Source organism: Streptomyces sp. NPDC096310, assembly GCF_044763125.1.
Taxonomy (GTDB): domain Bacteria; phylum Actinomycetota; class Actinomycetes; order Streptomycetales; family Streptomycetaceae; genus Streptomyces.
In genome coordinates this window covers 115,361-170,327 of the sequence record NZ_JBIWFO010000005.1, presented here as the reverse complement: position 1 = coordinate 170,327, position 54,967 = coordinate 115,361, and the positions used below count along the sequence as shown (strand labels likewise).

Below are 54,967 nucleotides of genomic sequence, written 5' to 3'. Positions count from 1 at the left end.
GCGCGCACGCCCACACGCTCGGCATGAAGGTGCACCTCGACGGCGCCCGGATAGCCAACGCCGCCGCGTCGCTGGACGTCCCGATGCGGACCTTCACCAACACCGTCGGCGTGGACGTCCTCTCCTACGGGGGCACGAAGAACGGCATGCTCTTCGGCGAGGCCGTCGTCGTGATCAACCCGGACGCCGTACGGGCCATGAAGCACCTGCGGAAGCTCTCGATGCAGCTCCCGTCCAAGATGCGGTTCGTGTCGGCGCAGTTGGAGGCGCTGCTCGCCGGCGACCTGTGGCTGCGCAACGCCCGGCACGCCAACGCCATGGCCCGGCGGCTCGCGGCCGGCGTCCGCGCGGTCGACGGGGTGGAGATCCTCCACCCCGTTCAGGCCAACGCCGTCTTCGCCCGGCTGCCGCACGACGTGAGCGTTCGCCTCCAGAAGCGGTTCCGCTTCTACTTCTGGGACGAGAAGGCCGGGGACGTCCGCTGGATGTGCTCCTTCGACACGACCGAGGATGACGTCGACGCGTTCGTGCAGGCGCTGAAGGAGGAGATGGCCGCGTAAGCGCCACGAAGGGGCGCGGCCGGTTCGTCATACGGACGCGCCCCGAGGGACACTTGGCGCGCCTCCGACGTCCTCGCGCTGCGCACCGGCCTCTGTTACGCGAAGAGCCACCTGCCGGCGGCGCCGCTGCGGGCCGGGTCCATCCTCGCCGCCCTACCCGCGCGGCAACAAGCCGGGCGTCGACGCCCACTTCTCCCCGGACGAGGGACGGCTGGTCTGGACCGTACGGCCGGAGTTCAGTGAGCTGGACTATCCAGTCCTCTGCGATGTACTGCACTCGGCCGTGCCGGTACGCACCCTACGGTGACCGGGCCAGGGCCGACGTGCGGCCCCCTGCTCCGAGGCGCCAGCAGAGACGTTTCCTCGCTACTGCTCGGCTCAGCTCAGCTCGGCCGCGCGCGCCTCGGCCGGGGTGGGCGCCGTACCGCCCAGATGCGCCGGTACCCACCAGGTGTCGCTCGCGTCCTTGGGACGTACGGGATAGGCCCGCTGCGCCGCCTCCAGCAGCTCCTGCACCCGGTCGCGCAGCCGCCGCGTGATCGCGCCCGCGTACTGGTCCGTCGCCGCCTCGATCTGCTCGCCGACCCGGATCGTCACCGGGATGTGGCTGCGCTTGAAATTGCGCGGCCGGCCCTTGGTCCACACCCGCTGCGTCCCCCACAGCGCCATCGGGATCAGCGGTACGCCCGCCTCCTGCGCCAGCCGGGCCGCGCCCGACTTGAAGCTCTTGAGCGTGAAGGACTGGGAGATCGTCGCCTCGGGGAAGATCCCGATGATCTCACCGGCGCGCAGCGAGTCGAGGGCGTGCGCGTACGCCTGCTCGCCCTGCTTGCGGTCCACCGGGATGTGCTTCATCCCGCGCATCAGCGGGCCCGAGACCTTGTGCTTGAACACCGCGTCCTTGGCCATGAAGCGCACCAGCCGCTTCTGGGGGAGTGCCGCGAGACCCGTGAAGATGAAGTCCAGATAGCTGATGTGGTTGCTCACGAGCACGGCGCCACCGGTGTGCGGGATGTGCTCGGAGCCCTGCGTGTCGATCTTCAGGTCCAGCGCCTTGAACATCGTGCGGGCGGCGCCGATGACCGGCCGATAGACGAGCTCTGCCATCTGGGGAGGACCCTTCTGTTCCGGGGAGGGTTCTCCCGGCGGAAGTTACGCAGCCGTAGGTTTTCGGCATTGCGCCGATGTTGCCGTATCAAACGCCCGGTGGCCAGTCCTGGTGTTCGCGTGGGGCGAGATTCTCGTCACGTCGCCCGCCGCCCCTACCGTAAACGCCCGGTTGCCGGTCCGGCCAGGGAGAACGGGCGAGGGCGCCCGGCAACGGGCCCCGGCCGCGGAATATTTCCCCGTCGCGCGGACGCTGATTCCGGCGGTGAGGTGGTGACGGCGGCCGATGGGGCGCGCCGTCGCCGCCGTGACAGGAGGCCGAAGGTGCGGACGGACGAGAGGGAGGGCCGGATGCCGACGGGCGAGGACGGCCGGCGGCTCGGGCCGGCGGACGACGGTGACCGGCGGCTCGGCGCGGCCGAGTTGGGGGCCGGGCTGGGGGAGCGGGCCACGCTCGTCCAGTTCTCCAGCGCGTTCTGCCGGCCCTGTCGCGCGACCCGGCGCACGCTCGCCGAGGTGGCGGCGATGGTCGACGGCGTCGCGCACGTGGAGGTGGACGCCGAGGAACGGCTCGCGCTCGTACGGGAACTGGGCATCGTCACGACCCCGACCGTGCTCGTCCTGGACGCCGGCGGCCGGGTCGTCCGCAGGGCCGCCGGGCAGCCCCGCAAGGTGGACGTGATCGCCGCGCTGGGCGCGGCCGTATGACCGGGCGCGGCTCGCGGTGCCGTGACCCGCGCACTTGACGGTGCGTACCGCCCCTCGTCACCCTGACGAAGTGCCCCAGGAACTCCTTCTCCACGGGCGGGCCCACGTCGACCTGGCCCGCAACGCGAGCGCGCGCTGTCCGGCTCTCTGAGCAGCCACGGACCCGTTCGTCACCCCTCGCAGAAGGACCTCGCCATGACGGCCACCCCCGAACTCGGCACGCACCGGCTCGCCTCTCCCGATCTGCTCCGCTCCGTCTTCCGGCAGCACGCCGCGGGTGTCGCGGTCATCACCGCGTCCGGAGAACGCCCCGTCGGCTTCACCGCCACCTCGCTCAACTCCGTCGCCGCCGAACCGCCGTTGGTCTCCTTCGGTGTCGGTGTCTCCTCGTCGAGCTGGCCGGTCGTCGCCGAGGCCGAGCATGTCGGCGTCCACATACTCGGGGAGCACCAGGCCGAGCTGGCCGCGACGTTCGCGCGCAGCGGCGCCGACCGTTTCGCTCCCCCCACCGCCTGGCGGACCGGCCCCGAGGGCGTGCCGCTGCTCGACGGCGTACTGGCCTGGCTGGTCTGCCGGGTCGTCGCCCGGGTCCCCGCCGCCGACCACCGGCTGATCGTCGCCGAGGCCGTCGTCGGCGACCCCTCGGGCGCGGGCCGGCCGCTCCTCTACCACCAGGGTCGCTTCAACGCGCTGCGCGACTGAGAGTTCCCTGGCCGGGCCCCTGCCGTACGTTGGCAACGTCACAGTTCCAAGCGCTTGCTCAGCGGGCACGCTCTGGTTGTACTGACGAGTAATATCAACTGCGGGGCTCCGGTCCTCCCGACCGGAAACAGCCCGGCAGGGCGCCTATGCTGCGTGCAACAAGGCAGCCAGAAATGACGATGCGGTAGGAGAGCCGGCGTGAGCCTGAGGATCGTTGTCTGTGTGAAGTACGTGCCCGACGCCACCGGCGACCGGCACTTCGCCGATGACCTGACAGTCGACCGGGACGATGTGGACGGTCTGCTGTCGGAGCTGGACGAGTACGCGGTCGAGCAGGCTCTCCAGATCGCCGGGGAGTACGACGGGGACGGCGACGCGGAGATCACCGTACTGACCATCGGCCCCGAGGACGCCAAGGACGCGTTGCGCAAGGCGCTCTCCATGGGCGCCGACAAGGCCGTCCATGTCGAGGACGACGACCTGCACGGCACCGACGCGCTCGGCACGTCCCTGGTGCTCGCCAAGGCCGTCGAGAAGGCCGGCTACGACCTGGTCGTCTGCGGTATGGCCTCCACCGACGGCACGATGGGCGTACTGCCCGCGCTCCTGTCCGAGCGGCTCGGCGTCCCGCAGGTCACCCTGCTCTCCGAGGTCTCGGTCGAGGGCGGCACGGTCAAGGGCCGCCGTGACGGCGACACCGCGAGCGAGCTCCTTGAGGCGTCCCTGCCGGCCGTCGTCTCGGTGACGGACCAGTCGGGCGAGGCGCGTTACCCCTCCTTCAAGGGCATCATGGCCGCCAAGAAGAAGCCGGTCGAATCCTGGGACCTGGAGGATCTGGAGATCGACGCCGACGAGGTCGGCCTCGAAGGCGCCTGGACCGCGGTCGACTCGGCGGACGAGCGCCCGGCCCGTACGGCGGGCACGATCGTCAAGGACGAGGGTGAGGGCGGCAAGCAGCTCGCGGCCTTCCTCGCGGAGCAGAAGTTCATCTGAGCCCCGCCTGCCACCGCCTCCGGTGCCCCGCCGGCACCAGATCCTCACGACCCCTCGCATCCGCAGGAGTGCAATCCCATGGCTGAAGTTCTCGTCTATGTCGACCACCTGGACGGCGCCGTCCGCAAGCCCACCCTGGAGCTGCTGACCCTCGCCCGCCGGATCGGCGAGCCCGTCGCCGTCGCGCTCGGCGCCGGTGCCGAGGCCACCGCGCCCGCGCTCGCCGAGCACGGCGCGGTGAAGGTCCTCACCGCCGACGCCCCCGAGTTCAGCGACTACCTCGTCGTACCGAAGGTCGACGCGGTGCAGGCCGCGTACGACGCCGTCTCGCCGGCCGCCGTGCTCTTCCCGTCCTCCGCCGAGGCCAAGGAGATCGCCGCCCGCCTCGCCGTCCGTATCGGCTCCGGCATCATCACCGACGCCGTCGACCTGGCCGCCGGAGACAACGGCCCGGTCGCCACGCAGTCGGTGTTCGCCGCCGCGTACTCCACGAAGTCCCGGGTCTCCCGGGGCACCCCGGTCATCACCGTGAAGCCCAACTCGGCCCCGGTCGAGGCCGCCCCGGCCGCGGGCGCCGTCGAACCGCTCGCCGTGAGCTTCGGCGCCACCGCGACCGGTACGAAGGTCGTCTCCCGTACCCCGCGCGAGTCCACGGGCCGTCCCGAGCTGACCGAGGCCGCGATCGTGGTCTCCGGCGGCCGGGGCGTCAACGGCGCGGAGAACTTCACGGTCATCGAAGCGCTCGCCGACTCGCTCGGCGCGGCCGTCGGCGCCTCGCGCGCCGCCGTGGACGCGGGCTGGTACCCGCACTCCAACCAGGTCGGCCAGACCGGCAAGTCGGTCTCGCCCCAGCTCTACATCGCCTCCGGCATCTCCGGCGCGATCCAGCACCGGGCCGGCATGCAGACGTCCAAGACCATCGTGGCCGTCAACAAGGACGCCGAGGCGCCGATCTTCGACCTGGTGGACTACGGCGTGGTCGGTGACCTCTTCGAGGTCGTCCCCCAGCTCACCGAGGAGATCAAGGCCCGCAAGGGCTGAACCAGGCTCTTCCGGTACGCCCCGGGGCCGCGCGGTGGACTCCACCGCGCGGCCCCGCGCCGTTTCCCGGGCGGTGACTCCGGGTCGCCATTGACGCGGCCAGGGCCTGCGGCTTAACTTCCGGCAGCGGATTGTTGATTCCGCAGGACGGAAGAAGAAGGGTGCGGGAATGGGCCAGCACGAAAAGATCGCCACAAGCCTCCCGGCGGCGGTCACCGAGGCCGTCGGCGCCTCCCTCGCGGGTGTCGACGCCGAGCTGGCCCGCCGCTACCCGGGCGACCCCGGCACCCGCCAGCCCGTCCACACCGTCTACGTACCCGCCGACGCCTTCACCGCCGGCACCGTCCGCTCCTGGGGCGACCAGGCGCTCGCCGCGCTCGACGAACACGCCCCCGACGCCGCCTCGCTGGCCCGTGTCCTCGGCCTCTCCGACACGCTGGCCGGGCCGGTGTACGAGCGCGTACGGGACAAGCTGGCGCGCGAACCCGTCGAGGACCTGCGGATCGACTTCGAGGACGGCTACGGCCCCCGCCCGGACGAAGAGGAGGACGAGGCCGCCGCCCGCGCCGCCCGGCTCGTCCACGAGGCGTACGCCACCGGCACGGCGGCCCCGTACACGGGCATCCGCGTGAAGTGCCTGGAGGCGGCCGTACGCGAGCGCTCCATCCGCACCCTCGACATCTTCCTCAGCGGCCTCATGGCGGCCGGCGGCCTCCCCGACGGGCTGGTCCTGACGCTGCCCAAGGTGACCTACGCCGAGCAGGTCGACGCGATGGCCCGGCTGGCCGGGGAGTTCGAGACGGCCACCGGTCTGCGGCCCGGCCGGATCGGCTTCGAGATCCAGATCGAGACCAGCCAGGCCATCCTGGCCGCCGACGGCACCGCCACCGTGGCACGCATGATCGACGCGGCGGGCGGCCGGGCCACCGGGCTGCACTACGGCACCTTCGACTACAGCGCCTGCGTCGGCGTCAGCGCCGCCCACCAGGCGAGCGACCACCCGGCGGCCGACCACGCCAAGGCCGTCATGCAGGTAGCCGCCGCCGGTACCGGGGTCCGGGTCAGCGACGGCTCCACCAACGTCCTCCCGGTCGGCCCGACCGCCCAGGTGCACGAGGCGTGGAAGCTGCACTACGGCCTCACACGGCGGGCCCTGGCCCGCGCCTACTACCAGGGCTGGGACATGCACCCGGGCCATCTGCCGACCCGCTACGCCGCCGTGTACGCCTTCTACCGCGAGGGACTTGAGCCCGCCGCCGCCCGGCTCTCCGCCTATGTCGCCAGGGCGGGCGGCGCCGTCCTGGACGAGCCCGCCACCGCCAAGGCACTCAGCGGCCATCTGCTGCGCGGACTCGACTGCGGCGCCCTCGACCACGACGAGGTCACCCGGCTCACCGGTCTGACCCGCGCCGACCTGGAGGGCTTCACGCTCCCGCGGGACAGGGCCTGACCCCGTGTCGGATCAGCCGTCCGCCGGCGGCGGGATCTCCCCGGAGCCCCGGGCGATCAGCCTCGTCGACAGCACCACCTGGGTCGGCGTGTCGGCGGCGCCGTCCAGCCGGTGGAAGAGCCGCTCCGCGGCCGTACGGCCCAGGGTCGCCGCGTCCTGCGCGACGACCGTGAGCCCGGGGGCCAGCAGATCGGCCAGTTCGATGTCGTCGAAGCCGACAAGCGCGACAGGCCGGTGATGGGCCGCCAGGACCCGTACCACCGTCACCGTGACGCGGTTGTTGCCGGTGAAGATCGCCGTGACCGGCTCGGGGGCGCCGAGCATCGCCACGACGGCTTCCTGGACCCGGCGCGGCGCCGTCGTGCCGAGCGAGACCCAGCCGTCGTGGATCGCCAGCCCGGCGTCCGCCATGGCGGTGCGGTAGCCGCGCAGCCGCTCGCCCGCCGTGTGGATCCCGGGCTGGTCACCGATGAAACCGATCCGGCGATGGCCGTGCGCGATGAGGTGGGCGGTGCCCGAACGGGCACCGCCGAAGCTGTCGGAGAGCACCGCGTCCGCGTCGATCCGGCCGGCCGGCCGGTCCACGAAGACGGTCGCCACCCCGGCCTTTATCTCCGGCTCCAGATAGCGGTGGTCGTGCCCCGCCGGGATCACGATCAGCCCGTCCACCCGGCGCGCGCAGAGCGCCAGCACCAGCTCCTGCTCACGGTCCGGGTCCTCGGCGCTGGAGCCGTTGATGAGCAGCGCGCCATGGGCGCGGGCCACCTCCTCGACGGCGCGGTTCAGCGGACCGTAGAACGGGTCCGCCAGATCCTCCAGGACCAGCCCGATACTCGCCGTACGGCCCTTGCGCAGCACCCGTGCCGAATCGTTGCGGCGGAACCCCAGCGCGTCGATGGCCTCCTGCACCCGCCGCTCGGTGTCCGCCGTGACCCCGGGTTCGCTGTTGACCACGCGGGAGACCGTCTTGAGCCCGACCCCGGCCCGTGCGGCCACGTCCTTCATCGTGGGCCGGTTGCCGTAGCGGGGTTCTGTGCGGCGGGCGGTATCGGCCACAGTGCGCTGTCCTGTCGTCGTACGGTCGGCGGGCCGACCCGGATCGCCGGCGTGCGCCGCCCGGGCCGTGCGGACGAGCATAGGCCCTGGACAACGTTGTCAGGGGAATGGAGACTGTTCGTCGAAGCCGCGAACCCGTATCCGCTCCGCGCCGTCCCCACCAGGACGCCTCATCTCCAGGAGATTCCACACCGATGCATACCGACTCCGTCGCCGCACTCGACATCGGCGGCACCAAGATCGCCGGGGCGTTGGTGGACGGCAGCGGCAGAATCCTCGTACGGGCCCAGCGCCCGACCCCGGCACGCGAGGACGGCGAGACGGTGATGCGCGCCGTCGAGGAGGTCCTGGCCGAGGTGGCGGCCTCGCCGCTCTGGCCGACGGCCACCGCGGTGGGCATCGGCAGCGCCGGCCCCGTGGACGCCTCCGCCGGTACGGTCAGCCCGGTCAACGTGGCGGGCTGGCGCGGGTTCCCGCTGGTCGAGCGGGTGCGGGCGGCCACCGGCGGGCTGCCGGTGAAGCTGGTCGGGGACGGTGTCGCGATGACCGCGGCGGAACACTGGCAGGGCGCCGCCCGTGGGTACGACGACGCGCTGTGCATGGTGGTCTCCACCGGGGTCGGCGGCGGGCTGGTGCTGGGCGGAAAGCTCCACCCCGGCCCCACCGGCAACGCGGGCCACATCGGCCACATCAGCGTGGATCTGGACGGTGACCTCTGCCCGTGCGGCGCGCGCGGCTGCGTGGAGCGGATCGCCAGCGGCCCCAACATCGCCCGCAGGGCGCTGGAGGGCGGCTGGCTGCCCGGACCCGACGGCGACCGCTCGGCCGCCGCCGTGGCCGCCGCCGCGCGGGCCGGCCACCCGGTCGCCATCGCCTCCTTCGAACGCGCCGCCCGCGCGCTGGCCGCCGGTATCGCCGCCACCGCCGCGCTCACCGAGATCCGGATCGCGGTCGTCGGCGGCGGCGTCGCGGGCGCGGGCGAGGTCCTGTTCGCCCCGCTGCGCCGCTCACTGCGCGAGTACGCGACGCTCTCGTTCGTCCGGCGGCTGACGGTGGCCCCGGCGCTGACCGGGAGGGACGCCGGCCTGGTCGGCGCGGCGGCGGCCGCCCTGCTCGGGCAGCGCGACGGCACGGCGGCGCCGGTGGGCGGCTGACGGCGCGGGCCGGCGTCCGGCACGGCCGGCGACGAACCGAAGGCGCGCCGGTCAGCGGGTGGTCTGGCAGGCCACCCGCCGGCTGCCCCGGAACCGTACGCACAACTCCGTACCGCTGCCGGTGTCCCCGGCCGGCCAGGTGTGCGTCAGCGCCTTGCCCGACCGGGTGGCCATGGCCGTGTCCACGAGCCGCCCGTCGCGCAGCAGCGACACCTCCCGCGCGGCGAGACCGTCCGGCGGGTTGGTCCAGATCCCGGTGACGGAGTTCCTGGCGCCGCGCCCCTCCAGCCGGACGCAGATCTGCGGCCCCGAGAAGTGATGGGTGCAGGCGCTGCTGTCCGCCGCCGCCGGAGTGGCGGTCAGCGGTACGGAGACCGCCGCCAGGGCCAGGGACAGGGCGAGGGTCAGGGCGTCGGCCAGCACGGCCGGTGTTCTGGGCATCTCGGGCTCTCCATGTCGTAGGGTTCGCGGTGCCGGGGGCACCGGGGGTCTCAGGAGGCGGGGTCGGCCGTCTGCTGCTGCGGCACGACGACCAGGAAGACGTCGGAGTCGAGATCCATCACCACCTCGGCAGGCGTCCCCTCGTCCCGCCGCGCACGCGCGAACTCCTCCGCGGGCCAACTCCCGCGCGGCCCGCCCGCGGGAAACCTCTCCAGCACCGTACGGCGCATCACGTACCCCCTAGGGCCTCTCGTGTGGGTCCGGCTGGGCTCGCACGCCCTGGCACCGCGCCTCGCGGCGTTGTCGTCAGTCATCCCCAAGGTCTCGGCTTCGCTCGACCAGGGGAGACCCCATCCGCTCCCGCGTCGCCTCTCTCCTCCGCCTTGCGATCCACGGCACCAGAGCCCGCTCCCTGATCCAGCCAGACCCAAACGAAAGACCCTGGACGAGTCATTCGGAAGTGGCGTCGTCCGCCCCTTGGGGCGGGCGCGGAGGTGCCAGGTGCACCGCACTCGCCGCACCCGCTCCGTCTCGGCGCATTGAACGGTCCTTCGGATGCCGAGCGCAGCCGCAAGGCGCAGGAGGGAAGCGACGCGGGAGCGTCGGTTCCCCCGACATCGCCGACATCGCCGCGGATGTGCGTGCATGGCACCTCCCCGCAGACGGGACTCCGGAATGACTCGTCCAGCGCCATCGAGGGTTCCAACGACGCGCCAGGGGTTTGTGTTACGGCGTTACGGCCCGGCGCCCCCACGCGGACACCGGTGCCTGTGTCCGCGCGCCCGGGCCCCACGCGGACACCGGCGCCGGCCCGGGCGCGGTGTCGATCAGGACACGGCTCGGTCACGGCCGGTTGGCCGGTGCGGCGCCCTGATCCCGCACGGGGTTTCCGTGGCAGGGTGTTGCGGGCAGTCCACTGGGGGCTTTCGCGACACGCCCAGGCCCTACGGAAGAGGGGGAACCGTGATCGTTTGGATCAACGGTGCGTTCGGAGCGGGCAAGACCAGTACCGCACGCGAACTGATCGACCTGATCCCGAACTGTACGCTCTACGACCCCGAGTTGATCGGCGGGGAACTGGAGCGGCTGCTGCCGCAGAAGAAGCTCGCGGAGGTGAGTGACGTCCAGGACCTGCCGATCTGGCGGCGACTGGTGGTCGACACGGCGGCGGCTCTCCTGGCCGAGGTGGGCGGGGCGCTCGTCGTCCCCATGACCCTGCTGCGCCAGGAGTACCGGGACGAGATCTTCGGCGGCCTGGCCGCGCGCCGCATTCCCGTACGGCACGTCCTGCTGGCCACGGACGAAACGATACTGCGCGGACGTATCGCGGCGCGCGAGGACCCGTCGGGCGATCCCGAGGCGAACGAGCGCGACCGACGCTGGGCCTACGAGCACATCGAGCCCTACCGGATGGCGCTGGGCTGGCTGACCGGCGACGCCCACGTCATCGACAACACCGCGCTGACGGCGCGGGAGACGGCCGAGGCACTGGCCGAGGCGGTACGCGACGGTGCGGCGGGAGTCTGCGAGATCGTCCAGACCCCCGAACCGACCGCGGAGACCGTCGCGGCCGGGGTGCTCCTCTTCGACGAGCTGGACCGGGTGCTGCTCGTCGACCCCACGTACAAGCCGGGCTGGGAGTTCCCCGGCGGCGTGGTCGAGCGCGGCGAGGCGCCCGCCCGCGCCGGGATACGGGAGGTCGCCGAGGAGATAGGCATCGAACTCACCGAGGTGCCCAAGCTGTTGGTGGTCGACTGGGAGCCGCCGCGCCCCCCGGGGTACGGAGGGCTGCGGCTGCTCTTCGACGGTGGCAGGCTGCCCGCCGAGGAGGCCGGACGGCTGCTGCTGCCCGGCCCCGAGCTACGGGCCTGGCGCTTCGTCGACGAGGAGGAGGCGGCGCGGCTGCTCCCGCCCGTTCGCCGCGCGCGGCTGCGTTGGGCGCTGCGCGCGCGGGAGCGCGGGACGGTGCTCAACCTGGAGGACGGGGCCCCGGTCGGCTGAGACTCCGCGGCCCCGCGCCCGCCGCGTCGCGTGAGCCCCGGTGTCGCTCAGGCGCGCCGGGAGGCGGCGTAGTTGACCAGGAAGTGCGCCTCGGCCACGGAGAGGCGCTCCAGCTCCTCGGGGGAGACGCTCTCGTTCACCGCGTGGATCTGGGCCTCCGGCTCGCTCAGCCCGATCAGCAGGATCTCCGCCTCCGGGTAGAGCCCGGCGAGGGTGTTGCAGAGCGGGATGGACCCGCCCTGGCCCGCGATCTGCATGTCCTGACCCGGGTACGCGATCCGCAGGGCGTCGGCCATCGCCGCGTACGCCGGGGAGGAGGTGTCCGCGCGGAACGCCTGCCCCTGGCCGACCTGTTCCACCGAGACCCGCGCGCCCCAGGGCGTACGGGCCTCCAGGTGCGCCGTCAGCAGCTCGGTGGCCGCCACGGCGTCCTGCCCCGGCGGTACCCGCAGGCTGACCGTGGCCCGCGCGTGGGCCTGGACGGACGGCGTGGCACCGACGACCGGCGGGCAGTCGATGCCGAGGACGGTCACGGCGGGCCGCGCCCAGATCCGGTCGGCGACCGAGCCGTGCCCGATCAGAGCGACACCGTCGAGGACCTTGGCGTCCTTACGGAAGTCGGCCTCCGGGTACTCCAGCCCCTCCCAGACCGCGTCGGCGGCCAGGCCGTCCACCGTGGTGGACCCGTCCTCGGCGCGCAGCGAGTCCAGGACCCGGACGAGCGCGGCGAGCGCGTCGGGCGCCGCGCCGCCGAACTGTCCCGAGTGCAGGTTGCCTTCGAGCGTGTCGATCCGTACGCGCACCAGTGTCATGCCGCGCAGCGTGGCGGTGACCGTGGGCAGTCCGACCCGGAAGTTCCCGGCGTCACCGATGACGATCGCGTCGGCGGCCAGCAGCTCGGGGTGCTCCTCGGAGTACCGCTCCAGACCGCCGGTGCCCTGTTCCTCCGAACCTTCCACGATCACCTTGACGTTCACCGGCACGCCGCCGTTGGCCTTCAGCGCGCGCAGGGCGAGCAGATGCATCAGCACGCCGCCCTTGCAGTCGGCGGCGCCGCGCCCGTACCAGCGTCCGGCGCGCTTGGTCAGCTCGAACGGCGGGGTCAGCCAGGCGTCCTCGTCGCCCAGCGGCTGGACGTCGTAGTGCGCGTAGAGCAGCACCGTCGGCGCGTCCTCGGGGCCGGGGAGCAGACCGTACACGGACTGGGTCCCGTCGGGAGTTTCGAGGACCGCGACATCCTGGAACCCCTCGCCCCGCAGCGCGCCGGCCACCCATGCCGCGGCGCCCTCGCACTCGCTCTTCGGGAAGACCGCGGGGTCCGCCACCGAGCGGAAGGCCACCAGCTCCGCGAGCTCCGTACGGGCACGGGGCATGAGGGACGCCACGGTCCCGGCAATCGGATTCGCGGTCATGGGCACGCTCCTGGTGGGTACATCGTTGTGAAGGACGAATGGATGTAGGGCCGTGTCGGCGACGTCGGGGGGACTTGTCGATCCTCCCACAACGGGCCGGGCGCGCCAGCGCCGTAGGATGCCGTTCGACAGCAGGGGCCACCGGTCGGATCAGGAGCAGAAGCACATCGTGAGCAGCGAGAACGCAGACGCCGGAAGCGTGCACGACGAGCCGGTGTGGGATGTCGTCGTGGTCGGCGCAGGACCGGCGGGAGCCTCCGCGGCGTACGCGGCGGCGGTCGCCGGCCGTCGGGTGCTGCTGTTGGAGAAGGCCGAGTTGCCGCGCTACAAGACCTGCGGGGGCGGGATCATCGGGCCCTCGCGGGACTCGCTGCCGCCCGGCTTCGAGCTGCCGTTCAAGGAGCGCGTGCACGCAGTGACGTTTTCCCTGAACGGGAAGCTGACCCGCACCCGCCGCTCCAAGCGCATGCTCTTCGGGCTCATCAACCGCCCGGAGTTCGACGCGGGTCTGGTGGAGCACGCCCAGAAGGCCGGGGCGGTCCTGCGGACCGGCGTGACCGTCTCGCGCGTCGAGCAGCACGGCCCGGCCGTGCCCGACCGCCGTACGGTCGCGGTCGTCCTGGCGGACGGTGAGACGGTGCTGGCGCGCACCGTGGTCGGCGCCGACGGCAGCGCCAGCCGGATAGGCGCCCACGTGGGCGTGAAGATGGACCAGGTCGACCTGGGCCTGGAGGCGGAGATCCCGGTGCCGCCCACGGTCGCGGAGGACTGGGCGGGCCGGGTGCTCATCGACTGGGGCCCGCTGCCCGGGAGTTACGGCTGGGTCTTCCCCAAGGGCGACACCCTCACCGTGGGGGTGATCTCGGCGCGCGGCGAGGGGGCCGCCACCAAGCGCTATCTGGAGGACTTCATCGCCCGGCTGGGGCTCGCCGGGTTCGAACCGTCGGTCTCCTCCGGCCATCTCACCCGCTGCCGCAGCGAGGACTCGCCGTTGTCCCGGGGCCGGGTGCTGGTCTGCGGCGACGCGGCCGGGCTGCTGGAGCCGTGGACGAGGGAGGGCATCTCCTTCGCGCTGCGGTCCGGGCGGCTCGCGGGGGAGTGGGCGGTACGGATCTCCGAGGCACACGACGCCGTGGACGCCCGCCGCCAGGCGCTGAACTACGCCTTCGCCATCAAGGCGGGCCTCGGCGTGGAGATGGGTGTCGGGCGGCGGATGCTGGGGATCTTCGAGCGCAGGCCGGGCGTGCTGCACGCGGCGATCACGGGGCTGCGGCCGGCGTGGAACGCGTTCGCGGACATCACCCGGGGTTCGACGACCCTGGCGGGCATCGTACGGACGCGTCCGCTGGCCCGGCGCGCGCTGGACGTGCTGGACCGCCGGCAGACGGCCGATCAGCCGGGGCCGGCCGCGCGCGAGGAGGGCGCTCCGGCGCCGAGCGACCCGACGGGGGTTCCGGAGGCCGGCGCGCGGGAGTGACGGGCGTATGGGGTGCCCGGCCTGCGGGGTAACGGGCCTGCGGGCGACGGTGTACGGGAGTGACCGCCGCGCGGGGGTGAGCCGCGCGGCGCCCGTGGCACGCACGAGGGCCGGGCCGAACGCCTCGGCGCGGCCGGCCACTCGCCCGCTCAGCCGGGCACGTCCATGCGCTGGGTGCCGATCACCGACAGCAGCCGGAGCGCCTCCTCGGCGGGAGAGCCGGGCTCGGCCGTGTAGATCACGACCTGCTGGTCGCGGTCGGTGATGTCGAGGAGGTCGCAGTTGACGGTGATGGGGCCGAGCAGCGGGTTGTTCACGGTCTTGCGCAGGGTGGGCTCGGCGCGGACGTCATGGGAGTCCCACAGCCGGGCGAACTCCGCGCTGCCGGTGAGGAGATCACGTACCAGCGTGGCCACCTCGGGGTCGTCGGGGTAGCGGGCGGCGGCGGCGCGCAGGCGCCGGGCCGCGGCGCGGGCGAACTCCTCCGCCTCGAACGGGTCGTACAGCAGCGCAGGCCGCGCGGGCTGTGCCAGGAACGCACGGCGCACGAGGTTGCGCTCCTGCCGGGGCAGCGGGGAGAAGTCCTCCAGGAGGGCGGCGGCCAGGTCGTTCCAGGCGATCACCTCGTAGGTCGCGGACAGCACGATCGCCGCGGTGTGCGGCAGCCGGTTCAGCAGGTCGAGAATGCTCGGGCGCACTTCACGCGAGGGCCCCGCGGGCGGTCCGGGCGGGGCGCCGGCGAGATGGTGGAGGTGGGCGCGCTCGGCGTCCGGCAGGCGCAGGGCCCGGGCCAGCCCGGCCAGCACCTCGCGCGACGGCCGCGGTCCGCGGGCCTGTTCCAGGCGTGTGTAGTACTCGGTCGAGATGAACGCCAGGTGCGCCACCTCCTCGCGGCGCAGCCCCGGGGTGCGTCGGCGCGGCCCGGCGGGCAGCCCCACGTCCGCGGGGGTGATCCGCTCCCGCCGGCTGCGCAGGAAGCCGGCCAGCTGGTGTCTGTCCATACCCCCAGTGTGCGGGGCGCCGTACCGCTGAGCCAGGTACCGCCGATGCCTGGATCCGCTCCCCGGCCGGGGGCAGGCTGATGGCCATGGACAACGCACAGACCAACGACACCTCCGTCCCCGCCGCCACGGGCCTGCTGGCCGGCAAGGTCGCCTTCATCACCGGCGCCGGCCGCGGTATCGGCGCCGCCGCGGCCCGGCTCTTCGCCCGGGAAGGCGCCCGCGTGCTCCTGGCGGCCCGTACGGAGGACCAGCTCAAGGCCGTCACCGAGGAGATCCGGGCGGCGGGCGGCGCCGCCGGGTACGCGGTGTGCGATCTGGCCGACGCGGCGAGCGTGCGAGCCGCCGTGGACCGCGCCGTGGACCTGTACGGCCGGCTCGACATCGCCTTCAACAACGCCGCGACCAATGTGCCGCCCGGCCCGATGGACCAGGTGACCGAGGCCGACCTCGACCACATCTACACCGTGAACCTCAGGGGCCCCTGGGCGGCCATGGCCGCCCAGGTCGCCGCCATCCGCTCCACCGCGGGCACCGGGGCCATCGTCAACAACTCGTCCGTCGGCAGTCTGAGCGGCAACCCCGCACTGCCCGCCTACGGTGCGATGAAGCGGGCGGTCAACAGCCTCACGGAGTCGGCCGCCGTCACGTACGGTCCTGAGGGCATCCGCGTCAACGCCATCGCCCCGGGCACCACACTGACGGAGATGATGCGCGCCTGGGACGACCGTTCACCCGGCATCATCGACCGGCTCAACGCGCACACCCCGCTGCGCCGCGCGGCCGGCCCCGACGAGATCGCCCAGGCCGCCGCCTGGCTTCTCAGCGACCGTGCCTCCTACGTGACCGGCACGGTCCTCCCGGTCGACGGCGGCATGCAGGCGGTTTAGGGCGGCACCGGGCGGGGCGGAGAGGAGAGGGCCGGTCTTCGCGGCTCAGGTGCGCGCGCCGCCGTCGGCCGGGCCGGGCGGGGCGGTCTCGGCCGGGGTGCCCGGGGTGAAGTGCCACAGGACCTGGACGACACGGGCGATGAAGGCGAGACAGCCGGCGACGGCGCCGATCCGCGGGACGGCACCGGGCAGCTCCAGGTACCACGCCGTACCGGCGACGAGCCCGAAGACCAGCGCCCCCGCGAAAGCACCCGTCAGGACCGCGAAGGCGATCTCGACGGTGATGGCGTCCCGTTCGGCCCCGCTCCGTGTCCCCATGGCCCGAGTCTGACCGAGGGGCCCGCCTCCGTGCAAGGAAGGAGCCCCGGGGGCGCGCGTGTTGGCGTCAGACGGCGGAGGTCTCGCGCCACAGCCGGGCGAGGGACGTGTCGCCGGTGGCGGTCACGGCGTCCAGCGGGAGCCGGTTCCACAGGGTCAGCCAGAGCTGTTCGGCGCGGCCGCTCAACTCGCAGTCCGGGGCCGGGTGTTCGCCGCCCTCGTCCAGGTCGGTGGCCTTCCCGCGGGCGGTGCGTGCCGGCTCCGTGGTGATCCGTACCGTCCAGACGTCGTGCGTGTCGGTGGTCCGTACGCGCAGCACCCGCTCCACCTCGGAGCGGACCCGGCTGCGGTCGCGCGCGTGGAAGTGGCCGAGCAGTTCGTCGATGCCGTCCACCGCGAACGCGGCGTCCACGGGGGAGAAGTCCCGGCCGAGCGCGGACTCGGCGTCCGCGCGGTGGACGGCCGTCTCGTGCGCCTGGCGCCGCGCCCAGAAGGCGAGCGGGCTCGGGGCGGGGAAGAAGGACCAGCAGCGCAGATCGGCGGGGGCCGCGCCGAGCGCGGTCACCAACTGGTCGTGTCCCGTACGGAACCAGTCGACGAGCGCGTCCCCGTCGAGGTCCGGCGCGGCGGGGAGGGGGACCCGGACGGTGCCGCCCTCCGCGACGTAGGCCGTCGCCCAGCGGTGCACACTGCCGGTGTGCCGCAGGACGTCACGGACCCGCCAGCCGGGGCAGACGGGCACCTCCGCGTCGGGGCCGGCCTGGGCGGCGGCATCGGCCAGGACACGTCCTTCGCGGGCCAGCCCGCGGATGTGCTCCGCTGTCTCCATGCCGGGCATTGTGCCAGCGGCGGCCGCCCTGGGCCGCCGATATAACGCGCGGCCGGTCGGCGGGCGTCACGCCTCGCGGGGGTGCCCGGTCGCGCTGCTCGGCCGGTGGCGCAGCAGCCGTACGAACGCGCCTGTCGCGACCGCCTGGACGAGGACGGAGACGATCAGCGCCGGGTAGAGGAACCCGGCGGAGGCGGCGAAGTCCGCCCCGACGGCCCCGCCGCCGATGAGGAAGACGAAGACGGTCGGTGCCGCGAGGGCGAACAGCCACACCCCGGCCAACGAGGCGTCGTCGTGGTGCACGAAGAGCGTGTCGACCGTGACGAAACCCGTCACCGCGGCGACGAGAGCGAGATAGACCTGGGAGGCGCGGTTCTTGAAGGCGAGCCGTGCGAGGCCGGTCAGCCGTTCTGAATTCATCATGTTCTCCCTGGAGTTCATGGCTCTTTTCCTTGAAGCGGAGTGCCCTTGCGTCTCCTTCCAGGGTGGGGGAGATCGAACGGCTGTGCCTGAGTACGCCTACTCATCCTTCGTGGGCGCGCTCCGCCGGGCCGTTCGCCGAGGCGTCGCGGACCGCGTAGGCGATGAGGGCCGCCGCGCCGGCGAGCAGCGCCACCGTGGTCAGGGCGAGCGGCTCAGCCACCCAGACTTACCAGGAGGTACAGAAGCTGGGCAGGGGAGTTGACCGCATCGAGCTGAAACTGGACGAGGTCCAGGTCAGCCCCGAGCTGATGGAGTGGGCGGACACCGTCCTGGCCATGGACAAGGCGAATCTGGCAGCGCTCCGGAACCTCGCTGGCGAACACACCGCCGGGAAGGTCGCGTTGTACCTCGGTGACGAAGACGTCCCCGACCCCTGGGGACAGAACGAGGCGGCCTTCGCGTCCTGTGTCGAGACCATCTTGACCGGCGCTCAGCGGCACCTCCGGTAAGACGGGCCGGTAGTCACCAACCCACCTCGCGCCAACGCCAGATGGGCAGTGAGCGGTCGCCCTCTGACGGCCGCTCACTGAGGCGAGAACGCCTGATATCGTCCGCAAGGTTCGTAGCCCGTCGGTTGTTGGCGTAGGCCAAGACCTCACGATCGGATGCCTTCCTCCAGTGAACAGCGACGACCTTTCCAGCCGTCTGGCTTCCCTGCACCGACCGTTCCGGCTCATCGTGACGGGCGGGGGAACAGGTGGCCACACCTACCCCGCGCTCACCGCGGTTCGCGAGTTGCAGACCCGGCTGGCCTCTCACGGATCGTCTCTCGATGTCCTGTGGGTGGGCACGGCGGAAGGGCTCGAAGCGCGCGTGGCGTCGGCAGAGGGGATCCCCTTCAAGACGGTGCCCACGGGCAAGCTGCGCCGCTCCTCCAACCCGCTGGCCATGATCAACCGGGAAAACGTGCGGGACATGGGCCGTGTACCGAAGGGTGTCGCGGAGGCCCGCTTGATCGCCGCCGACTACAAGGCCGACGTCATCCTGTCGACGGGCGGCTACGTCGCCGTACCGGTGGGGCTCGCGGCCCGCATGACGAGGACTCCGCTCGTGGTGCACGAGCAGACCGTGCGCCTCGGGCTGGCGAACCGCATCCTGTCGCGCTTCGCAACGGCCGTCGCGGTCTCCTCCGAGTCCTCGATGAAACTGCTGTCGGAAAGCGTGGCCGCCTCAACGGTGGTGACCGGCAACCCCGTACGCCCGGCGGTCTTCACAGGAGAGCCCAAGCAGGCCGTGGCTTCGCTCGGACTGTCCGCCTTCGACAGCGCCTTGCCCTGCGTGTACGTGACAGGAGGAGCGCAGGGCAGCGCGCAGATCAACGGCCTGGTCCGCAGTATCCTGCCGTGGCTGCTGACGGCCGCCAATGTGATCCACCAGTGCGGAGCGACGACGCTGGAGCAGTCGCGCCAGTTCGCCGAAACGCTCCCGGACGGGCTGCGCGGCCGGTACTGGGTGAGCGACTTCGTCGGGCCGGAACTGCCCGACGTCCTGGCCCTGGCCGATGTCGTGATCTCCCGCAGCGGCGCCGGCACCATCGCCGAACTGACCGCACTGGGCAAACCGGCCGTCCTGATCCCGCTGGCATCGTCGGCCGGCAACGAGCAGGAGCACAACGCCCTCCACCTCCAGCAAGCCGGGGCGGCCACCGCACTGACGAGGGAACGGGCGACCCCCGAGGAGTTGCGCCGGGCACTGGAACCGCTCATCACCTCCCCGCAGCGCCGTGAGCAGATGGCCGAACGAGCAGCCGCCCAGGGGCTCCCTGACGCGGCGGCCAGGCTGGTTGACCTGCTGCTGAACGTCGGGCTGGCGGAGCGATAGTACCCGCGCGGGCGGGCTACGGTGCGCCCCTCCTGCCTGGCCTTCAAGGCTGGAGCATCATGTGTCGACGATGTCCATGAGGTGATCATCGAGGTCGGCCACGAAGTCCTCACGCCGCCACGGCCGCAGTTCCTGCCGGGCCCGGCGGAGCCGGATTGCCGGGACTCTGCCGCCGGCCGAGGTGGCGGCGGTGATGCAGTCGTGCAGCAGCTCGGCCGCCGCGCGAGGGTCGTTCATCCGGATCCGGGCCAGCGCCTGGTCCATGGCGACGATCGCCCGCTGTACCTGCTCGCGCGGCGCCGTGAGTGCTGCCGCCGACCGGGCGAAGTGGTCGTGGGCCACCGCGGCGTTCAGTACGGCGCCATCGGTCGCGGTTCGGATCAGCGTGGTGCGCAGCTCGGCGATCCGGTCGGCGCTCTCGCCGAGCTGCCCGAGCGCGTCCAGGAACTCGGCGAGGTCGCTTCCGGCGGCGGCGGCCAGATCCCCGGACGGGGTGCGCACGTACAGGTGTGCCAGGAGAAGTTGGTACCGCTCGTCCGGCACGGTGGCCGCCGACTCCCAGCGGGCCACCGATCGTTGCACGCTTGCCACTGCGGGCAGGCGTGGGAGGCGCAGGTCTTCCGCGTATCTGGTGAGTGCCCGCGCCATGTCTGCGAGAGAGAGCCCGCGCCGTCGCCGTAGCCGTTTCAGCGCAACGGCCCCCGTTGCTCTGCTGTCCATTCCGCCATAGTGACGCAGAAAGCGGCTACACGGGCACGATCAGGCGGGGTTTTCCTTGATCTGCCGTGTAGTCGAGGGTTTGCCATGTACCCGAAGGAGGCGCGCCCTCCAGCGGAAATCCGATGGTCATACGGGTGCGGTCGACCATCCACCGGTTCCGGGCGAAGTAGGCCGCGATATGCAATTATTCGGCGCCCAGTTCGACAACTTCGGTGATCCGGTCGCGTGTTCGCGTGATCGCCTGGCGGGCTTCGGCGGGCTGCTGATCGAGTGTGCCAGGCACGACCACGGTCAGTGCCGCGCCGGTGTTTCCGGCGAGCCATAGCAGGGACAGGGAGTCGATTCCCTTCGCGCCCCCGGTGAAGAAGTGCGAGGTAGCAGGGGCGAAGGGGCCGAGGTATTGGGCGAAGAGCCCCGCGTATTCGGTGAGGCTGCGATGCCCGGTGGAACGTGTTCCGGTGATCGCCACTCGCATGATCGACTTCGTGTCATAGGTTGTCATATCCCGCAGGAACTCCCGTACTGAGACCGTCAATGTGTGAATACCAACGGCTTGCGAAAACTCGCCGGTCATTTGCGGAAATTCGGGCTCACCGTCGCTGAGAACGACGCCGAGCACCGCGTGCACGTGACCAACCTCCTGCACGGCACGGACGAAATCATCGCCCACCCCGACCGGTACGTCACGTCGTACGGGTACGAGGTCGGTGAGCCGGGCCACGAGGAAGAGTAGGCCACGCGCATCGCTCAACTCCTCGCCTGTCCCGTGCAGTCCGCGCCGCGCCCCGGACTGGAGGCGGTCCGGTGACCCCGGCCCGCATCATGCGAGGCCGGGCACGGTCGGCGGCCATCACCAGATGGCTGCTCAAAGCAGCGGCGGACCCGGAGATCGCCGAGAAGGACCGGGAGGAAGGCCGGCCCGCGATGCTCCCCCCTCGGGGGACGCTTCGACGCCATCAAGATGTCGCCGGACCTCGTGCATGCGCCGACCGCCAGCACCGTCCCCGCGCAGGTGTGCGACACCTTGGCCACGCTGGCCGACGGCCCGGTGGTCTGCCACCCGGGCATCTGGTTCTACGCCCTGGTCCCCGCCGGGACGACCGAGACGTGGCGGTCCCCGGACGCGGTAGTCCTCGGCCGCGGCGTCTGGCTCGGCGTTCCACGGCTCGACTCGACCCTCCCGGTCCCCCCGCTTCCGTACTGGGCGGTCCCCCGGGGACGGCCCGCCAGCTTTGTACGCCGGAGGTGGTGGCCGATCTGCTCCGGGCGGGGGTGGCTCGGCTGACGCCGTCGCCTCCGGGGCGCGCGGAGCTGTACCGGGCCCCGGCTGGACCACCTGGAGTGCTGCGCCGAGTGCAGTGCCGGCTCGGTCTGTGATAAGGGCGCGGCCCTGCGGACGGCGGAGCGGGAGGCGTGCGATGGAGCACGGCTTCCCTGACCGCCGAGTGGCGGGTATCCGGTCCACGGAGCAGGAGGTAACGATGCTGTGGCCAGGGCCGCCCATCACGGCCGAGGACCTGCCCGTCGAGCCGCACGAGCTGGGGGCGCTGGTTCCGTGCGCTCCATGCCTGGCCGCCGTCCTGTTCGAGCTGCGATCCCCGCACCGCTGCGAAGAAGTCACCGCCGTTCGAGCCGGTCCCCGCAGGTGCACCGTGGCCGACCCGGCGCCGCATTTTGTTCAGAAGCGGCACAAAGTGAGGATAGGGGCCCGGCGCCGTCCGTACAAGGCGCCGTGGGCCGTCCCGCGGATCCCGCCGCCCCTTGCCGTTCATGGGAGACTCGCCCCCATGAACGGCAAGGGGAGCACGGCCAGAACACGGCTGGAGAGAGGTCGCGGCGCGCTCGGCCCGGCACTGGAACTGGTTCACACGGGCCGCGCGCCCACCCGCGCCGTCCTCACGGCGGAGCTGGGTGTCACCCGCGCCACCGCCGGCGCGGTCGCCGCCGAACTGGAGGCCCTAGGCCTCATCCGGGTGGACTCCAGGCCCGGCGCCGCCGCCGGCTCCCAGGGCCGCCCCTCGCACCGGCTCTCCGTCGACGAGGCGGGCCCCGTCGTCCTCGCCGCCCAGGTCCACGCCGACGGCTTCCGGGCCGCGCTGGTCGGGCTCGGCGGCCGGATCGTCGCGACCGCCCCCGGCCGCGGAACGGCCTCGGCCGACCCGGCGCAGGTCCTCGGCGAGGCCGTCGAGACGGGTGCGGGGCTGCTGCGCGCCGCCGGACGGCGGTGCGTGGGCGCGGGCCTCGCCGTGCCCTCCGCGGTCGCCGAACCGGAGGGCACCGCGCTCAACCCGCTGCACATCGCCTGGCCCGTCGGCTCCCGGGTACGGGAGATCTTCGCCGAGCGGGTCCGTGCCGCCGGCATCGAGGGCCCCGCCTTCACCGGTAACGACGTCAATCTGGCCGCGCTCGCCGAGCACCGGCACGGCGCGGGACGCGGCGCCCAGCACCTCCTCTGCGTCGCCACCGGCCACCGGGGTGTCGGCGGCGCGCTCGTCCTCGACGGTCGCCTGCACACCGGCAGTTCGGGCCTCGCCCTGGAGGTCGGCCATCTCACGGTCAACCCGGAGGGGCGCTCCTGCCACTGCGGCGGCAAGGGCTGCCTCGACGTCGAGGCCGACCCGCTCGCCTTCCTCACCGCGGCGGGGCGCACCCCGGGCCCCGAGGGCTCGCTGCTCCAGCAGTCGCGCGATCTGCTCCGCACGGAGTACGCCGACCCGGCCGTACGGGGCGCCGCCGCGGAGCTGATCGACCGGCTGGGCCTGGGGCTGGCCGGTCTGGTCAACATCCTCAACCCCGACCGGATCATCCTTGGCGGGCTCCACCGCGAACTGCTCGACTCCGACCCGGACCGGCTGCGCGCCGTCGTCGCCGACCGCAGTCTGTGGGGGCGCAGCGGCGGGGTGCCCATCCTGCCCTGCACGCTCGACCACAACAGCCTCGTGGGGGCGGCCGAGTTGGCGTGGCAGCCGGTGCTCGACGACCCGCTGGGCGCGCTCGGCCGCTGACGGCCGGCCCGCGCGCGAGAAGCGGCCACGGGACGGCCCGGCGGGGAGCCACTGGACCATCCGGGTGACCCCCTGGCGCAGCGGCTCCGGGTGGCGGCTTCGGGCGGCGCGGGCGCGGCTCGGCCGTACGCACCGGGTGTACGCCGGTTCGTACGGCCGGGTCGCGCTCCGGTCAGCCGGCCGTGGCCGACCGGAAGGTGCTGGGAATGTGCGCCCCCGCCACGATGCCGAACTGCATCGCGGGGAAGGGGCCGTCGGTGGTCGCGCCGTACACCGTACGCAGCGGCAGGGCCAGGGCGACCGGTGGGGCCGGGAGGGTGAACCATATGCTCTTGCCCGTCTCGCCCCGGGGACGGATGCCCCAGCTCTCGCTCACGGCCGCTATCAGCGCGAGGCCGCGGCCACCCGTGTCGGACAACTCGGCGTGGTGCACCGTCGGCAGGCGCGGATCGTGGTCACTGACCGAGACCGTGAGCCGTTCGAGCAGCAGCTCGACGTCGACGGTGCATCTCTTGTCCGGCTGTGCGTGCCGGTGCACGTTGGTCAGCAGCTCGGTCACCCCGAGAGCCGCTGGGTCGATGAGAAGGTCGAGGTGCCAGTAGCGCAATTGCGCGGAGATGATTCTGCGGATCTGACCGATCCGTGACGGCAGGGCCTGGAGCTCCACCGTGCAGTGCCTGCTGGGCTGGCTGATCACGGCTGCGACTCCCCGAATGAGGTCCGGAAGAAGACGAGGATGCGGAATCAGCGACCGGCTCGCCGCCGTTTCCTGCCCGGCGGGGCTGGGTCACAGCGTCACCGCCGGGAAACGCTGAGTGATGTGTGACCAGAGTGAACCCGGGGGCCTGCCTTCGCAACTCGCGGCCGACCGGCTACTGCACGGCGTCCGTACAGCTCGCCGCGCCCGTACGGCTTCCGGCATCCGTACGGCGTCAGGCGGCGGCGTGTCTCATGGCTTCGGGTGGCTCGCCCTGCTGACCGCTTCCATCAGCCGCCCGGCCAGCGCCGTCGCGTCGGGACGGTGCCCGTGCTGCCCCAGGGTCAGCCGGTAGCGGGTCCCGTTGACGGTCGCGACCATGCTGCCGCTCCCCGCGAACCACGGCCGCGCCGCCCGGACGGCGCGCAGCGGCGCGCTGTCGATCACCCGGCCGTAACTGGTCAGCAGCGCCAGCCTGCCGTCCTGGACCAGGACCTGGCCTGCCCTGGTGAGCGAGCGGGGCCACCGCTCGATCCGTACACCGCGCACGTCGAACTCCGGTTCACCCATGGCGTTTCAGCCCCCTCCGTGCCCATCCCCGTACGTCCCCTCAAGGCAGTTTGCACAAGTATGCCGCCCAGCACCAGAGCGCGTGGAGCGCACTCACCAGAAGCTATTCCTATGGATACCCAAAGCAAGCGTTTACGCAGGTGGTAGCGGTACGGTGCGGCTGGGGGCCGGTGCGGAGACAGCGAGGAGCGGCGCGCATGAACGGGCGAGACACGGGCGGACGGCCGGAAGAGCCGACGGAACCGGCCGTATCGGCGGGACCGGCGGGCCCCGCGGGCGGGCCCGTTCCCGTCACCAACGGCGGGCCGGCCACGCCGCGGGCCACGCCGACCGTCGACGTGGACCGCAGCGACCCCGGCTACCGCGCCTGGCTCAAGGAAGCCGTACGCAAGGTCCAGGCCGACGCCAACCGGTCCGCCGACACGCATCTGCTGCGCTTCCCGCTGCCCGAGGAGTGGGGCATCGACCTGTACCTCAAGGACGAGTCCACGCACCCGACCGGAAGCCTCAAACACCGGCTCGCCCGTTCGCTGTTCCTGTACGGCCTGTGCAACGGCTGGATCAGGCCCGGCAAGCCGGTCATCGAGGCGTCCAGCGGCTCGACGGCCGTCTCCGAGGCGTACTTCGCCAAGCTGATCGGCGTGCCCTTCATCGCCGTCATGCCGCGCACCACCAGCGCGGAGAAGTGCCGGCTGATCGAATTCCACGGCGGCCGGTGCCATTTCGTGGACGACGCGGGCACCCTCTACGAGGAGTCCGCGGGGCTGGCCGAGCGGACCGGCGGCCACTACATGGACCAGTTCACCTATGCCGAGCGGGCCACCGACTGGCGCGGCAACAACAACATCGCCGAATCGATCTACCAGCAACTCCGGCTCGAACGCTATCCGGAGCCCGCGTGGATCGTCGCCACGGCGGGCACGGGCGGCACCTCCGCGACCATCGCGCGCTACGTCCACTACATGCAGTTCGACACCCGGATCTGTGTGCCCGACCCCGAGAACTCCTGTTTCTTCGACGGCTGGACGCGCCACGACGACCGGGCCCGCAGCGACCGCGGCTCCCGGATCGAGGGGATCGGCCGGCCGCGGATGGAGCCGAGCTTCGTGCCCGGCGCCATCGACCGGATGATGAAGGTCCCGGACGCCGCGAGCGTCGCCGCCGTACGGGCGCTGGAGCGGGCCATCGGACGCAAGGCGGGCGGCTCCACCGGCACCGGGCTGTGGAGCGCCCTGAGGATCGTGGCGGAGATGGTCGCGCGGGGGAGCACCGGCAGCGTGGTCACCCTGCTCTGCGACCCGGGCGACCGCTACCTCGACAAGTACTACGCGGACGCCTGGCTCGCCGAACAGGGCCTGGACATCGCCCCGTACGCGCAAACCCTCGACCGCTTCCTGGAGACCGGGATCTGGCCGGACTGAGCCCTGTACCGCTCGCCGGGTACGTCAGCCCCGCAGCAGCCGGTCGACGGCCCGGCCGAACACCAGGCGCCCGGCGCCCGCGGTGAGCGGGTCGAGGCGGCGGGGGAGCGGGCCGATCCGCAGCTCCTCCTCCCAGCGCACCCGGGCGGGGCCGCCGTACGCGTCCCCCTCGGCATCCTGGCGTACGTGGATCTCCGCCCAGCCCGTGATCGTCGTGCCACGCTTCTCCAGGCGGCAGTGGCCGGGGCGGCCCGGCGCGGGCGGCTGCCAGACGACGACCTCCATCGGGTCGTCGAACGCGGCGCGCCCGAGCCCGGTCCGCGCGACGAGGACCGTGCCGGTACGGGTCGGGCCCGGCGTCCGTACGGTGATCCGCGTCAGCGGCACCTGGGCGCCGTGCGCGAGCCAGTCGGTGAGCCGCCGCCAGGCCTCGTCGGCGGAGAGCGGGGTGGCCCGGTCGATACGGAAGACGCTCATCCGGTGATCGTAGGCCGGGGGCGGGACAACGGCGTGACGCCACGTCAGTTTCCGCCCGGAGCCGCCCCGGACTCCTCACCCGACCCGTCCCCGCCTTGCGCGGGCTCGTCCCCCGCCGCGGGCTCGTCCCGCTCACCCGCCACCACCAGCCCCGGCAGCAGCTCGGCGATCTCCGCGCGGTCCCGCGCGGACAGCCCCGCGTCCGTCACCAGTGTGTCGACCTGGTCCAGCGTCGCGAAGGAACTCAGACCCACCGTCCCCCACTTGGTGTGGTCGGCCACGACCACCACCCGGCGCGCCGAACCCACCAGCCGCCGGTTCGTCTCCGCCTCGCCCAGGTTGGGGGTGGAGAGCCCGGCCTCCACCGAGATGCCGTGCACCCCGAGGAAGAGCACATCGAAGTGGAGCGAGCGGATCGCCTGATCGGCGACGGGCCCCACCAGCGAGTCCGACGGTGTCCGCACACCGCCCGTGAGCACCACCATGGCCGCCCCCGGCCGGCCCGCGCCGCCCGGCTCCGTCTGCTGCGCCGAGTGGAACACGTCGGCGACCCGCATCGAGTTCGTCACCACCGTCAGATCCGGCACGTCCAGCAGCAGATGGGCCAGCGCATAGGTCGTCGTCCCGCCGGACAGCGCGATGGCACTGCCGGGCACGACCATCGCCGCCGCGGCCCGCGCGATGTCCTGCTTGGCGGTCAGCTCCAGCGCCGACTTCGCCTCGAACCCCGGCTCGTGCGTACTCGCCTCCACCACCGGAACCGCACCGCCGTGCACCTTCTCCACGACGCCCTGCCGGGACAGCGCGTCGAGATCCCGGCGCACCGTCATGTCGGAGACATGGAGCCTGCGGGTCAACTCGTTGACCCGCACACCACCCCGCCGACGCACCTCGTCCAGGATCAGCGCACGGCGCTGCTCCGCCAGAAGGTTCAGGTTGTCGCTCACCGCCGCGCCGGCCTTCCTTCTCGTCGTGGACCACAGCTGTGCACCGGCATCGCGCGCCCCCGTCCCGTCCCGTCGTGCACCCCATCCTCCCACGGGGTACGGACAGCCGTGCCGGTGGCCGCAGGACGAGGGAGCCGGGGAGATTCGGTGACGGACCGGCGCCGAACTGCCACAATCCGGGACTCTGAAGCCCCGCACCGTTCCACCGGACTGTTCCATCGCACCATTCCCCGTCCGCCCACGCGAGAGCGAGCATCGAAGTGTCCTCACCAACAGCGGCGCCGCACGGCGGCGGAGCCGCACTCGAACTGCTGGTCCACGGCGTCGGCGGGGCCACCCCGCAGGAGATGCTCGACGACCCGCGCACGGTAAGGATCACCGGAGACAAGACGGCCGCCGTGTACCGGCGGGCCGACGACGCCGAAGCCGAACGGCACCCGGAGGACTACCGCGACCGGCCGATCCCCGAGGCGTACTGCTGGTCCAACCTCACCTCGGGCAACGGCTCCCGCGCCCTGTGGCTGCTCCTCCTGCCCTTCATGGTGGTCAACCTCGCCCACTGGATGCGCCCGGCCACCAAGGGGCTCGGCACGTCCCAGCGGCTGTACGGCCTGCTGGTGCGCCTGGTCGCCCTCACCCTCACCGTGCTGCTCACCGCGGCGGCCTGCGAGGTCGCGCTCGATCTGACGGCATGGCAGTGCGCCGGCTCGGCGGCCTGCGTCGAACAGCGCTCCTGGCTCGGCTTCCTCTCGCCCGAGGCCCACGGCTGGTGGTCGCAGCCCGGCCGGCGCCTCGCCCTCGCCGCCGTCGTGCCCACGGCGCTGGTCACCCTGTTGTGGTACCTCTCCAACCGGACGTGGAGCGCGTACGAGGCACAGCGCCCGCCCGTCCAGGGCACCGCCGCCCCCGAACCGTCCGCCCGGGACGCGGCCACCGCCGACGCCGCCCGCGCCCCGGGGTCCTCGGACGACGACGGGCGGGTGAAGGTGCGCCCCGCGCTCGGCCGGCCCGGCTTCTGGTACGGCCGCCGCCTCGTCGCCCGGCTGCGCGCCGCCCACACCGCCGCCGGGTTCCTCACCATCGCCGCCGCCCTGGTCGCGGCGGGCTCCGACCACGACCGGCGCGCCGGCGGCGAACCGCTCGAACCCTTCGGCCTGCTGCTCCAGGTGACACTCGCCGCCGGCCTCGCCGCGGTGCTGTACGTGGTGTGCGGCAGAGGACGCAGCGAGCGCCGCCGCGACGGCTCCCTCGACCGGATGGTGATCAACAGGCTGCCCGCGGGATCACTCGCCGTACTCGCCCTGGCCGTGGTGTACGCGGGATGGTCCAGACCCGGCTGGGCCTCCTCAGGCCCCCTGCCGGGCAACCTCTCCTTCCGGGTGCTCGCGCTCGCCCAGGTCGCCCTGATCGTCGCCCTCGCCGTCACCGCCCATGTCCTGCACCGCCGCGCCGCCCAGCCGCGCACCGCGCTGCGCGGACTCGCCGGGCCCGCCGTCGCGATGCTCGCCTGCGCCCTGGCCGGGGTGATGACCGGCGGGGTCGCCCAGCGCGTCGCCGACTGGCTGGACGGCGACGCCACACCCGGCATGGGCGGCGGCGCGATCGACGGCCCCCCGGCGCTGCTGAGCTGGCAGGCCTCGGTCATCCCGGTACTGCTCGTGCTGCTGGTGCTGCCCGTCGTCGGACTGTGCGTCCGCACCGTACGCACAGGGCGGGCGCTGACCCCCGCCGTGGAGAAGGAGTACGGCGAGAGCGCCGACGACTCCCCCCGGACCCGTCAGGTCGCCGGCGCCCGCGCCAGGGCCCAACTCACCGACTCCGTACCCCGGCTCGTCGGGCTGATCTCCGGAGCCGCCCTGTTCCTCGGCGCCGCCGCGGTCGCCGGATCCTGGATCAGCGGACAGGTGCCGGGCAAGGCGATGCGGGGCACCTCGCCGTTCCTGGAGTCCGTGGCGGAGACCGCGCAGGCGCTGGGCTCCTGGTTCGTGGGGCTCGGCTTCATAGTGCTGGTCACCTGGGGCCGCCGGGCCTACCGCGACCCCTCGGCCCGCCGCACCATCGGCATCCTCTGGGACGTCGGTACGTTCTGGCCGCGCGCCGCCCACCCGTTCGCACCCCCCTGCTACGCCGAGCGCGCCGTCCCCGACCTCACCTGGCGTATCGCCTCCTGGACCGAGCGCACCGGCGGCCGGCTGGTCCTCTCCGGCCACTCGCAGGGCAGTGTGCTCGCCGCCGCCGCCATCTGGCAGCTCGCACCCGCCACCCGCCACCGCGTCGCGCTGCTGACGTACGGCTCCCCGCTGGAGCGGCTGTACGGCCGCTGGTTCCCCGCCTACTTCGGCGCCCAGCAACTCAGCGACCTGAGCAAGGAGTTGCACTGCTGGCGCAATCTGTGGCGGGCCACCGACCCGATCGGCGGGCCGGTGCTGGTACCCGCCGACGGCGACGGCGCCCAGGTCGACCGAGGCCCGCTCAAGGACCCGCTCGCCTACGGCCGTACGGTGCTCCACCCGCTGCCCGAGCCGATCCTCGGCCACTCCGACTACCAGGCCGACCCCGTCTTCGCCGAGGAGCGCGCCGAACTCCTCGACCGGCTGCCACCGCTGCTCCCGCCGCAGCGCACCGACGCGGCCCGGGCCCGGCTCGCCCCGCCGTCGCGGGACGGCGGCGGGACTCAGGGCAGTTCGGGCAGATCGTCGGCGTAGAGCAGGGTCAGATCGTCCGTGCTGGTCTCCGGGAGCTGGGCGACCCGGCCCGCGTGCCGCTCCACCATCGACTCGAACGTCTGGCGCGCGGTACGGCCGTTGCCGAAGGCAGGCCCCTTCGGCAGCTCCGTGAAGTACGTGAGCAGCGCCTCGGCCGTCCCCTCGCCCAGCCGGTACTCCTGGTCCTCGGACTGCTGCTGCACGATCCGCAGCAGCTCCTGCGGGACGTAGTCGCTGAAGGTGATCGTCCGGGAGAAACGGGACGCCACACCGGGGTTGACGGTGAGGAACCGCTCCATCTCCGCGGTGTACCCGGCGACGATCACCACGACCGCGTCCCGGTGGTCCTCCATCAGCTTCACCAGCGTGTCGATGGCCTCCTTGCCGAAGTCACGCCCGGAGTCCTCGGGGGAGAGCGCGTACGCCTCGTCGATGAAGAGCACACCGCCGCGCGCCCGGTCGAACGCCTCCTGCGTACGGATCGCCGTCGACCCGATGTGCTCGCCGACCAGATCCACCCGGGACACCTCGACGAGGTGGCCGCGCTCCAGCACCCCGAGGGAGTGCAGGATCTCGCCGTACAGCCGTGCCACGGTCGTCTTGCCGGTGCCGGGGGAGCCGGTGAAGACGAGATGGCGGCGGACCGAGGCCGCCTTGAGGCCCGCCTCCTTGCGGCGCCGGCCGACCTCGATCATGTCGGTGAGCGCCCGTACCTCGCGCTTGACGCTGTCCAGACCGACCAGCGCGTCCAACTCCCCCAGGACCTCCTCCGAGCCACGCGCGGGCTCGCTGGTGGTGGTGACCCCGGGCGGCGTGGCCGGGGCGGGCAGCGCGGGCACCGGCCCGAGCAGCCCCGGGGACTGGGAGGCCGTCAGCTTCGCCGTGGGTTCCACGGACGGCGCCGGCGGGGCCAGGACGCCGCTCTCGTCGCTGGTGCAGTCCTCGGCGGTCGGCCCGTCCTCCGCGAAGTCGTACCCGCCGCGCGCGCAGCGCTCCGTACGGCAGCGGGTGAGCGTCGTCCGGCAGCCGTCCATGACATGGAATCCGTAACCACCGCTGCCCGTCACCCGGCAGTTGTGGAAGGTGCCCCGGCCCTCGGCGGAGACGTAGAAGCCCGCCTCGGTGGGCGAGGTGACCGTGCAGCGCTCGATGGTCGGGTCGGCGCCCTTGGTGACGATGACCCCGGTCTGTACGGCGTCGATGGTGCAGGAGCTGAGGGTGCCGCCGCTGCCGTGGTCGCGGAACCACGCGCCCGTGGACGCCTCCCTGATCCGGCAGTCGTCGAGCTGGGCGGTCGCCCCGTCGCTCACCGACACGGCCGTGTTGCGCACCTGGGAGATGTCGCTGTCCACGACGTCGGCGCGCGAGCCCCGGTCGAGGACGAAGAGCGCGTCGGGCACGTCGTGGAGCCGGCACGAGTCGAGCACGACCGTCGCGCCGTCGCTGACCCAGACCGCCGGGTAGTCGCCCGTACTGTCGTGGATCTCGCACTGGTTGGCGTCGACGCGGGTGCCCGGGTCCCACACGGAGAGCCCGTTGCGGCCGAAACGGCGCACGGTGGAGCGGGTCAGCGTCAACACCGAACGCGAACGCAGGTCGACCGCGTTCTCCGGGATGTCGTGGATGTCGCAGTCGGAGAGAGTGAGGACCGCGTCCGTGTCCAGGGTTATCCCGTCCGCCGAGGTGCGGTGCACGGACGAGTCGGTGAGGTGGACCGCCGCACGGGACGCGATCTGCACCCCGGTGCCCTTGATCTCGTACACCTCGCAGCCGATCGCCTCCAGGCCGCTGCCCTCGCCGGTGACGGCCAGCCCGGAACCGGAGGCGTGGTGGACCCGGCACCGCTCCAGCCGGGGATGCGCGCCACCGTGCACCGAGATGCCGGCCTGGCCGGCCGCGACGATCTCGCACTCCTCGAACACCCCGCCGGCCCCGTCGAGTACGGCTATGCCGACCCCGGCCGGATTGTCGACCGTGCACCGCCGCACCGTGGGGCGCGCCGCGCCCCGGACCTCCAGCCCCGCCGCCGAGCGGGTCACGATCCGCAGATCCGTCAGCTCCGGGGTGCCGTCCTCCACGAGCAGCGCGGGGGCGGTGGCGTCCTGGCCCTCCACATGGAGCGCCTGGACGGTGGCCGAGGCCCGCACGATCAGCGGAACGCCGTCGACCGGAGCGATCCGTACGGAGCCCAGCGAGCCCTCGGCGCCACGGAGCGTGACCGCCCGTGTGACGACGAGATTCTCCCGGTAGGTCCCGGGGGCGACGGTGAGGATGTCACCGTCACCGGCGGCCTCCAGCGCCGCGGCGAGGGAGGCGTACTCGCCCGTGCGCCGCCGCCAACGCGATGTTCCGGTGTTGGTCACCTGGACCGTGCCCTGTGCCATGGCGTTGTTCTGTCCCCACCTCGTGCGTGTGCCCGTGTCGTGCCGTCCCGGGTGCCGGCCCCGGCCCCCGGTCAGTGCGGCGTACCGGGCGGCACCACCGTAGCGCGCGCGGCGCCGCCGGGTTGACGCGAACAGCGGGTCCGGAACGCCGCTTTCCGGCCGGGCCCCGGACATGGCGGACAACTTCCCGGTCACGCGAGGGTGCCCGCCCCTGGAGAACGAAAGACCCTAACTGCCCGCCCCGGTACGCCCCCAGTCAGGACCGGTCTCGGTCCACGCGCGGTCGAGCCGCTGGTACCGCCGTTGTACGAGGCGCCATACGATCAGCCGCCTGACGCCCTCGATCAGCCCGGCGCCCAGGGTGGCGAAGCCCAGGCCGGCCAGGGCGGCGTGGACGCGGCCGGCCTCGGCGTTCATCGGAGCCCGTACATACCTGCCCTGTGCGTCGGCCCAGATGGTGAAGGTGTCCCCGGCGCGAGGGGTGCGCAGCGGGGTGGGGACCGTGCCGCCGCGCGCCGTGCCGTCGGGCGCGCGCCAGGTCGCGACCACGCGGGTGCCCATGTTCTGCTCGGTGGCCGACTCCGCGTCGAACGCGGGCAGCGCCCGTCGCGGGGTACGGGAGACGACCAGGGCGGAGGTTCTGTGCCGCTGTTCGTGCTGGACCCGTGCCGTCTCCCGCAGCGCCGCGTCGACCCGCTTGCCGCCGAGCCAGCCGACGACCGGTGTCGCCAGCGCCAGGAGCAGCACCGCCGTCAGCGCGACCCACGCCTCGGCCAGATCGGTGCCCCGGCGCAGGGGGTTGCGCCGCCAGCGCCAGAGTCCCACCACGGTGCGCACAAGTCCGCACCCCCTTTCCCTGTCCTCCCCGTCCGTCTTGACCGGGGCGGCGGGCTCCACGCGGCGTCGGCGCGAAGAGAGAGCAAGCTCACTTCGGTGGCCTGCGCACCGGCATCCGCGCATCCGCATCCGCCGCATCCGCCCGCCCGCTCAACGGACGGCCCCGTACGCCGTGTTCCCGCGAGCGTGGGGCGGCGCCGGGCACAGGGGGCTTTTCGGCCGTACGGCACGTCTGCCGCGCCGGCCGGCGCGCCGTACGGCGCGGCTTCACTCCTGCCTCAACCGCTCCTGTGGCGCGTTCGGGCGGCGCGGGTCACTCCAGCACCGTCACCGGATCGCCCACCCGTACCGTGCCGGTCGACTCGGGAATCAGGTTCTGCCCGAAGACCAGCTTCCCCTCGATGCGCCGGTGGCGGCCGAGCGTCCGCAGCGGTTCCCTGCCGCGCTCCGCCGTGCGCTGGTCCGTGGTGGTGATGACACAGCGTCCGCAGGGTTTGGCGACCCGGAAGGTGACCTCGCCGACGGCGAGCCGCCGCCAGCCGTCCTCGGCCCAGGCGTCCGTCCCCGCCACGACGAGATTAGGCCGGAACCGGTCCATCGGCAGCGGCCCCTCGTCCGGATGGTCGCCGTGCGCGATCAGGGCGTTGAGGGCGTCGAGCGACGCCGTGGTGGTGACGAGCAGCGGGAAGCCGTCGGCGAAGGAGACCGTCTCGCCGGGCCGGGCGAAGAGCGGGTCGATCGGGCGGCGCGTGGCCGGGTCGTCGAGATGGACGAGCCGGACCTCCTCCCCGAGGTACGCGCTCAGCCGGCGGTCCACCTCCCGCGCGGCCGGACCGGCCGGGACCGACTCGACCTTCGTCCCGAAGATGTCCGCGACGACAAGGTCCGCGCCTCCCGGCTCCGGAACCTCGATGTCCACCGGGCCGGCACCGGGCCGACGCAGCCGGATCCCGCCTCCCGGCAGCGGCTCCGCGCGGACCAGCGCCAGCCCCGGACGCTGGCGCTGCGTGACCACCTTGCCCGTACGGTCGACCAGGGCCCAGCGGCGGTCGGCGGCGAGCCCCCAGGGCTCCACCACGGCGCTGCCGGGCGTACCGCCGGCCATGGACTTGACCGGGTGGACCCCCAGGGCGTGCACAACGGTGTGGAGCGGCTTCGGCATGAAGCCATCCTGTCAGCCGGCCGCCCGCACGACGGATCCTGCCCCGGCCCGCCCGACGGCCGGACACCACCGGCCCTTCCCGCTGTCCCTCCCGCCGATGCCTCCGCCCCGCGGGAGGGCCGTCTCTCGCGAGCGGGCTGTCTCAGTAACCCCGGTTCTGGTAGGGCCGGTTGTACGGGTCCTCGTACTGCTGCGGAGCCGCGGGCGCCGGGCGCGCCGCCGCCGGACGCATCGCCTCGTACCCCGTACCGGGCATCGGGCGCTGCGGCTGGGGCTGCCCGTACTGCTGGGGCGGGGCCGCCTGGTAGCCGCGGGGCGCCGCGGCCTGCTGCGGGATGTACGGAGCCGGCGCCTGCTGGAGCGGCATCGGCTGCGGCATCTGCTGCATGGGCTGCTGTTGCGGGTAGCCGCCTCCGTAGGACGGGGCGGACTGCGAGGGGCCCGCCGGGAGGGCGGGCAGCGCGGCGGGCAGAGCGGGCAGATAGCTGTTGCCCGAGTCGTAGGCGGCGGGCACTCGGATCGGGGCGATCTGAGGCGTGCCCCGCTCCGCGACCAGGGAGTCGTAGATAGGGGTGTCCGGGAACGCCGGGGCGGTGTAGTAACCGCCGCCGTAGGTGGCGCGGGGGGAGGTCATAGAACATAAGTTAAGCCCAGGACGCGTCGGTTGGGGAGTCGGGAAAGGTGGTTCTTTAGGGAGCTCTGGGTGGCTTCGCATCCCCAATGCGAGCGAACCTGGGAAAATCGGTCGTCCTGACGCGCTGGGATCGTGTAAAAGGCAAGTTCGCGGGGGGTTACCAGTGGGTCCCGCGGTGTCCGCGCTGTCAACGCTGCCGCCGCGGCGACGCCTCGATTAGGTTTGACGGGACCGAATCCTCGGACTCAGCGACGCGCGATGGGGGCGAGCATGTCCATGCTTAAAGGAGCCAATCTTCCGGTGACGGCGGCCGCCGTTCGCGTCGAATTGGGATGGCGTTCAGGGCCGGGGGTGCCGGACGTCGACGCGTCGGCGCTCCTGCTCGTGTCCGGAAAGGTCCGCTCGGACGCCGACTTCGTCTTCTACAACCAGCCCCGGCACGCGTCCGGGACCGTACGCCACGAAGGCAAGAAGCCCATCGGTGCGGAGGTCACCGACAGCCTCGCGGTCGATCTCGCCCGGGTCGAACCCGCCGTCGAGCGGATCGTCCTCGCGGCCTCCGCCGACGGCGGCACCTTCGGCCGGGTACCGGGACTGCGCGTACGGGTGCTGGACGCGGCCACCGGTGCCGAGATCGCGCGGTACGACTCCACGGACGCGACCGTCGAGACGGCGTTCGTCGTCGGCGAGCTGTACCGGAGGCAGGGGCAGTGGAAGTTCCGGGCCGTCGGCCAGGGCTACGACAGCGGACTCGCCGGGCTGGCAACGGACTTCGGCATCTCGGTCGACGACCCGGCACCCACCGCTCCGGCCCCGGCGCGGACGCCGTCCCGGGCCGCACCCGCCGCTTCCGCCGCCCGGTCCGCGCCTCCGGCCCGCCCGGCACCGGCCCAGGCGCCGACCATGCCGCCCGTCGCCGTCCCTCCCGTTCCCGTCACGCCCCCCGCCCCGGCTCCCGCGCCCGCCCCGCAGGCGGCGCCCGCAACGCCCGTACGCCTCAGCAAGGTGACGCTGACAAAAGAGGCGCCGTCCGTCTCCCTGACCAAACAGGGCGGAACCTCGGGCGCGATGCGGGTGAACCTCAACTGGCAGGTGCGTAAACAGTTCAAGGGCTGGGGCGCCAAACTCGGCCGCGCCGTCGCCATGCACGCGGATCTCGATCTCGACCTGTGCGCCCTCTACGAACTGACCGACGGCCGCAAAGGCGTGGTCCAGGCGCTGGGGAATGCCTTCGGCGCGCTCAACCAGCCGCCGTACATCCATCTCGACGGCGACGACCGCACCGGCGCCGTCTCCAGCGGCGAGAACCTCACCGTCAACCTCGACCACAAGGACCGGCTGCGCCGCGTCGTCATCTTCGTCACCATCTACGAAGGCGCCCGCAGTTTCGCGGATCTCGACGCGACGGTCACCCTTCAGCCGCAGCACGGCGCCGCGATCGACTTCTCGCTCGGCGAATGCACGGTGGCCTCGACGGTCTGCTCACTCGCGCTGATCACCAATACCGGTTCCGACCTCGTCGTCCAGCGCGAGGCGCGTTTTCTCGTACCGGAACGCGGCGTCAGCCCGCAGCGGACCATCGATTACGCCTATGGCTGGGGCATGAACTGGACGCCCGGCAGGAAGTGACCTACGCCGCGGGCCGTCCGCCCCGTCCGTCAGGGATCGGGGGCGGTCCGCGGCCGGCCGTACGTCCGCCCTTTCCAGGCCGCCCCGCGTCCCCGGTAGTGCCGCACCGCCGAATCGACCGTCATCAGCAGGTAGAGAGACGCGGTGAACGGCAGCAGCGGGGCCAGCCACAGGGACAGCCGGTAGTAGCGCAGTATCGGGACGTACGTCCCCGTCATCACCGCCCACGCCGCGAACCCCAGCCACCCCGCCGCCCCGTTCCCGCCGAACGCCCCCGCGAACAGCGCCACGGGCGGCGTCAGATAGACCACCACCATCCCCGCCACCGTGCCCACGAGCAGCAGCGGATTGTGCCGGAGCTGGGCGTACGCGCTGCGCGAGACCATCCGCCACAGATCGGCCAGCCGCGGATACGGCCGCACACTGTCCACCCGCTCCGCCAGCCCCAGCCAGATCCGCCCGCCGCCCCGCCGCACCACCCGGGCCAGGGACACGTCGTCGATCACGGCCTGGCGGATCGACTCCGGCACCCGGGCGCGTACGGCCGTCTCCGTACGCAGCAGGACACAGCCGCCCGCCGCGGCCGAGGTCCGAGCGCCGGGCCGGTTGATCCAGCGGAACGGGTAGAGCTGCGCGAAGAAGTAGACGAACGCGGGGACGACCAGCTTCTCCCAGCCGCTCGTCACCCGCAGTCGCGCCATCTGCGAGACGAGGTCGAACTCCCGCGACCGCGCGGCGGCCACCAGCTCCCGCAGACTGTCCGGCTCATGGGCGATGTCCGCGTCCGTCAGCAGCAGATACTCGGGGTCGCGGGCGCGGGCCAGCGCGATGCCGTGCCGCAGCGCCCACAGCTTGCCGGTCCAGCCGGGCTCGGGCTCCCCGGGCGACGACACCGTCAGCGGCAGCCCTCCGTAGCGCGCGGAGAGTTCGCGCGCCAGCGGGCCCGTACCGTCCCGGCTGCCGTCGTCGATCAGGAAGATCTCCGCCGTGCCCGGATAGACCTGCGCCAGCAGGGACGGCAGCGACTCGGGCAGTACGGCGGCCTCGTCCCGGGCCGGTACGACCACGGCGACCGACGGCCAGCACCGGCCGTCGTCCCCCTCCGGCCCCTTGTGATTCTCCTGGTACCCCTCATGCTCGGGCAGCCGCTGATCCGTACGCCAGAAGAACCCCTGACCCAGCAACAGCCAGCCCCACGCGGCCAGCGAACCCACGGCGATCCAGACAACGGCGCTCATTCGCCGCAGTCTGCACCACTGGGGGAGGACCGCAAGGGCCGTCGACTATGGTGACCGGGTGAAGATCGCGCTCATGGACTCCGGCATTGGCCTTCTCGCGGCGGCGGACGCGGTACGGAGGCGGTGCCCCGACGCCGATCTCGTCCTCTCCTCGGACCCCGACTCGATGCCCTGGGGGCCCCGTACCCCCGAGGACGTCACCGAGCGGGCCCTCGCCGTCGCGCGCGCCGCGGCCGGGCACCGGCCCGACGCCCTGATCGTCGCGTGCAACACGGCCTCGGTCCACGCGCTGCCCACGCTCCGCGCCGAGCTGGAGCCGGGGCTGCCGGTCATCGGCACCGTCCCGGCGATCAAGCCGGCGGCGGCCGGCGGCGGCCCCGTCGCGATCTGGGCCACCCCGGCCACCACCGGCAGCCCGTACCAGCGCGCCCTGATCCGTGACTTCGCCTCCTCCGCCGAGGTCACCGAAGTGCCCTGCCCGGGGCTCGCGGACGCCGTGCAGCACGCCGACGAGGCGGCGATCGACCGCGCGGTGGCGAGCGCCGCGACGCTGACCCCCCGTGGCGTACGGGCCGTCGTCCTCGGCTGCACCCACTACGAACTGGTCGCCGGGCGCATCCTCGCCGCGGTCACCGGGGCCGGTCTGCCGGAGCCCGTGCTGTACGGCTCGGCCGGCGCGGTCGCCGCGCAGGCGCTGCGCCGGATCGGCGCGGTCCCCGCAGGGGCCGCACGCCCCGACCCGGCGGCCCAGGGCGCCCAGGGGCGGCTCACGGTGCTGCTGGGCGGGCGCGAGTCCGCGCTGCCGCCGTCCGCGCTGGCGTACGCGGAGGGACGCGCCCTCGCGGGCCTCGTACGGGCCGAGTAACCCGTTCGGCTCAGCCGTCGTCCGTTGTCCACAGGGACTCCCCGACGCGCGGAATCTGAGTACGCTGCAAGGCATGAAGGACCATCCCGGGCCCGAGAGCCAGGTGGCCCCGCCCCCGCCGGAGACCTGGAGCGGCCGCGCCACCAACCGTGTGCAGTGGCTGCCGGCCGCCGCCGGCGCGGCCTGTGTCGCGCTCGGCGTCGAGCTGGCCGTCGAGTCCAGTTGGAACAGCGGCCCCGTGGCCCTGCTGATGTCCGTCGTCGGCTGTGTGGCGGCGGGCCTGCTGATCCTCTTCGGCACGCTGGCCTTCGTCCATGTGGCGGTCAGTGTCGACGAGGAGTGTCTGGAGGTGCGCTGCGGCCACATAGGCCTGCCGCGCCGCCGGATCGAGTTCGCCCAGGTGGTGGACGCCGACTTCGCGCCCCGGGTGACCCCGCGCCAGTGGGGCGGCTGGGGCTACCGCTGGCGCCCCGAGATGGGCACGGCGGTGGTGGTCCGCCGGGGCGAGGCCCTGGTCCTCAAGCTGGGCGACGGCAGGACGTTCACGGTCACGGTGGACGACGCCGAGTCGGCGGTACGGATCATCCGCCACCGGCTGGGCCTGCTGCCGGCGACGGGGACCGGCACGGCCGGCGTCTGACACCACGGAGTATGTACGGACACCCGGCGCGGGCGCCCGTACGCCACCGCCGTGACGCCCGGGGCTCGTACGCGGTCGCCGCGCCGCCCGTACGCCACCGCCCTGAAGCCGCTCGCCCGCTCGCCCCGCTACACCTCGGCGGCGGCCCCGGCCCGTGCGCCCCCGGTCCTGCCCGGTGCCGCGTCAGGGCCGTCGCCCGCCGCCGGCCGCGCCGTCGCCAGGCCGGCCAGCAGCCCCGCACCCGCCGTCACCTGGGTGAAGCTCAGCGCGTTGCCCACGGTCGCCAGGGCCGCCAGCGCCGTCAGCGCGGCCCCCGCCGTCAGAATCACCGGAGTGGAGCAGGGCGAGCGTCCCAGTGCGTACAGCCACCAGCCGTACAGTCCGCCCAGCAGCACCACGCCCACCGCCCCCTGCTCGGCCGCCTGCTGGAGCGGCGCCGAGTGCGGCTTGCCGTCGCCGTCCAGCGACCCCGCGGCGGCCGGGCTGAGATCGCCGAACCGGTCAGGACCCGCGCCACGCCCCGGGCGCTCCCTCGCCAGCTCCGCGGCGTCGTGCCACAGCTCCGCCCGGTGCGGGGTGAGCTGCCCCTCCAACGAGACCGTCAGCCCCTCGGGGAGCGCCCGCTCCGCCACCGCCCAGGACGCCCCGACCACCACCACCGTGACCAGGGCGTACCCCGCGAGCCCCAGGAACCGTGCGCGCATCCGGGCCGCCGCCAGCGAGCACAGCAGAACGCCGAGCGCCGCGATGAACCCCACGACCGAGCCGAGGAGCAGCGCGCACCCCGCGATCGCCAGGGCCAGCAGCCGCGCCGCCAGGCGCGCGGACGCCCGCCGGGCCCCCGCCCCGGCGCAGCAGGCCGCCCCGCCGGCCAGCACCAGCAGCGCGGCCACCGCCCCCGAGTCGCCGGGCGGAGAGGCCGCGCTCACCGCCGTACCGAATGTCTCCTGGCTGGATGCGATCGCCCCGGCGAGCCAGACCAGCGCCATGGCGGACGCGGTGGCGACCGGGACGAGCGATCCGCCGATCCGGCCGACGACGTACCCCGTGGTGACGGCGAGTACCGCCAGCAGCACCCCCTCGGGCCGGCCCTCCCGCCCCGCCGCGCTGATCAGCGCCCACACCGCGGAGCCGGCGAGCAGCGCGGCGCCGACCGCGTCGGGCGCCCTGCCGCGCCGTCCCGCCGCGCCCCGGTAAGACGGTGCGGCCATGGTGTCGCCCCCCGAGCTGTGACAGGCCCCGCCCTGTGCGTGTGGCCGGATCCGGGCCGTACGGCACGGACTGGCGCACACGTTAACGGCAGGGACGGGCGTTTGTGGAGGGATATGGAGGGATTGCGGAGAAGTGTGCCCGTCGCGGGCGTCCGCGGCGGCCCCGGAGGGAAGGTCTCACCCCCGGCACACGGGGCGCCACCGTAGACTCCGCCAGGTGAGCGCCACCATGACCACCGTCGAACCACCGCAGCCCGCCGCCCCGACCGGCCCTGGGCGGTCCCTGGCCCGACGGTTCGCCCGACCGGCCGGTGCGGCCGCGTCCGGTCTGCTGCTCTACGCGAGCTTCCCGCCCCGGACACTGTGGTGGCTGGCCCTGCCCGCCTTCGCCCTGCTCGCCTGGAGCCTGTACGGGCGCCGGGCGCGCGCCGGCCTCGGCCTGGGCGCTCTCGCGGGGCTCGGCTTCCTGCTGCCGCTGCTGTACTGGACCGGTGCCGAGGTGGGGCCGGGCCCCTGGCTCGGGCTCGCGGCGGTCGAGGCCGTCTTCATCGCGTTCACCGGGCTCGGGATAGCCGTCGTGAGCCGGCTGCCGCTGTGGCCGGTCTGGGCCGCGGCGGTCTGGATCCTCGGCGAGGCGGTCCGTGCCCGGGTACCGTTCGGCGGCTTCCCCTGGGGCAAGATCGCCTTCGGCCAGGCGGACGGCGTCTTCCTGCCGCTCGCGGCGGTCGGCGGCACCCCCGTGCTCGGCTTCGGCGTCGTGCTCTGCGGCTTCGGCCTGTACGCGTGCGTGCGCCAGGTCCTCTCGTACCGCGGCACCCGCGCGGTCCCGCGCGCGGCGGTGGCCGCCGCGGCGGCCACCGTCCTCGTCCCGGTCGTCGCGGCACTCGCCGCGCTGCCGCTCGTCAGTGACACGGCCGAGGACGGCACGGCGACCGTCGCCGCGATCCAGGGCAACGTGCCGCGCGCCGGTCTCGAATTCAACGCCCAGCGCCGGGCCGTCCTCGACAACCACGTGCGCAGGACCCTGCGACTCGCCGCCGATGTGAAGGCGGGCAAGGAGCCGCAACCCGACTTCGTGCTCTGGCCGGAGAACTCCTCCGACATCGACCCGTACCGCAACGCCGACGCGTACGACGTGATCGACCGGGCCGCGAAGGCGATCGGCGTGCCGATCTCCGTCGGCGCCGTCGTCACCCCCGACTCCGGGCCGCTGTACAACCGGCAGATCCTCTGGGACCCCGAGCGCGGCCCGACCGCCACGTACGACAAGCGGCAGATCCAGCCGTTCGGCGAGTACCTTCCGCTCCGCTCCGTGGTGCGCTGGATCAGCCCCGGCTACGCGGAGATGGTCCGCAGGGACTTCGGGCGCGGCACCGGGACCGGCGTCTTCGACCTGGCGGGCACCGAGGTCGGCCTCGCCACCTGTTACGAGGCGGCGTTCGACTGGACCGTACGGGACTCCGTCACGCATGGTGCCCAGCTCATCTCCGTACCCAGCAACAACGCCACCTTCGACCGCAGCGAGATGACGTACCAGCAGCTCGCGATGAGCCGGGTACGGGCCGTCGAGCACAGCAGGACCGTTGTCGTCCCGGTCACCAGCGGGGTCAGCGCCATCATCCAGCCGGACGGCCGGATCACCCAGCGGTCCGGGATGTTCACCCCGGACGCGCTCGTGGCGAAGGTTCCGCTGCGCTCCTCGCTGACGCCCGCGACCCGGCTCGGCACGCTGCCCGAGGCGCTGCTGGTGGCCGTCGCTGTGGCCGGTCTCGGCTGGGTGGCGTTCGGTGCCGTACGCGCCCGGCGGGCCCGTACGGCGGCGGCCTGACCCCGACGGTGGCCGGTTAGGGTCGGTGGCATGGGAACCCCTGACTTCATCCGCGAGATCCGGGCCGACGCCGGCCACCAACTGCTCTTCCTCCCGGGCGTCAGCGCCGTTGTCCTCGACGACGAGGGGCGGGTCCTGCTCGGGCGGCGCGCCGACACGGGCGCGTGGTCGATCATCGGCGGGATCCCCGAACCGGGGGAGGAGCCCGCTGTCGCGGCGGTGCGCGAGGTGGAGGAGGAGACCGCCGTACGGTGCGTGGCGGAGCGGGTGGTGCTCGTCCAGGTGCTGAAGCCGGTCGTCTATCCCAACGGAGACAAGTGCCAGTACATGGACATCGCCTTCCGCTGCCGGGCCGTCGGCGGCGAGGCGCGTGTCAACGACGACGAGTCGCTGGAGGTCGGGTGGTTCCCCGTGGACGCGCTGCCCGAACTGGCGGACTTCGCGCTCTTCCGGATCAAGCAGGCGCTCGGTGACGAGCCCACCTGGTTCGCGCCCGCCGCTCTCGACTGACACCGCGCGTCCCGGCCGCCCGCCCGCACGGGCGGGCGGCCGGGTTCAGCGGGTCGCCCCCCGGGTGAAGCCGTTGTAGATGTACCGCTGGAGGAAGAGGAAGGCGACCAGCGTCGGGACGATGACCAGCACCGTGCCCGCGGAGATGTTCTCCCAGTGCGCCCCGAAGGGCCCCTTGAAGCGGAACAACGAGGTGGAGATCGTGCCCCGTTCCTCCGAGGGCAGGTAGAGGAACGGGATGTAGAAGTCGTTGTAGACGGTGATGCCCTTGATGATCACCACGGTCGCGACGGCCGGTTTGAGCAGCGGAAAGATGATCTTCCGGAAGACCGTGAAGGAGTTGGCGCCGTCCAGCCGCGCGGACTCGTCCAGCGAGACCGGGATCCCCCGGATGAACTGCAGGAAGATGTAGACCGAGACGATGTCGGTGCCCATGTAGAGCACGATCGGTGCCCAGAGCGAGTCGAAGAGCCCGAAGCTGTTGACGATCTGGAAGGTCGCCACCTGCGTCGTCACCCCGGGCACCAGCGTGGCGAACAGGAAGAGCGCCACCACCAGCCGGCGGAACCGGAAGTCGAAGCGGTCGATGGCGTACGCCGTCATGGAGCCGATGACCACCGTCCCGGTGATCGCGAAGAGCAGGATGAACGCGGTGTTCCCGAAGGCGCCGAGCATCTTGCCGTCCGAGAACGCCGTCGCGTAGTTCGCGAAGTTGAACAGGTTGTCCGGCAGCGCCAGTGCGCCGCTGCCGTCGGCCATCTCCTTCCCGGTCTTCAGCGACGTCAGGAACACCACCCCGAGCGGCAGCAGGACCACCACGGCCGCCACGACCAGGGAGAGGTACTTCAGGGAACCGGCCAGCCGCGCACGGACGCTCATACGAGATCCACCTTGTCGTCCGGGACGAGACGGCGCTGCACCCAGGTCACCGCGAGGATGATCAGCAGCAGGACGACGGCCGCCGCCGAGGCCAGGCCCGTCTTGTTGAACTGGAACGCCAGCTTCACGGTCTGGATCACAAAGGTCTCGGTGCCGGTGGCCCCGCCGGTCATGATGTACGGGATCTCGAAGACCGAGAGCGAACCGGAGACCGCCAGGATCACACTGAGGCTCAGGACCGGCCGGATGCCCGGCGCGATGATGTGCCGGAACTGCTGCCAGCGGCCCGCCCCGTCCAGCTCTGACGCCTCGTACAGCTCACCGGGGATCGACTGGATCGCGCCGAGGAACAGCACGAAGTTCAGCCCCATGAACCGCCACACCGAGACCCCGGCCAGCGAGATGTTCGCCGAGGTGGCGGAGGAGAGCCAGGCATGGTCGCCGGAGGCCCCGAAGAGCCGCAGCACCGAGTCGAGCGTGCCGCCGTCCTGGAAGAAGTAGAGGAAGACGAAGCCGATCGCCACCCCGTTGACCAGGTACGGGAAGAACAGCACACCTTTGAAGAAGTTGCGGAAACGGGTGCGGAAGCTCAGCACGGTCGCGAAGTAGAGGGCGGCGGCGATCTGTACCACCGACGCCGCCAGGTAGTAGCCGCTGACGAAGAAGACCTGGAACAGCTCGGGCCGGGTGAACAGCTCCCCGTAGTTGCCGACCCCGGTGAACGCGAGATCCGGGCTGACCCCGTCCCAGTCCGTGAAGCTGTACACGACCATGTTGACGACCGGGGCGTAGGTGAAGACCACCAGCAGCACCAGCGGTACGAGCAGGAAGAGCCAGGGCGTCAGCTCCCGCCACAGTCGGCGTGTCATCGCGCGCCCGCGCTCTTCTCCGCCTCGTTCCAGCGCGAGGAGAGCCCGGCGAGGAAACCGTCGAGATCGCCCTTGGCGGCGCCGCGCGCCACGTCGACCAGATCCTGCCGGTAGTCCGGCTTCTGCAGACCGACCTCGGCCGCGTTGTCGATCTCGTTGACCAGCGCCGCGTCCTTCTGGTCCAGCTCGATGAATTTCACGCCCCGGTCCGTGTACGGCTTCAGCACCTCCGGCAGCGGGTCGCCCTTCAGCGGCGAGAGCGCGAGGTTGTCGGCGGCGTACCCGGACTTCTCGGTGAACCAGTCGATCCAGGCGCGCGCCGCCTCCTTCCGCTTCGAGTGGACGTTCACCGCCTGGGCGTAGTCCGGTGCGGCGACCGCGCAGTACGCGCCGTTCACCTGGGCGGGATAGGGCATGAAGCCGATGTCGCCGGGGTCCGTACCGGCCTGCTCGGCGGCGGCCCGGAACTGGCTGATCGCCCAGGAGCCCAGCCACATCGTGGCGATCTCGCCCTTGGCCAACTGAGGCTTCGAGCCCTCCCAGTTGGTGGTCGACGGGTCCTTCTCGACCAGCTTGCCGCGCACCATGTCGTACAACAGCGTGTCGATGGACCGCAGTTCGGACCCTTCGGCCCACGGGTCGCTCGTCGCCAGCAGGTTGTTCGCCTGGACGTCGCAACTCACCGAGCCCAGGGCGTTGGTCCACGAGGTGAGCGGCCACCTGTCCTTGAAGTTGGTGTAGTACGGCACCGCGTCCGTCCTCGACCTGATCGCCCTGAGATCGTCGAGGAAGGCGGCCGGGGTCGTGGGCCACTCGGTGACACCGGCCCGCTCCCACACCTTTCTGTTGTAGAGGAAGCCGGGGGCCACCCCGATCGGGCTCTGGCCGTAGACCTTGTCGGCCACGGTGGTGAAGGCCGTGAACCGGTACTTCTTCTCCCGTTCCGCCCGGCTGCCGAGGGAGGCGAAGAACTTCGGGTAGTCGTTCTTCCTGATCGCCGCCGGGATCATGAGGACGTCGCCGTAGTTCTCGGTGTTCATCCGGATCTTGACCTCCCCCTCGTAGTCGGTGATCCCGTCGAACTTGACGGTCACCTTGGGGTAGATCCTCCGGAACGCGTCGGCGTACTTCTTCATCGTGCCGTCCTGCACCCAGTCCGTGCGGTGGGTCAGCACGGTGATGGCCCCCGAGACCTTCGACGGGTCGTCGGCCGCCTTCGCCTCCGCGCCCCGGGAGGCGGCCCCGCCGCCGGTGCAGCCGGCCACCAGCAGCGCGCCGGCGACGGCGGTGGCGATCAGGGGGACGCGGGACGGCCTTCTGCGGTGTGCGCGCACGGTGGTCACGGTCGGTACGGTCATGTCGGCCCCTCGGCTCGGTCGTACGACGGCTGTGCCGGGTGAGCCCGGAGCGGCGCCTCCCCGGCGCGGCTCCGGACTCGTCCATCCAGGGCCGGGGGGTGGTCCGCACACCTTCCGGCGCCGTGAAATTAAGGGCGCCGCAAAGCGAGTGTCAATGCCGGTGCATTGCTTTTCTCAACTTCCCTGGTAAACGATGTGCGCGGGCCGGGCTTTCCGCCCGGACCGATCCGGCCATATTCACCGGAGATCCCCTGGATCCCCGCTCCGGGAAACCGTCCGTACCTGCGGAGAAAAGCGAGGCACCCCACCGTGAAGCGCCCCACCATGGCCGATATCGCCGACCGGGCCGGCGTCACCAAGGCCGCTGTCTCCTTCGCCCTCAACGACCGCCCCGGTGTCTCCGAACCCACCCGGCGGCGCATCCGGGCCATCGCCCAGGAGCTGGGCTGGCAGCCCAACAGCGCGGCGCGGGCCCTCTCCGGCGGAACGGCGGGGGCGTTCGGCCTGGTCATCGACCGCCCGGCGCACACCCTCGGCCTCGAACCCTTCTTCATGCAGCTCATCTCCGGGATCCAGGCCGAACTGATCGCCGACGCCACCCCGCTCGTCTTCACCATGGCCGAGGACCGGAACACCGAGATCGCCCTCTACCGCTCCTGGTCGGCCCGGCGCCGGGTGGACGGCGTCTTCCTGGTGGACCTGAAGGTCGACGACGCCCGCGTCCCCGTACTGGAGGAACTGGGCCTGCCCGCCGTGGTGATCGGCGCTCCGGTCGGCACCCGCAGGCTGCCCGCCGTGTGGAGCGACGACGCCGCGGCCGTCACCACCGTCGTCCGCCACCTCGCCGGCCTGGGCCATCGCCGCCTCGCCCGGGTCGGCGGCCCGGCCCCGCTGCGCCACACGGCGATCCGTACGGAGGCCTTCGACGCGGCCGTCCTGGGCCTGGGGCTCACCGGCAGGACTGTGGAGGCCGACTACAGCGGCGAGGGCGGCGCGGCGGCCACCCGCGCCCTCCTCGGCGCGGACCGCCCGCCCACCGCGATCCTCTACGACAACGATGTGATGGCCGTGTCGGGCCTGACCGCCGCGCACTCCCTGGGGGTGCGCGTCCCCGCCGACCTCTCCGTCGTCGCCTGGGACGACTCGGCCCTGTGCGAGCTGGTAGACCCGCCGCTGACCGCGCTGAGCAGGGACATCGTCGCCCACGGCGCACGCGCCGCCCGGATGCTGCGCGAGGTGGCGGGCGGGCTCGCGGTCCAGGACCTCCAGGACCCGGCGCCCCGCCTCACCGTGCGCGGCAGCCTCGGACCACCGCCGGGAGCCAGCTCCTAAACCGGTTTATGGCACCGTGGGCGGGCTTGACGCTAAACCGGTACAGCGATTCACTGGAAAGGATGTGGCGCCGCCCGTCCGCACCGGCGCCGCATGGGATCTTCACGCGCACGCTGACGCACGCCTGACGCACTCGGGTATTTCCTCATTCCCCGTTCTAGGGAGAGTACGAAGATGCCGCGTCCCGCTGCCCGGATCTCCGCCGGAGGACACCCCGTCACCTGGATCGGCGCCAATTTCTGGTCACGTACCGGAGGGCCGCTCATGTGGCGCTCGTACCGGGGCGAGGTGGTCGACGAGGAGCTGCGGGTGCTGCGCGACCACGGGCTCACCATGACCCGGTCGTTCTTCTACTGGCCGGACTTCATGCCGGAGCCCGACCGGATCGACGAGCGGCTCTGCGCCCACTACGCGGACTTCCTGGACCGTCACCACGATCTCGGCATGACCACCGTCCCCACCTTCCTCGTGGGCCACATGTCCGGCGAGAACTGGGACCCCGCCTGGCGGGGCGGCCGGGACCTCTACACCGATGTCTGGCTGGTGTCCCGGCAGGCGTGGTTCGCCCGCGAGATGGCGGCCCGCTTCAAGGACCATCCGGCCGTGGCGGGATGGCTGGTCTCCAACGAGATGCCGATCTACGGACGGTCGGGCGCCACCCGGGAGGAGGTCTCCGCCTGGGCCCAGCTCGTCGTGGACGGCGTACGGGCGTCGGGCGCCCGGCAGCCGGTCTCGCTCGGGGACGGTGCCTGGGGCCTGGAGAACTCCGGCCACGACAACGGCTTCCGGCTGCGGGACTGCGCCGCCCTCACCGACTGGCTGGGCCCGCACGTGTACCGGATGGAGGACGACCCCGTCCGCCAGCACTACGCGGCCGCCTGGGTCTGCGAACTGACCGGCGGCTTCGGACTCCCCGTCGTCCTGGAGGAGTTCGGGCTCACCTCCGACTTCGCGTCGGGACCGCACGCCGCCCGCTACTACCGCCAGGCGCTGCACAACAGTCTGCTGGCCGGCGCCACCGGCTGGATCGCCTGGAACAACACCGACTACGACACCCTGCGTGAACAACCGCCCTACTCGCACCACGCCTTCGAGATGCACTTCGGGCTGACCGACAGCGCGGGCACCCCCAAACCGCAGCTCAAGGAGGTCCGCGCCTTCGCCGAGCTGCTGAAGCGCGTCGACTTCGGCCACTGTGTCAGGCCCGGCACCGACACCGCGCTGGTGGTCTCCTCGTACCTGGACACCCTCTACCCCTTCACCCGGGAGGAGGACCGCTCGTACGTGGAGCGGACCGGCCGCCAGGCCTGGATCAGCTCCCGGCTGGCCGACGCGCCCGCGACCGTCGTACGGGAGAGCGACGGCATCGTGGACGGCCACCGGCTCTATCTGCTGCCCTCCACCAAGCAGTTGCTCTCGCCGAGCTGGTACCGGCTGGAGGAGCTGGCGCGCGGCGGCGCGACCGTCTACGTCTCCTACTCGCCCGGCGCCCACGAGGAGCAGCGCGGCCCCTGGTACGCCCATCTCGACCGGCTCTTCGGCGTCCGGCACACGCTGGAGTACGGGCTGGTCGACCCGATCGAGGACGACACCGTCGAGTTCACCTTCACACGGCCCTTCGGCACCCTCGCCGAGGGCGACAACCTCTCCTTCCGCGCGGCCGGCACCGCCAGCAGCCGGGTCTTCCTGCCCGTGGAGCCGTACGGCGCCGAGGTGCTGGCCACGGACGGCCGGGGCCGCCCCGCCCTGCTGCTGCGCGAGACCGGCGCGGGCGCCGTGGTGCTGTGCACCTACCCACTGGAGCACATGGCCTCCGTCACACCGCGCGTCAACCCGGAACAGACGGTACGGCTGTACGACGCGCTCGCCGCGTACGCGGGGGTGCGCCGCCCGGTGACCGTGGACGACCTGAGGGTGGCGGTCGATCTGCTGGACCACGAGGACGGCCGCCGCTACGTCTGGCTGGTGAGTCAGGGCCGGGAGGAGCTGCTGGTCGAGCCCGCCGTCGAGGCCGGGCTGCGGCTGACGGAACTGGACGGCTCGGCCGCGGACGAGGTCACCCTGGAGCCGTACGGGGTACGGGTGCTGCGGCTGGTCGGGGCAGGCTGAGCGGGGCGACGGTGGGCTCACTGGGCTCATACAGCTTCGTCGTCCATACTCACTGCCGTGGAGCAGCGCATAGATCCGAAAATCCAGACCGAGTTCGCCGCGGGGACAGACCCGGCGTACATCCCCGGTCTCGTGGCCCCCTCCCCGCCGAGGCCGGAGGAGACGGGCCCCGGGCGGGCCGAGGACGAGAGCGAGGAGCCGGCTGTCGCCGACGACGACGCGACCGCCCAGGCGAAGGCGGAGAAGGGAGAGGAGCAGCCGGAGCAGCAGAAACAACAGGACGAGGCCGACGAGCCGGACGAGTCCGAGGGGTCCGAGGGGCCCGACGACCAGGACGAGAAGGGCGGTCGGGCCGAGGCCGGCGGCCCGGAGGGGGAGCCGGCCCCGGAGGACGGCCCCGTCTTCGAGGTCAGCGACCGCCGCGGCTCGATCACCGCGGACCGGGAGGGCGTCCGGTTCCGGCTGGACGACCAGGAGGCCGAGTTCGACTGGGACGAGATCGGCGCGGTCGAGGTCACGACGCCCCGCTTCGGGCGCCGGTTCACGGTCACGGTGCACACCTCGGCCCGCCGCTGGTTCGACGCCGAGGTGGAGGCGCCGTCGAAGAAGCTCCTCAAGGAGTGGGAGGCGGAGCTGGACGTGGTCCTGGACGCCTACTTCGAGGAGACCTGACCGCACCTCGCACCTCGCAGCCGCACGCGGTCCCTGACGGCCGCCCGCCCGCACGGGCGGGCGGCCGTTTTCGGAAGCGGCGGCCGCGTTCCGGGGCGCCGGTCCTCCGGGGCGGCGCCGCTCCGGGGGGCCTCAACCGGTGAGGACGCGCAGCGGGGCGCCCGCCTGGAACGCCGCGATGTCCTCGGCCGCCTGACCGTAGAACACCTCGTACGTGGCCTCGGTGACATAGCCGAGGTGCGGGGTCAGGACCGTATGGGGAAGGGTGCGCAGGGCGTCGTCGGCGGGCAGCGGCTCCAGGTCGTACACGTCGAGGCCCGCCCCCGCGATCCGCCCGGCGCGAAGGGCCTCGACCAGGGCGGCGGTGTCGACCAGGGGGCCCCGTGAGGTGTTGACGAGCAGGGCCGTCGGCTTCATCCAGGACAGCTCCTGGGCGCCGATCAGCCCCGTACTGCGCTCGCTGAGCTTGTAGTGGACGGTGACGACATCGGCCCGCGAGAACAGGGTTCGCCTCTCGACCGGCTCCACGCCCGCCGCGACGGCACGCTCCGCGTCCAGATTGCTGCTCCAGGCGAGGACCCGCATCCCGAACGCGGCCCCGATCGCGGCGACCCGGGTACCGAGCCGCCCCAGCCCGACGACACCGAGCGTACGGCCGTGCAGATCGTGGCCGATCGTCCGCTGCCAGCCGCCCTCGCGCATCCCGGCCGACTCCGCGGGGATGTTCCGGGCCAGCGAGAGGATCAGACCCCAGGTCAGCTCCGCCGTGGCATGCGGCAACGACTCCGTGCCGCAGACCGTCACCCCGTGCCGTCGCGCCGCCGCCAGATCCAGCGACACGTTCGCCATGCCCGTGGTCACCAGCAGCCGCAGCGCGGGCAGCCGGTCGAACAACTCGGCGGGGAACGGGGTGCGTTCCCGCATGACGACCACCACGTCGAACCCGGCCAGCGCCGCGCCGACCGTGTCCACACCGGACAGCGGCTCGTGGAAGAAGATCACCTCGCCGCCGAGCGCGTCCCAGTCGGCGAAGCGACGGGCGGCCCGCTGGTAGTCGTCGAGGACGGCGATACGCATGGATGGCTCCTTCACACGGGAACGCGGGTCTACGGTCGTCCGGACGCACCGGTGCACGGGGCGGCGCGCCGGTCCCGGTACACCGGCCCGGTCCGCTCCGGTCGGAAGTCAACACGATGGGCCGGGGCCGCGCCGGACCGGCCCGGTGTCATGGCGGGGCGGGGCGCCGTCCGCCGGTCCGCCCGAGGAGGAGAATGGCGGTATGAGGGCCGATCGCCTGGTGGCGACGCTGCTGCTCCTCCAGGCGCGGGGCCGGGTGACCGCGACCGAGGTGGCGGCGGAACTGGCCGTGTCCGAACGTACGGCGCGCCGTGATCTGGAGGCGCTGGCGACGGCGGGCATCCCCGTCTACCCGCAGCGCGGGCGGGGCGGCGGCTGGGCGCTGGTGGGCGGGGCGCGGACGGGCCTGGGCGGGCTGACCGTCGGCGAGATCCGTGAGCTGTTCCTGGTCCCGGGCGGCGCGCACGAGGGCGGCGCGCCGCACCTCAGGGCGCTCGAACGCGCCGTGGTGGACGGGTCACAGGTCCGACTCGGGTACGAGCGGCCCGGGGGACCGGCCGACGAGTGGATCGTCCATCCGCTGGGTCTCGCGACCAAGGCCGGGGTCCGCTATCTCGTCGCGAGCACCGGAACAGCGACCGGATCGGCCACCGGAACCGGAACAGCCACGGGGACCCGTACCGGCAGCGGCGCCGACCGGGGCGCGGGCGGTCTGCGGATCTTCCGGCTGAGCCGTGTCACCTCGGTCGAGCCGACCGGTGACCCCGTCGTCCGCCCGGAGAGGTTCGACCTCGCGGCGGCCTGGCGCTCCCTCGCCGCGACGACGGAGGAGCGGACCCGCGCGGTGACCGTACGGGGCCGGGCGGAGCGCGGCGCCGAGGCCGCCCTGCGCGCGCTGTTCCCCGGGCGGCTGCGGCTCGGCGGGCCGCTGGCCCACGGCTGGATGGCGTTCGAGGCCGACGGTCCGTCGCCGCAGGCCCTGGCGGCCCAACTGGCCGGGCTGGGGGCCAGGATCGAGATCCTCGCGCCCCGGGAGGCCCGGGACCATCTCGCGCACCTCGCGGCCGAACTCGCCGCGCTCTACGGGCCGCCGACGGTCCCGCGCACCGGCTGACGGCGGACCGCGCCGGGTAACGAGTCGATTTCCCGGGTTAATTTCCGCGCACAAGGGGTTGGCGGGGCGATGACGCCTGGCTATCGTTCACGCACTTCACCCAATCGTTCAGTGGAACGAATCAATACGAAGGGTGTCCGGTACATGTCCGACACTGACCGACGAACGGACCCCGGGGCGGTCGGCCGGGCCGGAAAGCCCGGGGCGGCCGGACCGCCCCGGCGCTCGCTGCTCACCGCCGCGGCGGCCGGCGGCGCGGCGCTCGGTGCCTCCTGGCTGCTCACCGGCTGCTCCGGGGGCGCCGGATCCGGTACCGCGGCGGGCGCCGTGCCCGAGGCCGCGCCCGCCGGACGGCCCGACCGCGGCGGCACCCTGCGCATCGCCAGACCGCCCGCCTCCGAGGCCGAGACGCTGGACCCGGCGAGCGCACTGTCCGCGTACGAATACCTCGGCGCCCTCTACAACCGGCTCGTCCGGGTCGGCCCCGACGGACTGCTCGCCCCCGACCTCGCCGAGTCCTGGGAACCGGACGACCAGGCCCGTACCTGGACCTTCCGGCTCCGCCGCGGCCTCACCTTCCACGACGGCCGTGCCTTCACCTCCGCCGACGCCGCCTACACCCTGCGCCACATCCTCGACGCCGCGACCGCCTCACCGCAGGCCGCCGTCCTCGCCCCGCTCGTCGACCCGAAGACCCTGCGCACCCCTGACGCGCACACCCTCGTCGTCCCGCTGAAGACCCCGAACGCCGAGTTCCCCAGCCTGCTGACGCACTACAACTGCTATGTCATCCCCGACGGCAGCGCCCGCTCCATCGGCCGCACCGGCATCGGCACCGGCCCCTTCAAGCTGACCTCGTTCACCGCGGCCGGGCCCGGCCGCGTCACCGCGTACGCCGGGCACTGGGCCGGCCGGCCCGTCCTCGACGCCATCGACTTCTACTCCGTCGCCGACATGCAGGCCCGTTCGAACGCGCTGCTCGCCGGCCAGGTCGACCTGCTCTCCCAGACCAATCTGGACTTCGCCACCGCCCGGGTCGTCGCCGCCTCCGACCGTGCCACCATCGCCCGCGTCAAGGACGCCCAGTGGTACGTCCTGCCGATGCTCACCACCGAGAAGCCCTTCACCGACGTCCGCGTACGCCAGGCGATGAAGCTCGCCTACGACCCCGAGCACGTCCTCAAGGTCGCGCTCCAGGGCGCCGGCACCCTCGGCTGGGACAACCCCGTACCGCCCAGCGACCCCAACCACCTCGCCGACCACCCCGTCCACGACCCGGAGAAGGCCCGGCATCTCCTCAGGAAGGCGGGCCAGGAGCGGCTGGCGGTCGACCTCTACACCTCGTCCTACGACCCGATCTTCACGCCCATGGCCCTCGCCTACCAGGAGTCGGCCCGCCGCGCCGGCATCCGGATCAGGGTCAAGACCGCGTCGGCGGACTCGTACTACACCCAGATCTGGATGAAGAAGCCACTCATGGCCACCTACTGGTTTACCGGCCGCCCCGTCGACCAGCTCCTCAACCAGGTCTTCCGCGGCGGCTCCGGCTACAACGAGACCGCCTGGTCGGACCCCGCCTTCGACGCCCTGCTCGACCGCGCCAGGCGCGAGACCGACGACACGCGCCGGCGCGAGCTGTACGGCCAGGCGCAGACCTTCGTCATCGAGAAGGGCGGGGCGATGACCCCGATGTTCGCGGACCGGCTCGTCGGCATCTCCCGCTCCGTTCGCGGCTACGCCGAACACGGCTTCGAGTTCGACTACCTCGGCATCGGCCTGAAGGGAGCCTGAGACCACCGTGTTCACCTTCGTGGCCCGTCGCGTCGTCACCGCGCTCGGCACCCTCGTGCTCTCCTCCGTCCTCGTCTTCCTCGCCGTCCAGGCACTGCCCGGCGATGTCGCCACCCAGGTCCTCGGCAAGGACGCCACGCCCTCCGCCGTCGCCGCGCTGCGCGACAGGCTCCAGCTCGACCAGCCCGCCTGGGAGCGCTACGTCCAGTGGGTCAAGGGCGCCGTGCAGGGCGACTTCGGCAGCTCGCTCGTCTCCGGCAAGGCGGTGGGCGGCGAGGTCGCGCAGTACCTCGGCAACTCCCTGCTGATCGCCGCCGTCACCGTCCTGTTCGCCGTCACCGGCTCCCTCGTCCTCGGTGTCGTCGCCGGGTACTACCGCGACCGCTGGCCCGACCACCTCATCTCCACGGTCAGCCTGGTCGGGATGAGCGTCCCCGAGTTCGTCGTGGCGACGGTGCTCGTCCTCGCCTTCTCCGTGGCCCTCCCGCTCTTCCCCGCGGTCGTGCTCTACGGACCCGGCGCCACCACCGGCCAACTGCTGCCCGCGGTCTGGCTGCCCGCCGCCTCGCTCGCCGTGGTGATGGCCGCGTACATCGTGCGTATGGCCCGCACCTCCGTGATCGACGTGATGGCGAGCGAGTACGTCACCACCGCCCGCCTCAAGGGGCTCTCCTCCTGGCGTGTGGTCACCCGGCACGCTCTCCCCAGCGCCCTGCTGCCCACGCTCCATGTGATCGCCCTCAATGTGGCCTGGCTGATCGGCGGCGTCGCCGTCGTCGAGAACGTCTTCAACTACCCGGGCATCGGCAAGCTGATGCTCTCCTCCGTGCAGAACCGCGACC

General features: G+C 72.7%; 51 protein-coding genes and 2 pseudogenes (2 of these 53 cut by a window edge). 28 read left to right on the top strand and 25 right to left on the bottom strand.

Annotated features, from left to right (window positions below; translation table 11 throughout):
* Window positions 1–560 carry the 3' portion of a threonine aldolase family protein gene (locus ACIQ7D_RS14340; RefSeq protein ID WP_403937261.1) on the top strand. It extends 529 nt beyond the left edge of the window, so only the last 560 of its 1,089 coding nucleotides appear in the window; the start codon falls outside the window, past its left edge; the stop codon is at window positions 558–560.
* Between the two features lie 42 nt (window positions 561–602).
* A pseudogene (locus ACIQ7D_RS14335) lies at window positions 603–867 on the top strand (transglutaminase); the annotation flags it as partial.
* A 71-nt stretch (window positions 868–938) separates the two neighbouring features.
* On the opposite strand, the gene ACIQ7D_RS14330 reads toward ACIQ7D_RS14335, so the two are convergent.
* The gene (locus tag ACIQ7D_RS14330) at window positions 939–1,667 is read right to left on the bottom strand and encodes a lysophospholipid acyltransferase family protein (RefSeq protein ID WP_403937259.1); all 729 of its coding nucleotides are present in this window, start codon (window positions 1,665–1,667) and stop codon (window positions 939–941) included.
* 351 nt (window positions 1,668–2,018) lie between these two features.
* Here ACIQ7D_RS14330 and ACIQ7D_RS14325 point away from each other — a divergent pair, with 351 nt between their 5' ends.
* From ACIQ7D_RS14325 to ACIQ7D_RS14305, 5 genes are all read left to right on the top strand, one after another.
* Window positions 2,019–2,375: a TlpA family protein disulfide reductase gene (locus ACIQ7D_RS14325; RefSeq protein ID WP_403937481.1), complete on the top strand. Its 357-nt coding sequence runs from the start codon at window positions 2,019–2,021 to the stop codon at window positions 2,373–2,375.
* A 195-nt stretch (window positions 2,376–2,570) separates the two neighbouring features.
* Window positions 2,571–3,077 carry a flavin reductase family protein gene (locus tag ACIQ7D_RS14320; protein WP_403937257.1) on the top strand — a complete coding sequence of 169 codons (507 nt, stop codon included), beginning with the start codon at window positions 2,571–2,573 and terminating at the stop codon, window positions 3,075–3,077.
* Window positions 3,078–3,275: 198 nt separating this feature from the next.
* Window positions 3,276–4,070 (top strand): electron transfer flavoprotein subunit beta/FixA family protein, encoded by a 795-nt coding sequence (locus ACIQ7D_RS14315; RefSeq protein ID WP_403937255.1) that lies wholly within the window; start codon window positions 3,276–3,278, stop codon window positions 4,068–4,070.
* Between the two features lie 78 nt (window positions 4,071–4,148).
* Window positions 4,149–5,111, top strand: coding sequence for an electron transfer flavoprotein subunit alpha/FixB family protein (locus tag ACIQ7D_RS14310; protein ID WP_403937253.1), 963 nt, complete (start codon window positions 4,149–4,151; stop codon window positions 5,109–5,111).
* Window positions 5,112–5,280: 169 nt separating this feature from the next.
* Window positions 5,281–6,561 carry a DUF6986 family protein gene (locus tag ACIQ7D_RS14305; RefSeq protein ID WP_403937251.1) on the top strand — a complete coding sequence of 427 codons (1,281 nt, stop codon included), beginning with the start codon at window positions 5,281–5,283 and terminating at the stop codon, window positions 6,559–6,561.
* A 12-nt stretch (window positions 6,562–6,573) separates the two neighbouring features.
* Here ACIQ7D_RS14305 and ACIQ7D_RS14300 read toward each other — a convergent pair whose 3' ends face one another.
* On the bottom strand, window positions 6,574–7,617 hold the full coding sequence (locus ACIQ7D_RS14300; protein WP_403937249.1) for a LacI family DNA-binding transcriptional regulator: 1,044 nt from the start codon (window positions 7,615–7,617) through the stop codon (window positions 6,574–6,576).
* Between the two features lie 194 nt (window positions 7,618–7,811).
* On the opposite strand from ACIQ7D_RS14300, the gene ACIQ7D_RS14295 reads away from it, so the two are divergent.
* Complete coding sequence (locus tag ACIQ7D_RS14295) at window positions 7,812–8,771, top strand: ROK family protein (RefSeq protein ID WP_403937247.1); 960 nt, start codon at window positions 7,812–7,814, stop codon at window positions 8,769–8,771.
* A 51-nt stretch (window positions 8,772–8,822) separates the two neighbouring features.
* Here ACIQ7D_RS14295 and ACIQ7D_RS14290 read toward each other — a convergent pair whose 3' ends face one another.
* Together ACIQ7D_RS14290 and ACIQ7D_RS14285 are read right to left on the bottom strand one after the other, a co-directional pair.
* Window positions 8,823–9,212: a hypothetical protein gene (locus ACIQ7D_RS14290; RefSeq protein WP_403937246.1), complete on the bottom strand. Its 390-nt coding sequence runs from the start codon at window positions 9,210–9,212 to the stop codon at window positions 8,823–8,825.
* 50 nt (window positions 9,213–9,262) lie between these two features.
* A complete protein-coding gene (locus ACIQ7D_RS14285; protein ID WP_403937244.1) occupies window positions 9,263–9,442 on the bottom strand; it encodes a hypothetical protein in 180 nt (59 codons plus the stop codon).
* A gap of 733 nt (window positions 9,443–10,175) precedes the next feature.
* On the opposite strand from ACIQ7D_RS14285, the gene ACIQ7D_RS14280 reads away from it, so the two are divergent.
* Window positions 10,176–11,213, top strand: a complete 1,038-nt coding sequence (locus tag ACIQ7D_RS14280; RefSeq protein ID WP_403937242.1) for an NUDIX domain-containing protein — start codon at window positions 10,176–10,178, stop codon at window positions 11,211–11,213.
* Between the two features lie 47 nt (window positions 11,214–11,260).
* Here ACIQ7D_RS14280 and ACIQ7D_RS14275 read toward each other — a convergent pair whose 3' ends face one another.
* Entirely contained in the window at window positions 11,261–12,625 is a 1,365-nt protein-coding gene (locus ACIQ7D_RS14275; protein WP_403937241.1) for a dipeptidase, read from the bottom strand.
* A 169-nt stretch (window positions 12,626–12,794) separates the two neighbouring features.
* Between ACIQ7D_RS14275 and ACIQ7D_RS14270 the strand changes: the two genes are divergently transcribed.
* Complete coding sequence (locus ACIQ7D_RS14270; protein ID WP_403937239.1) at window positions 12,795–14,102, top strand: geranylgeranyl reductase family protein; 1,308 nt, start codon at window positions 12,795–12,797, stop codon at window positions 14,100–14,102.
* A 149-nt stretch (window positions 14,103–14,251) separates the two neighbouring features.
* Here ACIQ7D_RS14270 and ACIQ7D_RS14265 read toward each other — a convergent pair whose 3' ends face one another.
* Entirely contained in the window at window positions 14,252–15,103 is an 852-nt protein-coding gene (locus tag ACIQ7D_RS14265; protein WP_403937237.1) for a helix-turn-helix transcriptional regulator, read from the bottom strand.
* Between the two features lie 86 nt (window positions 15,104–15,189).
* Between ACIQ7D_RS14265 and ACIQ7D_RS14260 the strand changes: the two genes are divergently transcribed.
* Window positions 15,190–15,993, top strand: a complete 804-nt coding sequence (locus ACIQ7D_RS14260) for an SDR family NAD(P)-dependent oxidoreductase (protein ID WP_403937235.1) — start codon at window positions 15,190–15,192, stop codon at window positions 15,991–15,993.
* A 45-nt stretch (window positions 15,994–16,038) separates the two neighbouring features.
* Here ACIQ7D_RS14260 and ACIQ7D_RS14255 read toward each other — a convergent pair whose 3' ends face one another.
* The 3 genes from ACIQ7D_RS14255 to ACIQ7D_RS14245 all read right to left on the bottom strand — a co-directional run bounded on the left by ACIQ7D_RS14255 (window position 16,039) and on the right by ACIQ7D_RS14245 (window position 17,581).
* Window positions 16,039–16,311 (bottom strand): DUF6332 family protein, encoded by a 273-nt coding sequence (locus ACIQ7D_RS14255; RefSeq protein WP_403937233.1) that lies wholly within the window; start codon window positions 16,309–16,311, stop codon window positions 16,039–16,041.
* A gap of 67 nt (window positions 16,312–16,378) precedes the next feature.
* Window positions 16,379–17,140 carry a maleylpyruvate isomerase family mycothiol-dependent enzyme gene (locus tag ACIQ7D_RS14250; RefSeq protein ID WP_403937231.1) on the bottom strand — a complete coding sequence of 254 codons (762 nt, stop codon included), beginning with the start codon at window positions 17,138–17,140 and terminating at the stop codon, window positions 16,379–16,381.
* Window positions 17,141–17,206: 66 nt separating this feature from the next.
* A complete protein-coding gene (locus ACIQ7D_RS14245; RefSeq protein WP_403937228.1) occupies window positions 17,207–17,581 on the bottom strand; it encodes an SCO4225 family membrane protein in 375 nt (124 codons plus the stop codon).
* Between the two features lie 176 nt (window positions 17,582–17,757).
* Here ACIQ7D_RS14245 and ACIQ7D_RS14240 point away from each other — a divergent pair, with 176 nt between their 5' ends.
* Window positions 17,758–18,072 carry a hypothetical protein gene (locus ACIQ7D_RS14240; RefSeq protein WP_403937226.1) on the top strand — a complete coding sequence of 105 codons (315 nt, stop codon included), beginning with the start codon at window positions 17,758–17,760 and terminating at the stop codon, window positions 18,070–18,072.
* A 169-nt stretch (window positions 18,073–18,241) separates the two neighbouring features.
* Window positions 18,242–19,444 carry a UDP-N-acetylglucosamine--N-acetylmuramyl-(pentapeptide) pyrophosphoryl-undecaprenol N-acetylglucosamine transferase gene (locus tag ACIQ7D_RS14235; RefSeq protein WP_403937224.1) on the top strand — a complete coding sequence of 401 codons (1,203 nt, stop codon included), beginning with the start codon at window positions 18,242–18,244 and terminating at the stop codon, window positions 19,442–19,444.
* Between the two features lie 57 nt (window positions 19,445–19,501).
* Here the strand turns inward: ACIQ7D_RS14235 and ACIQ7D_RS14230 are convergent, their stop codons facing one another.
* Window positions 19,502–20,026, bottom strand: a complete 525-nt coding sequence (locus ACIQ7D_RS14230) for a hypothetical protein (RefSeq protein WP_403937222.1) — start codon at window positions 20,024–20,026, stop codon at window positions 19,502–19,504.
* Between the two features lie 163 nt (window positions 20,027–20,189).
* Window positions 20,190–20,639: pseudogene (locus ACIQ7D_RS14225) on the bottom strand (hypothetical protein).
* 501 nt (window positions 20,640–21,140) lie between these two features.
* Between ACIQ7D_RS14225 and ACIQ7D_RS14220 the strand changes: the two are divergent.
* Together ACIQ7D_RS14220 and ACIQ7D_RS14215 are read left to right on the top strand one after the other, a co-directional pair.
* Window positions 21,141–21,449 (top strand): hypothetical protein, encoded by a 309-nt coding sequence (locus ACIQ7D_RS14220; RefSeq protein WP_403937221.1) that lies wholly within the window; start codon window positions 21,141–21,143, stop codon window positions 21,447–21,449.
* Window positions 21,450–21,951: 502 nt separating this feature from the next.
* Complete coding sequence (locus ACIQ7D_RS14215) at window positions 21,952–23,169, top strand: ROK family protein (RefSeq protein ID WP_403937219.1); 1,218 nt, start codon at window positions 21,952–21,954, stop codon at window positions 23,167–23,169.
* A gap of 172 nt (window positions 23,170–23,341) precedes the next feature.
* Here the strand turns inward: ACIQ7D_RS14215 and ACIQ7D_RS14210 are convergent, their stop codons facing one another.
* Complete coding sequence (locus ACIQ7D_RS14210) at window positions 23,342–23,866, bottom strand: ATP-binding protein (RefSeq protein ID WP_403937217.1); 525 nt, start codon at window positions 23,864–23,866, stop codon at window positions 23,342–23,344.
* A gap of 252 nt (window positions 23,867–24,118) precedes the next feature.
* Window positions 24,119–24,436 carry a hypothetical protein gene (locus tag ACIQ7D_RS14205; RefSeq protein ID WP_403937215.1) on the bottom strand — a complete coding sequence of 106 codons (318 nt, stop codon included), beginning with the start codon at window positions 24,434–24,436 and terminating at the stop codon, window positions 24,119–24,121.
* A gap of 197 nt (window positions 24,437–24,633) precedes the next feature.
* Here ACIQ7D_RS14205 and ACIQ7D_RS14200 point away from each other — a divergent pair, with 197 nt between their 5' ends.
* Window positions 24,634–25,857 (top strand): PLP-dependent cysteine synthase family protein, encoded by a 1,224-nt coding sequence (locus ACIQ7D_RS14200; protein ID WP_403937213.1) that lies wholly within the window; start codon window positions 24,634–24,636, stop codon window positions 25,855–25,857.
* Window positions 25,858–25,881: 24 nt separating this feature from the next.
* Here the strand turns inward: ACIQ7D_RS14200 and ACIQ7D_RS14195 are convergent, their stop codons facing one another.
* Both ACIQ7D_RS14195 and ACIQ7D_RS14190 read right to left on the bottom strand, forming a co-directional pair.
* Window positions 25,882–26,334, bottom strand: coding sequence for an SRPBCC family protein (locus ACIQ7D_RS14195; protein WP_403937211.1), 453 nt, complete (start codon window positions 26,332–26,334; stop codon window positions 25,882–25,884).
* A gap of 44 nt (window positions 26,335–26,378) precedes the next feature.
* The gene (locus ACIQ7D_RS14190) at window positions 26,379–27,281 is read right to left on the bottom strand and encodes a DeoR/GlpR family DNA-binding transcription regulator (RefSeq protein ID WP_403937209.1); all 903 of its coding nucleotides are present in this window, start codon (window positions 27,279–27,281) and stop codon (window positions 26,379–26,381) included.
* A gap of 254 nt (window positions 27,282–27,535) precedes the next feature.
* On the opposite strand from ACIQ7D_RS14190, the gene ACIQ7D_RS14185 reads away from it, so the two are divergent.
* The gene (locus ACIQ7D_RS14185) at window positions 27,536–29,986 is read left to right on the top strand and encodes a hypothetical protein (protein ID WP_403937480.1); all 2,451 of its coding nucleotides are present in this window, start codon (window positions 27,536–27,538) and stop codon (window positions 29,984–29,986) included.
* Here ACIQ7D_RS14185 and ACIQ7D_RS14180 read toward each other — a convergent pair.
* The 4 genes from ACIQ7D_RS14180 to ACIQ7D_RS14165 all read right to left on the bottom strand — a co-directional run bounded on the left by ACIQ7D_RS14180 (window position 29,956) and on the right by ACIQ7D_RS14165 (window position 35,003).
* The gene (locus ACIQ7D_RS14180; protein ID WP_403937208.1) at window positions 29,956–32,370 is read right to left on the bottom strand and encodes a right-handed parallel beta-helix repeat-containing protein; all 2,415 of its coding nucleotides are present in this window, start codon (window positions 32,368–32,370) and stop codon (window positions 29,956–29,958) included. The two genes, ACIQ7D_RS14185 and ACIQ7D_RS14180, sit on opposite strands and share 31 nt — an antisense overlap.
* A 228-nt stretch (window positions 32,371–32,598) precedes the next feature.
* A complete protein-coding gene (locus ACIQ7D_RS14175; RefSeq protein WP_403937206.1) occupies window positions 32,599–33,207 on the bottom strand; it encodes a hypothetical protein in 609 nt (202 codons plus the stop codon).
* A 313-nt stretch (window positions 33,208–33,520) separates the two neighbouring features.
* Complete coding sequence (locus tag ACIQ7D_RS14170; protein WP_403937204.1) at window positions 33,521–34,369, bottom strand: MOSC domain-containing protein; 849 nt, start codon at window positions 34,367–34,369, stop codon at window positions 33,521–33,523.
* A gap of 142 nt (window positions 34,370–34,511) precedes the next feature.
* Window positions 34,512–35,003 (bottom strand): DUF6643 family protein, encoded by a 492-nt coding sequence (locus tag ACIQ7D_RS14165; RefSeq protein ID WP_403937203.1) that lies wholly within the window; start codon window positions 35,001–35,003, stop codon window positions 34,512–34,514.
* A gap of 270 nt (window positions 35,004–35,273) precedes the next feature.
* Between ACIQ7D_RS14165 and ACIQ7D_RS14160 the strand changes: the two genes are divergently transcribed.
* On the top strand, window positions 35,274–36,632 hold the full coding sequence (locus ACIQ7D_RS14160) for a TerD family protein (RefSeq protein WP_403937201.1): 1,359 nt from the start codon (window positions 35,274–35,276) through the stop codon (window positions 36,630–36,632).
* 29 nt (window positions 36,633–36,661) lie between these two features.
* On the opposite strand, the gene ACIQ7D_RS14155 is transcribed toward ACIQ7D_RS14160, so the two are convergent.
* Window positions 36,662–37,870: a glycosyltransferase gene (locus tag ACIQ7D_RS14155; RefSeq protein ID WP_403937199.1), complete on the bottom strand. Its 1,209-nt coding sequence runs from the start codon at window positions 37,868–37,870 to the stop codon at window positions 36,662–36,664.
* 58 nt (window positions 37,871–37,928) lie between these two features.
* Here ACIQ7D_RS14155 and ACIQ7D_RS14150 point away from each other — a divergent pair, with 58 nt between their 5' ends.
* Window positions 37,929–38,735 (top strand): glutamate racemase, encoded by an 807-nt coding sequence (locus ACIQ7D_RS14150; protein ID WP_403937197.1) that lies wholly within the window; start codon window positions 37,929–37,931, stop codon window positions 38,733–38,735.
* 73 nt (window positions 38,736–38,808) lie between these two features.
* Window positions 38,809–39,375 carry a hypothetical protein gene (locus ACIQ7D_RS14145; protein WP_403937195.1) on the top strand — a complete coding sequence of 189 codons (567 nt, stop codon included), beginning with the start codon at window positions 38,809–38,811 and terminating at the stop codon, window positions 39,373–39,375.
* Between the two features lie 128 nt (window positions 39,376–39,503).
* On the opposite strand, the gene ACIQ7D_RS14140 is transcribed toward ACIQ7D_RS14145, so the two are convergent.
* Complete coding sequence (locus ACIQ7D_RS14140) at window positions 39,504–40,586, bottom strand: O-antigen ligase family protein (RefSeq protein WP_403937194.1); 1,083 nt, start codon at window positions 40,584–40,586, stop codon at window positions 39,504–39,506.
* 217 nt (window positions 40,587–40,803) lie between these two features.
* On the opposite strand from ACIQ7D_RS14140, the gene lnt reads away from it, so the two are divergent.
* Together lnt and ACIQ7D_RS14130 are read left to right on the top strand one after the other, a co-directional pair.
* Complete coding sequence (lnt, locus tag ACIQ7D_RS14135) at window positions 40,804–42,414, top strand: apolipoprotein N-acyltransferase (protein ID WP_403937192.1); 1,611 nt, start codon at window positions 40,804–40,806, stop codon at window positions 42,412–42,414.
* 30 nt (window positions 42,415–42,444) lie between these two features.
* Window positions 42,445–42,924 (top strand): NUDIX hydrolase, encoded by a 480-nt coding sequence (locus tag ACIQ7D_RS14130; protein ID WP_403937190.1) that lies wholly within the window; start codon window positions 42,445–42,447, stop codon window positions 42,922–42,924.
* A gap of 45 nt (window positions 42,925–42,969) precedes the next feature.
* Here the strand turns inward: ACIQ7D_RS14130 and ACIQ7D_RS14125 are convergent, their stop codons facing one another.
* The 3 genes from ACIQ7D_RS14125 to ACIQ7D_RS14115 are packed head-to-tail and all read right to left on the bottom strand — an operon-like array spanning window position 42,970 to window position 46,030.
* On the bottom strand, window positions 42,970–43,803 hold the full coding sequence (locus ACIQ7D_RS14125) for a carbohydrate ABC transporter permease (protein ID WP_403937189.1): 834 nt from the start codon (window positions 43,801–43,803) through the stop codon (window positions 42,970–42,972).
* Complete coding sequence (locus ACIQ7D_RS14120; protein ID WP_403937187.1) at window positions 43,800–44,672, bottom strand: carbohydrate ABC transporter permease; 873 nt, start codon at window positions 44,670–44,672, stop codon at window positions 43,800–43,802. Before ACIQ7D_RS14120 ends, ACIQ7D_RS14125 begins: the two co-directional genes overlap by 4 nt.
* Window positions 44,669–46,030, bottom strand: a complete 1,362-nt coding sequence (locus ACIQ7D_RS14115) for an extracellular solute-binding protein (RefSeq protein WP_403937185.1) — start codon at window positions 46,028–46,030, stop codon at window positions 44,669–44,671. The genes ACIQ7D_RS14120 and ACIQ7D_RS14115 overlap by 4 nt, the downstream gene beginning before the upstream one ends.
* A 309-nt stretch (window positions 46,031–46,339) precedes the next feature.
* On the opposite strand from ACIQ7D_RS14115, the gene ACIQ7D_RS14110 reads away from it, so the two are divergent.
* From ACIQ7D_RS14110 to ACIQ7D_RS14100, 3 genes are all read left to right on the top strand, one after another.
* On the top strand, window positions 46,340–47,362 hold the full coding sequence (locus ACIQ7D_RS14110) for a LacI family DNA-binding transcriptional regulator (protein WP_403937183.1): 1,023 nt from the start codon (window positions 46,340–46,342) through the stop codon (window positions 47,360–47,362).
* Between the two features lie 174 nt (window positions 47,363–47,536).
* The gene (locus ACIQ7D_RS14105) at window positions 47,537–49,471 is read left to right on the top strand and encodes a cellulase family glycosylhydrolase (protein ID WP_403937181.1); all 1,935 of its coding nucleotides are present in this window, start codon (window positions 47,537–47,539) and stop codon (window positions 49,469–49,471) included.
* Window positions 49,472–49,528: 57 nt separating this feature from the next.
* The gene (locus ACIQ7D_RS14100) at window positions 49,529–50,143 is read left to right on the top strand and encodes a hypothetical protein (RefSeq protein WP_403937180.1); all 615 of its coding nucleotides are present in this window, start codon (window positions 49,529–49,531) and stop codon (window positions 50,141–50,143) included.
* 132 nt (window positions 50,144–50,275) lie between these two features.
* Here the strand turns inward: ACIQ7D_RS14100 and ACIQ7D_RS14095 are convergent, their stop codons facing one another.
* Window positions 50,276–51,220 (bottom strand): D-2-hydroxyacid dehydrogenase family protein, encoded by a 945-nt coding sequence (locus ACIQ7D_RS14095; protein ID WP_403937178.1) that lies wholly within the window; start codon window positions 51,218–51,220, stop codon window positions 50,276–50,278.
* Between the two features lie 202 nt (window positions 51,221–51,422).
* Here ACIQ7D_RS14095 and ACIQ7D_RS14090 point away from each other — a divergent pair, with 202 nt between their 5' ends.
* The 3 genes from ACIQ7D_RS14090 to ACIQ7D_RS14080 all read left to right on the top strand — a co-directional run.
* Window positions 51,423–52,334, top strand: coding sequence for a helix-turn-helix transcriptional regulator (locus tag ACIQ7D_RS14090; protein WP_403937177.1), 912 nt, complete (start codon window positions 51,423–51,425; stop codon window positions 52,332–52,334).
* A 144-nt stretch (window positions 52,335–52,478) separates the two neighbouring features.
* Window positions 52,479–54,125, top strand: coding sequence for an ABC transporter substrate-binding protein (locus ACIQ7D_RS14085; RefSeq protein WP_403937175.1), 1,647 nt, complete (start codon window positions 52,479–52,481; stop codon window positions 54,123–54,125).
* 7 nt (window positions 54,126–54,132) lie between these two features.
* Window positions 54,133–54,967: the 5' portion of an ABC transporter permease gene (locus ACIQ7D_RS14080; RefSeq protein WP_403937174.1), read on the top strand. 125 nt of this gene lie beyond the right edge of the window; only the first 835 of its 960 coding nucleotides appear in the window; it begins with the start codon at window positions 54,133–54,135; its stop codon lies beyond the right edge, outside the window.

What these genes read in the sequence shown, in the direction of transcription:
- ACIQ7D_RS14095 (WP_403937178.1), bottom strand. Translation starts at nt 51,220, where the DNA reads ATGCGTATCGCCGTCCTCGACGACTACCAGCGGGCCGCCCGTCGCTTC.
- ACIQ7D_RS14295 (WP_403937247.1), top strand. Translation starts at nt 7,812, where the DNA reads ATGCATACCGACTCCGTCGCCGCACTCGACATCGGCGGCACCAAGATC.
- ACIQ7D_RS14255 (WP_403937233.1), bottom strand. Translation starts at nt 16,311, where the DNA reads ATGGGGACACGGAGCGGGGCCGAACGGGACGCCATCACCGTCGAGATC.
- ACIQ7D_RS14115 (WP_403937185.1), bottom strand. Translation starts at nt 46,030, where the DNA reads ATGACCGTACCGACCGTGACCACCGTGCGCGCACACCGCAGAAGGCCG.
- ACIQ7D_RS14155 (WP_403937199.1), bottom strand. Translation starts at nt 37,870, where the DNA reads ATGAGCGCCGTTGTCTGGATCGCCGTGGGTTCGCTGGCCGCGTGGGGC.
- ACIQ7D_RS14180 (WP_403937208.1), bottom strand. Translation starts at nt 32,370, where the DNA reads ATGGCACAGGGCACGGTCCAGGTGACCAACACCGGAACATCGCGTTGG.
- ACIQ7D_RS14215 (WP_403937219.1), top strand. Translation starts at nt 21,952, where the DNA reads ATGAACGGCAAGGGGAGCACGGCCAGAACACGGCTGGAGAGAGGTCGC.
- ACIQ7D_RS14290 (WP_403937246.1), bottom strand. Translation starts at nt 9,212, where the DNA reads ATGCCCAGAACACCGGCCGTGCTGGCCGACGCCCTGACCCTCGCCCTG.
- ACIQ7D_RS14145 (WP_403937195.1), top strand. Translation starts at nt 38,809, where the DNA reads ATGAAGGACCATCCCGGGCCCGAGAGCCAGGTGGCCCCGCCCCCGCCG.
- ACIQ7D_RS14265 (WP_403937237.1), bottom strand. Translation starts at nt 15,103, where the DNA reads ATGGACAGACACCAGCTGGCCGGCTTCCTGCGCAGCCGGCGGGAGCGG.
- ACIQ7D_RS14130 (WP_403937190.1), top strand. Translation starts at nt 42,445, where the DNA reads ATGGGAACCCCTGACTTCATCCGCGAGATCCGGGCCGACGCCGGCCAC.
- ACIQ7D_RS14250 (WP_403937231.1), bottom strand. Translation starts at nt 17,140, where the DNA reads ATGGAGACAGCGGAGCACATCCGCGGGCTGGCCCGCGAAGGACGTGTC.
- ACIQ7D_RS14200 (WP_403937213.1), top strand. Translation starts at nt 24,634, where the DNA reads ATGAACGGGCGAGACACGGGCGGACGGCCGGAAGAGCCGACGGAACCG.
- ACIQ7D_RS14205 (WP_403937215.1), bottom strand. Translation starts at nt 24,436, where the DNA reads ATGGGTGAACCGGAGTTCGACGTGCGCGGTGTACGGATCGAGCGGTGG.
- ACIQ7D_RS14085 (WP_403937175.1), top strand. Translation starts at nt 52,479, where the DNA reads ATGTCCGACACTGACCGACGAACGGACCCCGGGGCGGTCGGCCGGGCC.
- ACIQ7D_RS14195 (WP_403937211.1), bottom strand. Translation starts at nt 26,334, where the DNA reads ATGAGCGTCTTCCGTATCGACCGGGCCACCCCGCTCTCCGCCGACGAG.
- ACIQ7D_RS14320 (WP_403937257.1), top strand. Translation starts at nt 2,571, where the DNA reads ATGACGGCCACCCCCGAACTCGGCACGCACCGGCTCGCCTCTCCCGAT.
- ACIQ7D_RS14090 (WP_403937177.1), top strand. Translation starts at nt 51,423, where the DNA reads ATGAGGGCCGATCGCCTGGTGGCGACGCTGCTGCTCCTCCAGGCGCGG.
- ACIQ7D_RS14260 (WP_403937235.1), top strand. Translation starts at nt 15,190, where the DNA reads ATGGACAACGCACAGACCAACGACACCTCCGTCCCCGCCGCCACGGGC.
- ACIQ7D_RS14105 (WP_403937181.1), top strand. Translation starts at nt 47,537, where the DNA reads ATGCCGCGTCCCGCTGCCCGGATCTCCGCCGGAGGACACCCCGTCACC.
- ACIQ7D_RS14275 (WP_403937241.1), bottom strand. Translation starts at nt 12,625, where the DNA reads ATGACCGCGAATCCGATTGCCGGGACCGTGGCGTCCCTCATGCCCCGT.
- ACIQ7D_RS14330 (WP_403937259.1), bottom strand. Translation starts at nt 1,667, where the DNA reads ATGGCAGAGCTCGTCTATCGGCCGGTCATCGGCGCCGCCCGCACGATG.
- ACIQ7D_RS14310 (WP_403937253.1), top strand. Translation starts at nt 4,149, where the DNA reads ATGGCTGAAGTTCTCGTCTATGTCGACCACCTGGACGGCGCCGTCCGC.
- ACIQ7D_RS14325 (WP_403937481.1), top strand. Translation starts at nt 2,019, where the DNA reads ATGCCGACGGGCGAGGACGGCCGGCGGCTCGGGCCGGCGGACGACGGT.
- ACIQ7D_RS14120 (WP_403937187.1), bottom strand. Translation starts at nt 44,672, where the DNA reads ATGACACGCCGACTGTGGCGGGAGCTGACGCCCTGGCTCTTCCTGCTC.
- ACIQ7D_RS14140 (WP_403937194.1), bottom strand. Translation starts at nt 40,586, where the DNA reads ATGGCCGCACCGTCTTACCGGGGCGCGGCGGGACGGCGCGGCAGGGCG.
- ACIQ7D_RS14165 (WP_403937203.1), bottom strand. Translation starts at nt 35,003, where the DNA reads ATGACCTCCCCCCGCGCCACCTACGGCGGCGGTTACTACACCGCCCCG.
- ACIQ7D_RS14305 (WP_403937251.1), top strand. Translation starts at nt 5,281, where the DNA reads ATGGGCCAGCACGAAAAGATCGCCACAAGCCTCCCGGCGGCGGTCACC.
- ACIQ7D_RS14125 (WP_403937189.1), bottom strand. Translation starts at nt 43,803, where the DNA reads ATGAGCGTCCGTGCGCGGCTGGCCGGTTCCCTGAAGTACCTCTCCCTG.
- ACIQ7D_RS14170 (WP_403937204.1), bottom strand. Translation starts at nt 34,369, where the DNA reads ATGCCGAAGCCGCTCCACACCGTTGTGCACGCCCTGGGGGTCCACCCG.
- ACIQ7D_RS14285 (WP_403937244.1), bottom strand. Translation starts at nt 9,442, where the DNA reads ATGCGCCGTACGGTGCTGGAGAGGTTTCCCGCGGGCGGGCCGCGCGGG.
- ACIQ7D_RS14245 (WP_403937228.1), bottom strand. Translation starts at nt 17,581, where the DNA reads ATGAACTCCAGGGAGAACATGATGAATTCAGAACGGCTGACCGGCCTC.
- ACIQ7D_RS14160 (WP_403937201.1), top strand. Translation starts at nt 35,274, where the DNA reads ATGTCCATGCTTAAAGGAGCCAATCTTCCGGTGACGGCGGCCGCCGTT.